Annotated in this window: 49 protein-coding genes, 1 tRNA gene and 3 pseudogenes (1 of these 53 only partly in view); 14 read left to right on the top strand and 39 right to left on the bottom strand. The window is 69.9% G+C overall.

Annotated features, from left to right (window positions below; translation table 11 throughout):
• Positions 1–1130, top strand: partial view of an NAD(P)/FAD-dependent oxidoreductase gene (locus tag B5D66_RS14170; protein ID WP_078762201.1) — the 3' portion only. 1 nt of this gene lie to the left of the window's left edge; the window shows 1130 of its 1131 coding nt (coding positions 2–1131); its start codon straddles the left edge of the window (only 2 of its three bases are visible, at positions 1–2); its stop codon occupies positions 1128–1130.
• 106 nt (positions 1131–1236) lie between these two features.
• On the opposite strand, the gene B5D66_RS14165 is transcribed toward B5D66_RS14170, so the two are convergent.
• From B5D66_RS14165 to B5D66_RS14150, 4 genes are all read right to left on the bottom strand, one after another.
• A complete protein-coding gene (locus tag B5D66_RS14165) occupies positions 1237–1611 on the bottom strand; it encodes a nuclear transport factor 2 family protein (RefSeq protein WP_078762200.1) in 375 nt (124 codons plus the stop codon).
• 48 nt (positions 1612–1659) lie between these two features.
• Complete coding sequence (locus B5D66_RS14160) at positions 1660–2466, bottom strand: DUF1684 domain-containing protein (RefSeq protein WP_159457270.1); 807 nt, start codon at positions 2464–2466, stop codon at positions 1660–1662.
• 160 nt (positions 2467–2626) lie between these two features.
• The gene (locus tag B5D66_RS14155) at positions 2627–3520 is read right to left on the bottom strand and encodes a class I SAM-dependent methyltransferase (RefSeq protein ID WP_078762198.1); all 894 of its coding nucleotides are present in this window, start codon (positions 3518–3520) and stop codon (positions 2627–2629) included.
• Between the two features lie 153 nt (positions 3521–3673).
• The gene (locus B5D66_RS14150) at positions 3674–4255 is read right to left on the bottom strand and encodes an XRE family transcriptional regulator (protein ID WP_200813648.1); all 582 of its coding nucleotides are present in this window, start codon (positions 4253–4255) and stop codon (positions 3674–3676) included.
• A gap of 92 nt (positions 4256–4347) precedes the next feature.
• Here B5D66_RS14150 and B5D66_RS14145 point away from each other — a divergent pair, with 92 nt between their 5' ends.
• Positions 4348–5352: an NAD(P)/FAD-dependent oxidoreductase gene (locus B5D66_RS14145; protein ID WP_078762196.1), complete on the top strand. Its 1005-nt coding sequence runs from the start codon at positions 4348–4350 to the stop codon at positions 5350–5352.
• Positions 5353–5552: 200 nt separating this feature from the next.
• Here the strand turns inward: B5D66_RS14145 and B5D66_RS26340 are convergent, their stop codons facing one another.
• Positions 5553–5687: a hypothetical protein gene (locus B5D66_RS26340; protein WP_268805372.1), complete on the bottom strand. Its 135-nt coding sequence runs from the start codon at positions 5685–5687 to the stop codon at positions 5553–5555.
• Between B5D66_RS26340 and B5D66_RS26565 the strand changes: the two are divergent.
• Positions 5641–5757 (top strand): annotated as a pseudogene (locus B5D66_RS26565) (hypothetical protein); the annotation flags it as partial. The gene B5D66_RS26340 and the pseudogene B5D66_RS26565 sit on opposite strands and share 47 nt — an antisense overlap.
• A 73-nt stretch (positions 5758–5830) precedes the next feature.
• Positions 5831–7099 (top strand): annotated as a pseudogene (locus B5D66_RS14140) (MFS transporter); the annotation flags it as partial.
• A gap of 503 nt (positions 7100–7602) precedes the next feature.
• Here the strand turns inward: B5D66_RS14140 and B5D66_RS14135 are convergent.
• The 4 genes from B5D66_RS14135 to B5D66_RS14120 all read right to left on the bottom strand — a co-directional run bounded on the left by B5D66_RS14135 (position 7603) and on the right by B5D66_RS14120 (position 12260).
• Positions 7603–8271 (bottom strand): potassium channel family protein, encoded by a 669-nt coding sequence (locus B5D66_RS14135; RefSeq protein ID WP_078762195.1) that lies wholly within the window; start codon positions 8269–8271, stop codon positions 7603–7605.
• Between the two features lie 20 nt (positions 8272–8291).
• Complete coding sequence (locus B5D66_RS14130; protein ID WP_394330055.1) at positions 8292–9728, bottom strand: TrkH family potassium uptake protein; 1437 nt, start codon at positions 9726–9728, stop codon at positions 8292–8294.
• 131 nt (positions 9729–9859) lie between these two features.
• Positions 9860–11119: a Na+/H+ antiporter NhaA gene (nhaA, locus tag B5D66_RS14125; protein WP_078762353.1), complete on the bottom strand. Its 1260-nt coding sequence runs from the start codon at positions 11117–11119 to the stop codon at positions 9860–9862.
• Between the two features lie 229 nt (positions 11120–11348).
• Positions 11349–12260 (bottom strand): cation diffusion facilitator family transporter, encoded by a 912-nt coding sequence (locus B5D66_RS14120; RefSeq protein ID WP_078762193.1) that lies wholly within the window; start codon positions 12258–12260, stop codon positions 11349–11351.
• Positions 12261–12370: 110 nt separating this feature from the next.
• Between B5D66_RS14120 and cmtR the strand changes: the two genes are divergently transcribed.
• Positions 12371–12718: a Cd(II)/Pb(II)-sensing metalloregulatory transcriptional regulator CmtR gene (gene cmtR, locus B5D66_RS14115; protein WP_078762192.1), complete on the top strand. Its 348-nt coding sequence runs from the start codon at positions 12371–12373 to the stop codon at positions 12716–12718.
• A gap of 14 nt (positions 12719–12732) precedes the next feature.
• Here the strand turns inward: cmtR and B5D66_RS14110 are convergent, their stop codons facing one another.
• Together B5D66_RS14110 and B5D66_RS14105 are read right to left on the bottom strand one after the other, a co-directional pair.
• On the bottom strand, positions 12733–13548 hold the full coding sequence (locus tag B5D66_RS14110) for a (2Fe-2S)-binding protein (RefSeq protein WP_078762191.1): 816 nt from the start codon (positions 13546–13548) through the stop codon (positions 12733–12735).
• Positions 13520–14011, bottom strand: a complete 492-nt coding sequence (locus B5D66_RS14105) for a MarR family winged helix-turn-helix transcriptional regulator (RefSeq protein ID WP_078762190.1) — start codon at positions 14009–14011, stop codon at positions 13520–13522. The genes B5D66_RS14110 and B5D66_RS14105 overlap by 29 nt, the downstream gene beginning before the upstream one ends.
• A 214-nt stretch (positions 14012–14225) precedes the next feature.
• On the opposite strand from B5D66_RS14105, the gene B5D66_RS14100 reads away from it, so the two are divergent.
• The gene (locus tag B5D66_RS14100) at positions 14226–17429 is read left to right on the top strand and encodes an efflux RND transporter permease subunit (RefSeq protein WP_078762189.1); all 3204 of its coding nucleotides are present in this window, start codon (positions 14226–14228) and stop codon (positions 17427–17429) included.
• 174 nt (positions 17430–17603) lie between these two features.
• Complete coding sequence (locus B5D66_RS25750) at positions 17604–17747, top strand: hypothetical protein (protein WP_200813645.1); 144 nt, start codon at positions 17604–17606, stop codon at positions 17745–17747.
• Positions 17748–17840: 93 nt separating this feature from the next.
• On the opposite strand, the gene B5D66_RS14090 is transcribed toward B5D66_RS25750, so the two are convergent.
• Positions 17841–18308 carry an ATP-binding protein gene (locus B5D66_RS14090; RefSeq protein WP_144390144.1) on the bottom strand — a complete coding sequence of 156 codons (468 nt, stop codon included), beginning with the start codon at positions 18306–18308 and terminating at the stop codon, positions 17841–17843.
• Positions 18309–18939: 631 nt separating this feature from the next.
• Between B5D66_RS14090 and B5D66_RS14085 the strand changes: the two genes are divergently transcribed.
• The 3 genes from B5D66_RS14085 (at position 18940) to B5D66_RS14075 (ending at position 22759) form a co-directional block, all read left to right on the top strand.
• A complete protein-coding gene (locus B5D66_RS14085) occupies positions 18940–20991 on the top strand; it encodes a PhoX family protein (RefSeq protein ID WP_078762186.1) in 2052 nt (683 codons plus the stop codon).
• Between the two features lie 115 nt (positions 20992–21106).
• On the top strand, positions 21107–22183 hold the full coding sequence (gene mgrA, locus B5D66_RS14080; RefSeq protein WP_078762185.1) for an L-glyceraldehyde 3-phosphate reductase: 1077 nt from the start codon (positions 21107–21109) through the stop codon (positions 22181–22183).
• Between the two features lie 75 nt (positions 22184–22258).
• Positions 22259–22759, top strand: a complete 501-nt coding sequence (locus tag B5D66_RS14075) for a GNAT family N-acetyltransferase (RefSeq protein WP_078762184.1) — start codon at positions 22259–22261, stop codon at positions 22757–22759.
• 19 nt (positions 22760–22778) lie between these two features.
• Here B5D66_RS14075 and B5D66_RS14070 read toward each other — a convergent pair whose 3' ends face one another.
• Genes B5D66_RS14070 through B5D66_RS14045 form a run of 6 tightly spaced genes read right to left on the bottom strand, consistent with a single transcriptional unit; the run spans position 22779 to position 30341 of the window.
• Complete coding sequence (locus tag B5D66_RS14070) at positions 22779–23672, bottom strand: mycofactocin-associated electron transfer flavoprotein beta subunit (protein WP_078762183.1); 894 nt, start codon at positions 23670–23672, stop codon at positions 22779–22781.
• Positions 23673–23718: 46 nt separating this feature from the next.
• The gene (locus tag B5D66_RS14065) at positions 23719–24087 is read right to left on the bottom strand and encodes a ferredoxin family protein (RefSeq protein WP_235001007.1); all 369 of its coding nucleotides are present in this window, start codon (positions 24085–24087) and stop codon (positions 23719–23721) included.
• A gap of 2 nt (positions 24088–24089) precedes the next feature.
• Positions 24090–25391, bottom strand: coding sequence for an FAD-dependent oxidoreductase (locus B5D66_RS14060; protein WP_235000992.1), 1302 nt, complete (start codon positions 25389–25391; stop codon positions 24090–24092).
• Positions 25388–26413: a mycofactocin-associated electron transfer flavoprotein alpha subunit gene (locus B5D66_RS26125; RefSeq protein ID WP_235000991.1), complete on the bottom strand. Its 1026-nt coding sequence runs from the start codon at positions 26411–26413 to the stop codon at positions 25388–25390. Before B5D66_RS26125 ends, B5D66_RS14060 begins: the two co-directional genes overlap by 4 nt.
• Positions 26410–28380, bottom strand: a complete 1971-nt coding sequence (locus B5D66_RS14050) for a mycofactocin system FadH/OYE family oxidoreductase 2 (RefSeq protein ID WP_235000990.1) — start codon at positions 28378–28380, stop codon at positions 26410–26412. The genes B5D66_RS26125 and B5D66_RS14050 overlap by 4 nt, the downstream gene beginning before the upstream one ends.
• Entirely contained in the window at positions 28377–30341 is a 1965-nt protein-coding gene (locus B5D66_RS14045) for a mycofactocin system FadH/OYE family oxidoreductase 1 (protein WP_078762180.1), read from the bottom strand. Before B5D66_RS14045 ends, B5D66_RS14050 begins: the two co-directional genes overlap by 4 nt.
• 603 nt (positions 30342–30944) lie before the next feature.
• Between B5D66_RS14045 and B5D66_RS14040 the strand changes: the two genes are divergently transcribed.
• From B5D66_RS14040 to B5D66_RS14020, 4 genes are all read left to right on the top strand, one after another.
• Complete coding sequence (locus tag B5D66_RS14040) at positions 30945–31928, top strand: ABC transporter permease (protein WP_078762179.1); 984 nt, start codon at positions 30945–30947, stop codon at positions 31926–31928.
• 220 nt (positions 31929–32148) lie between these two features.
• Positions 32149–33075: an ABC transporter permease gene (locus B5D66_RS14030; RefSeq protein WP_078762177.1), complete on the top strand. Its 927-nt coding sequence runs from the start codon at positions 32149–32151 to the stop codon at positions 33073–33075.
• Positions 33076–33092: 17 nt separating this feature from the next.
• Entirely contained in the window at positions 33093–35219 is a 2127-nt protein-coding gene (locus B5D66_RS14025) for a dipeptide ABC transporter ATP-binding protein (protein WP_078762176.1), read from the top strand.
• Positions 35220–35270: 51 nt separating this feature from the next.
• A complete protein-coding gene (locus B5D66_RS14020; protein ID WP_078762175.1) occupies positions 35271–36986 on the top strand; it encodes an ABC transporter family substrate-binding protein in 1716 nt (571 codons plus the stop codon).
• Between the two features lie 118 nt (positions 36987–37104).
• Here B5D66_RS14020 and B5D66_RS14015 read toward each other — a convergent pair whose 3' ends face one another.
• From B5D66_RS14015 to B5D66_RS25490, 21 genes and pseudogenes are all read right to left on the bottom strand, one after another.
• The gene (locus B5D66_RS14015; RefSeq protein WP_078762174.1) at positions 37105–38145 is read right to left on the bottom strand and encodes a MinD/ParA family ATP-binding protein; all 1041 of its coding nucleotides are present in this window, start codon (positions 38143–38145) and stop codon (positions 37105–37107) included.
• Between the two features lie 898 nt (positions 38146–39043).
• On the bottom strand, positions 39044–39460 hold the full coding sequence (locus B5D66_RS14010; RefSeq protein ID WP_078762173.1) for a hypothetical protein: 417 nt from the start codon (positions 39458–39460) through the stop codon (positions 39044–39046).
• A 31-nt stretch (positions 39461–39491) separates the two neighbouring features.
• Entirely contained in the window at positions 39492–40097 is a 606-nt protein-coding gene (locus B5D66_RS14005) for a hypothetical protein (protein WP_144390127.1), read from the bottom strand.
• Positions 40094–41467 carry a hypothetical protein gene (locus B5D66_RS14000; RefSeq protein ID WP_078762171.1) on the bottom strand — a complete coding sequence of 458 codons (1374 nt, stop codon included), beginning with the start codon at positions 41465–41467 and terminating at the stop codon, positions 40094–40096. The genes B5D66_RS14005 and B5D66_RS14000 overlap by 4 nt, the downstream gene beginning before the upstream one ends.
• A gap of 735 nt (positions 41468–42202) precedes the next feature.
• Positions 42203–42853, bottom strand: a complete 651-nt coding sequence (locus B5D66_RS13995; RefSeq protein WP_235000989.1) for a C40 family peptidase — start codon at positions 42851–42853, stop codon at positions 42203–42205.
• A 30-nt stretch (positions 42854–42883) separates the two neighbouring features.
• A complete protein-coding gene (locus tag B5D66_RS25120) occupies positions 42884–43378 on the bottom strand; it encodes a hypothetical protein (RefSeq protein WP_144390126.1) in 495 nt (164 codons plus the stop codon).
• Positions 43379–43461: 83 nt separating this feature from the next.
• On the bottom strand, positions 43462–44595 hold the full coding sequence (locus B5D66_RS26120) for an OmpA family protein (RefSeq protein WP_235000988.1): 1134 nt from the start codon (positions 44593–44595) through the stop codon (positions 43462–43464).
• Positions 44555–45262 carry a pilus assembly protein TadG-related protein gene (locus tag B5D66_RS13985; RefSeq protein ID WP_078762169.1) on the bottom strand — a complete coding sequence of 236 codons (708 nt, stop codon included), beginning with the start codon at positions 45260–45262 and terminating at the stop codon, positions 44555–44557. Before B5D66_RS13985 ends, B5D66_RS26120 begins: the two co-directional genes overlap by 41 nt.
• 42 nt (positions 45263–45304) lie before the next feature.
• Positions 45305–45529 (bottom strand): hypothetical protein, encoded by a 225-nt coding sequence (locus tag B5D66_RS13980; protein WP_078762168.1) that lies wholly within the window; start codon positions 45527–45529, stop codon positions 45305–45307.
• 109 nt (positions 45530–45638) lie between these two features.
• Complete coding sequence (locus B5D66_RS13975) at positions 45639–46376, bottom strand: response regulator (RefSeq protein WP_078762167.1); 738 nt, start codon at positions 46374–46376, stop codon at positions 45639–45641.
• Positions 46373–47617, bottom strand: a complete 1245-nt coding sequence (locus B5D66_RS13970; RefSeq protein ID WP_235000987.1) for a sensor histidine kinase — start codon at positions 47615–47617, stop codon at positions 46373–46375. The genes B5D66_RS13975 and B5D66_RS13970 overlap by 4 nt, the downstream gene beginning before the upstream one ends.
• Positions 47618–47639: 22 nt before the next feature.
• Entirely contained in the window at positions 47640–48548 is a 909-nt protein-coding gene (locus tag B5D66_RS13965; RefSeq protein WP_200813643.1) for a type II secretion system F family protein, read from the bottom strand.
• A 32-nt stretch (positions 48549–48580) separates the two neighbouring features.
• Positions 48581–49510, bottom strand: coding sequence for a type II secretion system F family protein (locus tag B5D66_RS13960; RefSeq protein ID WP_078762165.1), 930 nt, complete (start codon positions 49508–49510; stop codon positions 48581–48583).
• Positions 49507–50859 carry a TadA family conjugal transfer-associated ATPase gene (locus tag B5D66_RS13955; RefSeq protein ID WP_078762164.1) on the bottom strand — a complete coding sequence of 451 codons (1353 nt, stop codon included), beginning with the start codon at positions 50857–50859 and terminating at the stop codon, positions 49507–49509. Before B5D66_RS13955 ends, B5D66_RS13960 begins: the two co-directional genes overlap by 4 nt.
• Before the next feature lie 25 nt (positions 50860–50884).
• A complete protein-coding gene (locus tag B5D66_RS13950) occupies positions 50885–51271 on the bottom strand; it encodes a TadE/TadG family type IV pilus assembly protein (protein ID WP_078762163.1) in 387 nt (128 codons plus the stop codon).
• Positions 51272–51274: 3 nt separating this feature from the next.
• Positions 51275–52888 carry an AAA family ATPase gene (locus B5D66_RS13945; RefSeq protein WP_078762162.1) on the bottom strand — a complete coding sequence of 538 codons (1614 nt, stop codon included), beginning with the start codon at positions 52886–52888 and terminating at the stop codon, positions 51275–51277.
• Positions 52889–52891: 3 nt separating this feature from the next.
• On the bottom strand, positions 52892–53650 hold the full coding sequence (cpaB, locus tag B5D66_RS13940; RefSeq protein ID WP_078762161.1) for a Flp pilus assembly protein CpaB: 759 nt from the start codon (positions 53648–53650) through the stop codon (positions 52892–52894).
• A gap of 38 nt (positions 53651–53688) precedes the next feature.
• Positions 53689–54762, bottom strand: coding sequence for a hypothetical protein (locus tag B5D66_RS13935; RefSeq protein ID WP_235000986.1), 1074 nt, complete (start codon positions 54760–54762; stop codon positions 53689–53691).
• A 344-nt stretch (positions 54763–55106) separates the two neighbouring features.
• Positions 55107–55182: transfer RNA gene (locus tag B5D66_RS13930), tRNA-His, on the bottom strand.
• 75 nt (positions 55183–55257) lie between these two features.
• Positions 55258–55899 (bottom strand): oligoribonuclease, encoded by a 642-nt coding sequence (gene orn, locus B5D66_RS13925; RefSeq protein WP_078762160.1) that lies wholly within the window; start codon positions 55897–55899, stop codon positions 55258–55260.
• 91 nt (positions 55900–55990) lie between these two features.
• Positions 55991–56830: pseudogene (locus B5D66_RS25490) on the bottom strand (hypothetical protein); the annotation flags it as partial.

Raw genomic sequence — 56830 nt, 5'->3', positions numbered from 1 at the left:
TGGCCACCAGCTCGTCCGGCTCCGAACCCGACACCGACGTCATCGTCGTCGGGGGCGGCATCGCCGGTGTCTCCATAGCCGCGGAACTCGCCGCCCGGCGCCGCGTCGTCCTGCTGGAACGCGAAACCGAACTCGCCCGGCACGCCACGGGCCGCTCCGCCGCGGTGTTCTCCGAGAGCTACGGGGGCGCGGAGATCCGGGCCCTCACCCGCGCCGGCCGCCGCGACTACGAGGAGGCCGAGACCGAGGCCCCGTTGTTGCGGCCACGGCCCGTCCTGTGGATCACCGACTCACAGGGGCGGGAAAAGCTCGACGCCGCCGTCGCCTCCACGCCGGGACTGCGCCCCCTCGACCCCGCGGACGCGCTGCGGCTGTGCCCGGTGCTCCGCCCCGACGGCCTGCACACCGCCGTCGAGCCCGACGCCCGCGACATCGACGTCGCGGCCCTGCACGCCCACTACCTGCGGCGGTTGCGCGCCCTCGGCGGCCGGGTGCGCTCCGGGACGGGTCTGCAGAGCGCAGAGCGCGTCGCCGGGCGCTGGGAGGTGGACTGCGGGGGCACGCGCCTGCGCGCCGACGTGATCGTCGACGCCGCCGGGGCCTGGGCCGACGACGTGGCCCGACGCTGCGGTGCCAGCCCACTCGGCCTGACCCCGCTCCGCCGCACCGCCGCCCTGGCGCGTCCCGGCGCCGTGGGGATCGACCCCTCCTGGCCGATGGTCGTCGACGCGGATGAGACGTTCTACTTCCGGCCGGAAGGGGTGGGAGTGCTCCTCTCTCCCGCCGACGAGACCCCCACGGAGCCCTCCGACGCCCGCCCCGAGGACGTCGACGTGGCCCTCGCGCTGGAACGGGTCAACGCGGCGACCACGCTGGGACTGCGCGCGATCCACACGGCCTGGGCGGGACTGCGCACCTTCGCCCCCGACCGGGTTCCGGTCATCGGCCACGACCCGGCCGTCCCGGGGTTCTTCTGGTGCGCGGGGCAGGGTGGGTACGGCATCCAGACGGCTCCGGCCGCGGCGCGTCTGGGCGCCGCCCTGCTGCTGGGCGCCCCCGTCCCCGCCGACATCCTCGACCAGGGCCTGGATCCGGAACGGTTGGGACCGGGCCGCTTCGGCGGAGCGTGAGGCCGCCCTTCGAGGTCATGGCGCCGCCGCGCTTGACCGGCAGCGTCCCCTCGCCGGCACGGACCGTGCGCCGTGACGGCGAGGGGACCGGTACCGACTGCCGGCGTCAGCTCCGGCCATCCACGGGGATGAAGTTGGCGTACTCCTCGATGCGGGTGATCCGTCCAGCATCGTCGAAGCCGAAGTAGACGGCGGCGTGGACCTCGCCGCGCATGCCGCTGGTGGTGGCGACATGGACCACGTGCTGCTGGAGGACTTCGCCCGGCTGGGAGAGCTGGCGCAGGATGCTGTAGCGCATCGACTCGATGGATTCGATCTGCCCCTCCATTCCGGCGATGTTCTCCTCGATGGACTGCTCGCCCTTGCCGTCGTTGTGCCAGACGGTGGCGGTCTCGGCGCACAGGGCTCGGGCGGCCTTCCAGTCGCGGTTCTCCAGCGCGCGGAGGTAGGTGACGGCTCTGTCCTTCAGGTCCTGGCTCATGCGGGTCTTCCTTCACGTGGGTCGGTGGGTCCTGGCAGGGGGGGCGTATCAGCCCTGGTCGGCGGTGGCGTGGATCAGGGCGCGCTCGCCGGCCTCGATGCGCATCGGCAGGTGGTTGCCCGGTGGCGAGAGCGGACAGACGAACACGTCCGGGTTCAGGTGGTGGTGCGAGAGCGTGGCCTTGTTGAAGTCGACGGTCACGGTGCTGCCGGGTTCCAGCAGCGGTAGCACCAGCCAGCGGCCGATCGTCGGCGTCGATTCGCCGTTGGTCTCGTCGGTGAAGATCACCAGGCGCTGGCCGGGGAAGTCCTGGAGGACGGCCAGGACGTATTCGGCGCCGTCGATGGTCACGGCCAGGTCGACGGGGGCCAGGATGGCTTCGGTGCTGCGCGGGCTGGTCAGCCGCGGCACCTCGATGCGGCGCCCTTCAGGAGCTGCCCGGTACCGGCCCTCGAAGACCCAGACGGGGTTGTAGGGGAAGGTGTCGATGCCCTTGAGGCCGGTGCGCTCAAGGCGGTCGTGGTCCGTGACGACCAGCCCATAGGAGCCGTTCGCGCCGCCTGCGAGGCCGCCCCGGTTGTCGGGGAATTCCAGGGAGCTGCCAGAGGGGACGGGACTCGTTCCATCGACCAGGTGGCCGGCCACCTTCACGCCGTCGGCGGCCTTGGCCGTCACGGTCAGGTCTCCTGCTTCGGTGGTGCGCCACTCGCCGGGGATGCCGGGAAGCGTGTGAGGGCCCGGATCGGTGATCTTGGCATTGGCGACGACCTTTCCCTTGCCGTTGGCTCCGGCGATCTCCTCCCACCGGCCCCGGCGCCAGGCTTCGTAGTCGGCGGGGATATGCGGTGCGGTCATGAAGGTGCTCCATTTCCTCTTCTTCGCGCCGTGGGGAGCGCGGCGGTGGCGATGCGCGGGCATGGCCGCTCAGCGCGACGAGACGCGCGACGGCGCGCAGGCGGTGGTCGCCGGGCGAGTGAACGGGCACCCGGCAGGCGACCATGGGGTGCGCCGGATGTCAGGCGCGGCGTGCGGCCCAGACGGTGCGCTCGGTGCGTACCGCCAGGTCGTCGCGGCGCAGGATGCTGTTCGGGCTGTCGGTGTCGAGGAGATCGTCGAGGGCGGCGCGGTCCTCGGGGCTGAGCGCGGGGGCGACGGCACCGCGGATGCGCTGCAGGCCGCGGTAGGCGTAGCGGCCGATCGCTTCGCTGCGCTCGCCTTCGATGTTGATGGTGAAGGTGCGCTCGTCCGCAATGGTGAACCCCGCGGCGGACAGCATCGGGCCCCAGTTGGCGCCGCGGTGCGGGACGCGCTCGGCGTGGAGGCCGTCGGCCGCGGCGTGGACGCGCTCTTCGAGACCGGGCCGGCTTTCGGGGGCGTCCGCGGGCAGAAAGCGGGGAAAGCCGTCCAGCTCGACGACGGCGAACAGGCCGCCAGGAGCGAGCAGATCGTGGACGCGGGCCAGGGCGCGGTCGGGGTCGGCCATGTGGTGCATCGAGGCGGAGGCCCACACCAGGTCCGGGGTACCGAGGTCGGGCCAGTGGTCGCTGTCGAGGTCGGCCTGCACGGTACGTACGCGCCGCTCGACACCGCGGTCGCGTGCCTTCTCGCGCAGGATCTGGAGGTGCCCGGCCGAGAGGTCGACGGCCGTGACGTGCGAGTCGGGGAAGCGTGTGAGGAGCGCGAAGGTTCCCGCTCCCGTGCCACAGCCCAGATCCACGATCTGGCGCGGCTCGTTGTTCAGCGGCAGCCAGGCGGTGATGGACTCCACGTGCTCGGCGAGCACCTCGGCATCCAGGTCGAGGATCTCCGCCTGGCCGGCATCACCATGCTCCTGGTGGCCGTCATGACCATGGCCGGGCTGGTGGCTTCCTTCGCCGGGGCGGGGGGCGTGCTGGTGTGTTCGGGTCATAGCGACACCGTAAGCCTGTCATGCGCCTGCGGCATGACTATTTGCGGAATGCGCAATAAGGTGGCGTGAAGTGCTGCCTCCCGCGCAAGATCACCCGTCAGGTCGGGGGCGGGTGCGGCGGCGGCCTGTTGTTCACCGGGACCCGGGGCCGCCTCAGCCGGCTCCGGGTCCGTCGACGTCCTTGTGGTGGCCGCGGCGGGCGTCACGGTCGAAGATGCCCATGATCTCGCACGGTCCGCCAGCGGAGCCGATGGCGTGCGGCATCATGGTGGGAAACTCGGCGGCCTGGTTGGTCTCGACGCGAAAGCGCCGGTGACCGAGCATCAGGATGGCGGTGCCGGACAGCACCACCAGCCATTCACGGCCGGGGTGGGCGCGCATGCGGGCGGGATTGTCGGGTGGCGGGTCGGTCATCCGCTGACGCATCACACTCATGCCGGGGTCGCCCATGATCGGCCACCGCATCACGCCGTGGGTGCCATCGATCATCGGACTGATGACGACATCGTCGGCGGCGTTCTCTACGAGCTGGTCCAACGTGGTGTCCAGGGCGCGGGCGAGAGTGACCAGCTGGTCCAGGGCGAGGCGCCGCTGACCGTTCTCGATGCGGCTGAGTGAGGACTGGCTGAGGTTGGCGCGGGTGGCCAGTTCCTCCAGGGACCAGCCCTGCGCGACGCGCAGGGCGCGGATCCGTTTGCGTACGAGGCTGTCCAGCTGTCCATCTTCTTGCGTCATAAGCAACATGGTATGCCCTCGATGCAAGGCGGATTTAACGTCGTGTACCGGAGGTCCGGCACAGGGGACCACGGACGACGAAAGGGTGTGACATGTCTGCGCAGACGTCCCGCTACGAGAGCGACGCGCTGCCCACCGAGACCGTGGATGTGGTGGTGATCGGCGGCGGCGCCGCGGGCCTGAACGGCGCGCTGATCCTGGCACGCTCGCGCCGCTCGGTCGTCGTGGTCGACAGCGGCACCCCGCGCAACGCACCCGCCACGGCCATGCACGGATTCATTGTCCTCGACGGCACCCCACCCGCCGAGATTCTCAAGCTCGGACGCCGGCAGGTACGCGAATACGGCGGCCGGATCGTCTTCGGGGAAGTGGCCACGGCCGAACCCGCCGCCCCCTCAGCAGACGGCGACCTACGGTTCACCATCACCCTGGCCGACGGTCGCATGCTGAGGGCACGCCGGGTGCTGGTGGCCACCGGCCTGCGGGACGTGCTGCCCGAGGTGCCCGGCCTGGCCGGGCACTGGGGCCACAGCGTGGTGCATTGCCCCTACTGCCACGGCTGGGAGGTCCGCGACGAGTCCATCGGTATCCTCGCCACCGGCCCCGCCTCCGTCCATCACGCCTGGCTGTTCCGCCAGTTGACGGATGACCTCGTCTTCTTCACTCGCGGTACCGAGCTGGACGCGGACACTCGCGCCCGCTTCGCCGCCCGCGACATCCGCATCATCGAGACCGACGTCAAGGAGGTCGTCGACGAACAGGGCGCCCTCGCCGGCGTCCGCCTGACCGACGGCACCTTCGTGGCACGGCGGATTCTGGCCGTGGCCACGCAGATGCAGGCCCGTACCGAGGGCGTGGAGGGTCTGAAACTGCCGATGGAGGACCTGCCCGGCAACACGGGCCGCCGTTTCGCCTCCACCCTGGCCGGCGCCACCGAGATCCCGGGCGTGTGGGTGGCCGGCAACGCCACCGACCTCACCGCCCAAGTCGGCGCCTCCGCCGCGGCCGGGGCCCTGGCCGGCTCCCACATCAACGCCCTGCTGGCCACCGCGGACACTGACGCCGCGCTCGCCGCCGCACAGAAGGCCACCGGCTGACGCATGAGCCCCCGCCGCTGAAGAACCGCGCGGACCGCGGTCCAACGGTCCGCGCGGTGCGGAAGTCCCTACCTCACCAACGTGGCGACCGGCCTGTCCCGGCGCTGCTTCCGCATGCCCCTTCGAAAGGAAACCATGAGTACTGATCAGCCTCCCCAGGCGGCCGCGCCAGTGAGCAATGGGGACGCGCCGGATGCGCGTCAGCTGCGCGCGATCCTGATCACCGTCTCGATCGCGCTGATGGCCGTCATCGCCTCGGTGTCCGGGCTGAACGTCGCCCAGACCCACATGGCGGTCGAATGGGGTGCCTCCCAGACCACCGTTCTGTGGATCATCAACATCTACACGCTCGCCCTGGCCGCCCTGCTGCTGCCCCTCGGAGCGATCGGTGACCGGCTGGGCCGCAAGCCCATGCTGATCACCGGTCTGATCATCTTCGCTACCGCCAGCGTCGCCGCCGGCCTGGCCCCCCTCGGCCACGGTGATGATCGGCGCCCGTGCGGCGGCCGGTATCAGCGCCGCCATGATCATGCCGATCACGCTGGCCGTCATCACCTCCACCTTCCCCGAAGAGAAACGGGGCAAGGCGATCGGTGTATGGACCGGTGTCGCCGGAGGCGGTGGCATCCTGGGCATGTTCCTCTCCGCTCTGCTGCTCGACGTCGCCGACTGGCGGTGGCTGTTCGTGCTGCCCGTGGTACTGGCCGTCGTCGCATTGGCGATGACGCTGAAGACGGTGCCCGACTCCCGCGAACGCTCCCCCCATTCCTTCGACACCATCGGCGCGCTGGTCTCCACCATCGCCGTGATCGGTTTCATCTTCGTCCTGCACGAGGGGGCCGAGGTCGGCTGGAGCGACCCTCTCACCCTGGTCGGCCTGGCCGTCGGCGTAGTCGCCGCTATCGCCTTCGTGGTCTGGGAGCTGCACCGCGGTGATGCCTCGCTGCTGGATGTGCGCCTGTTCCGTGAGCGCGGTCTGGCCAGCGGCTCGATCACACTGCTGGTCGTCTTCGGTGTCCAGGCCGGTATCGCCGTCGTGCTCTTCCCGTTCTTCCAGGCCGTGCTGGGCTGGTCCGGGCTGCTGTCGACCGTGGCGATGATGCCCATGGCCGTCATGATGATGGTGACCTCGGGCCTGGCCCCGAAGATGGCCACCAAGATCGGCGCCCGCTCCACCATGACCGTGGGCGTCGCCCTGGTCACTCTCGGCCTGGTACTGATGGCGCTGTTCGTGTCCGTTGACGGCGGCTACCTGTCCATCCTGGCCGGCATGCTCGCCATGGGGATCGGTATGGGCCTGTCGATGACCCCCTCCACCGAGGCCATCACCAACTCGCTCCCCCGTGCCAGGCAGGGGGTCGCCTCCGCGCTCAACGATGTCACCCGCGAGCTCGGCACCGCCCTGGGGGTCGCCATGCTCGGCGCGCTCCTGGCGGGCGGCTACCGCAGCACCATCGACGGCAGGCTCGACGGCGTTCCCATGGGCGCCGCGGACACCGCCCGCGAAGGCATCGCCAACGCCATCGAGGTAGCGCCCACGACCGGCGCCCACGCCCAGGACCTGATCCACGCCGCGCAGCAGTCCTTCGTCGACGGCTGGCAGCAGGCCATGTGGGCCGGCGCCGCCGTCATGGCCGCACTGCTCGCCTACGTCGCCCTGCGCGGTCCGAAGAACACCGCGCCCCGCCAGGCCGACGACGCGGCGGTCCCGGAGGTCGGGGCCGCGGAGAACGCCGCCGCCCGCTGACCCCGCAGGACCTGTCCCGCAGACGGTGTGGGGACCGTCGGGCACGCCGCGACACCGTGGTGGGCCCGACGGCCGCGCGGCTCCCGGCACAGCCCACCACCTCGGCACATATCAGGAGTGGCACTCATGAGCGACGTCGAGCTGACCGCGGACGGCTTCGACGAGGTCATCTCCGGAAACGGCGTTGTGATCATCGGCTTGCGGATCGATCGGTGCGGCCCGGGCCCGGACCCGCCGTGGTGTGCGCGGCGGTCTGCGCCGCGCTATCGCAGCCGGGCGCGGACCACGGTACCGTCCGGCCGGTGGCGCGGATCGTCACGACCGCGTTCGGGAACGCCTTCGCCCGACGGGTGGACGCGCACGGACAGAAGGGATCCGGCCTCCCGGCTCTCTGCGCTGACCGCTGCTCCCCGGGACCCCGGGGAGCGTTCCGACCGAGCGCGCAGTGTCGTCGGTCCCGGCCCCTTGCCACTCAGCGTCGACAACGCTCGTGGTCACTACATCTAGGTCAGCTCGGCGAAGCGCTCCACCCGGTCGGTCTTGCCGGCGACGATGATGATGTCGCCCTTCTGCGGCACCGTCTCGGCCGTCGCGTAGGTGAACTGCTCGCCGTGCCGCTTGATGCACACCACCGTGATGCCGTGGGTGGCGCGGATCCCGCTCTCGCCGAGCTTGCGCCCGAGGATCTCGCGGGGCGCGCGGGTCTTGCCGAGCGCGAAGTCCTCCTCGATCTCGACGTAGTCGAGCATCCGGCCCGACACCAGGTGAGCCACGCGCTCGCCCATGTCGTGCTCGGGCAGCACGACATGGTGCGCGCCGATCTGCTGGAGGATGCGGCCGTGCCGGCGGCTGATGGCCTTCGCCCAGATGTTGGGCACCCCCATGTCCACGAGGAGCGAGGTCGTGAGGATGCTCTCCTCCAGATGGGTGCCGATCGCCACGACGGCCCGGGAGAACTCCTGCGCCCCGACCTGGCGCAGGGCCTCGTCGTCGGTGGAGTCGGCGACGACGGTGTGGGTCAGGGAGTCGGCGTAGGCCTGGACGAGTCGGGGGTTGCTGTCCATGCCGAGCACCTCCCACCCGTGGGTGACCAACTCCAGGGCCAGGGAGCTGCCGAAGCGGCCCAGCCCGATGACGAGCACCCGTTTGTCGTGGGTCTTGTTGTGCTGCACTGGCTCTCCTCCGTGCGTTCTCACCCGATGATGGGCCGTGCCTCGGCCAGGTCGTAGCGGCGGGTGCGCTCCCGCAGCGCCAGAGCCGAGGCGAACGTGATGGGCCCGACCCGGCCGGCGAACATCAGCATCGCCAGCATGAGCTGGGCGTGTTCCGGCAGATCGGGCGTGATCCCCGTGGACAGTCCCACCACCGCGGACGCCGAGACCACCTCGAACAGGATCTGCTCCATGGCGAAATCGGTCGTGATGAGCAGGTAGACGGTCGCCGTGGCCACCACCGTCATCGACAGGAAGGTCAGGCTCAGGGCCTGACGGATGGCGCTGGAGGACAGCCGCCGCCCGAAGGCGTGGACGTGCGGGTGGCCGCGCACCTCGGCCCACACCACGAGGAGGATCACCGCGAACGTGGTCACCTTGATCCCGCCCGAGGTGCCCGCGCTGCCACCGCCGACGAACATGAGCATGATCGTGACGAACAGCGTCGAGTCCTCCATGGCGCCCACATCGACCACGTTGAGACCGCCGCTGCGCGGCATGACACCGTGGAACGCGCCCGCCAGCAACCGGTGGAGGGTGTCCATCGTCCCCAACGTGGCGGGGTTGGACCACTCCAGCGCCGTCACCACGACCATGCCGATGGCGAAGAGGGCGCCGCTGGTGTAGACGGTCATCTTGGTGTGCAGTGTCCACTGACGTGGCGCGGTGAACCTGCGGCGCAGCTCCAGGAGCACGGGGAAACCCAGCCCGCCGAACATCGTGGCCAGCGCGATCGGGACGAGGATGATCGGATCGGAGACGAACCTGGTGAGGCTGTCGCCGTACAGCGACAACCCGGCGTTGTTGAAGGCCGACACGGCGTGGAAGACGCCGCTGTAGATCGCCTCGGGCAGCGTCATGTCGTAACTCAGCCACATGCGCGGCACCAGCACCAACGCGACCAGCACCTCGCACACCAGGGCGAGTTTGAGGACCCGTCCGGCGATCCCCCTGACCTCGCCCACGTTGAGGCTGCGCGTCTCGGTCTGCACGCTCAACTGCATGCGCAACCCGAACCTGCGGATGACGACGATGCCGAGCAGCGAGGCGAGGGTCATGATGCCCAGCCCGCCCACCTGGATCAGACCCAGGATGACGAGTTCGCCGAACACGGACCAGTGGCCGCCGGTGTCCACGATCGCGAGCCCGGCCACGCACAGGGCCGAGGTCGAGGTGAAGAACGCCTCGGTGAACCGCGCCCCCTCACCGTCGGCGTGCGCCGCCGGCAGCAGGAGCAGGACCGTTCCGAGGAGGTCGACGGTCGCGAAGGCGAGAACGAAGAGCCGGGCGGGGCGCCGCCAGAGGTTCCCCTTCCCCGGGGAGTGCGCAAAACCGGGGAAGGCGCGCTCCCGGTGCAGCAACCGCACGATCCTGCTGCGCGCCCCGCGCAGGCTCCCCAGCATCTCTACGTCCGCCACCTCGTGTCCGACAGCCGCCGAGGCGGCCCTTCCAGGGATCGACGGTAGCGCTGTCGGGCGTTCCGGGCCAATCGACCTGCGGTGTTGATGACAGGCATCCGGCGGGCCGGGCGCAGCCGATCGGAACCGGCTCAGTCGATGCTGCCACCGGCGGTGTCGGTGCGGACCGGAGCCAGCCCGAGCTTGCGGTAATGGCGGCTGCGCGAGCCGAGCACGGCCGCGGCGAGCACCGTGGCGATGAGGGAGGCGATGAGCACACCGCCCTTGGCGTGGGCCAGCTCGACCGGGTTGGCGGCGAAGGACAGCTCGCTGATCAGCAGCGAGACGGTGAAGCCGATCCCGGCCAGCAGCGACATGCCGGCGATGTCGATCCACTTCAGCGAGGGGTTCAGCTCGGCGCTGGTGATCTTGGTGGTGATCCAGGAACCGCCGAAGATGCCGACGAACTTGCCGCCCACCAGACCCGCGATGACGCCCAGGGCGACGGTGTCGGTGAACAGGCTGCCCAGGCCGTCGAAGACGACGCCGGCCGACATCAGCGAGAAGATCGGCAGGGCGATGGCCGACGACCAGGGGCGCAGCAGGTGTTCGGCGCGGTGACTCGGGTCGTGCTCCTCGCCGGGCAGCTTGCGGGTGCGCATGAGCATGCCCATCGCGACACCGGCGATCGTGGCGTGCACGCCACTGGCGTGCATCAGGGCCCAGATGGCGAAGGCCAGCGGAACGTAGACGACCCAGTTGGGCAGCGCCGAGCGGTCCAGCGCCGCGGCGATTCCCCGGCCCCGCTGGAGGTAACCGAACACGGCGAGCAGCGCGAAGGCGCCGAACAGGGGCAGGAAGGCGAGATCGGCGGTGTAGAAGATCGCGATGACGATGATCGCGCCGAGGTCGTCGACGATCGCCAGGGTCAGCAGGAAGGTGCGCAGCGCCGGCGGCAGGTAACGGCCGATGACGGCGAGGATCGCGACGGCGAAGGCGATGTCGGTGGCCATCGGGATGCCCCAGCCGTGCAGCGCCTCGGCCCCGCGCGACATGTTGATCACCGCGTAGATCAGCGCGGGGACCACCATCCCGCACAACGCGGCGATGATCGGCAGCATCGCCCGCCGCGGGTTGCGCAGCTCGCCGTTGACGAACTCCTGCTTGAGCTCGTTGCCGACGATGAAGAAGAAGATCGCCAGCAGGCCGTCGGCGGCCCACGCCTCGACCGAGAGGTGCAGGTGCAGTGACTCGGGGCCGAAGGAGAACGTCCGGATCGCCTCGTAGGCGGGTTCGAGCGGGGAGTTGGCCCAGATCAGCGCGATGACGGCGCCGGCGATGAGGATGCTGCCCGAGACCACGTCCTTGCGCAGCCACGAGGCGAGTCGGTTCGTGCCGTCTGTCCTGGTCATGCTCACGCCCCCTGGGAGTCGGTACACCAAAAACGTTCGCCGACCAGACTTCCCGGCACACCCGTGGGGTGCAGGTCCGATCCGGAACCTGTTCCGACGGATGCCGGATCCCCTCGGGCACTATGCCAGCGCGCTGCCCGGTTTGTCCAAACGTGCGAGGTCCTGGTGTCGAGCCGGAGGCGGGGGAGCCCCCGACCGCGAGCGGGAGCGCGCCGGCGTGTGAATCACATCACCTGTGTCGCGCGCCCTCGTGGTCGGCGTGTCCGGCCGGCTCCAGTTGCAGCGTGGAGTGCTCCACGTCGAAGTGCCCGGACAGGCAGGCGTGCAACTCGTCCAGCATCCGGCCGGAGTCGCCGAGCCGCTCGTCCTCGACCACCACGTGCGCCGACATCACCGGAACGCCCGAGGTGATGGTCCAGGCGTGCAGGTCGTGCACACCGAGCACCCCGGGCTGGCGCAGCAGATGGTCGCGCACCTCGTCGAGGTCCATGTCGCGCGGGGTGGCCTCAAGGAGGATGTGGGTCGCCTCGCGCAACAGGCTCCAGGCCCGCGGCACGATGAACACCGCGATCCCCAGGGAGACGAGGGAGTCGGCGCGTTCCCAGCCGGTCAGCCATACGATCGCGCCGGCCGCGATGACGCCGAGCGAGGACAGCGTGTCGCTGAGCACCTCAAGGTAGGCGCCGCGCAGGTTGAGGCTGTGGGAGTGGCCCTCGCGCAGCAGGAACAACCCCACGATGTTGACCGCGAGGCCCACGGCCGCCACCGCCAGGACCGTGGGGCCGACGACCGGTTCGGGGGCGAAGAGGCGCTGGACGGCCTCGTAGGCGATGTAGGCGCACAGCCCGAACAGCAGGAGCGCGTTGCAGGCGGCGGCCAGGATCTCGGCCCGTTGGAAGCCGAACGTCCGCTTCGCGCAGGAGGGGCGTCCCGCGATCCAGACGGCGAACAGCGCCAGCACGATGCCGAAGGAGTCGGCGGCCATGTGACCGGCGTCGGCCAACAGGGCCAGACTGCCCGAGGCGAGACCGCCGAGGATCTGGACGACCATCACGGCCAGGGTCAGTCCCAAGACGATGGCGAGTCGCCCTCGATGGGCTGCCGCGGCGGTTCGATGGCCGTGGTCGTGGCCATGGCCCATGGGACCTCCTCGTGTCGTTGGACGGCCGGTGGGCGCGTGTGCCGGTCCCGGTGGACGGGGACACTCTCTGTTTATACAGCCAAGACTGTCTATACAGCAAACAATGTACAATGATTTTCATGTTGACCACCGAGCAACGCCTCTCCGCGCTCCACCGCCTCGGACGGGCCCTGGCCGACCCCACGCGCTGCCGGCTCCTGCTGGCGCTCCTGGACGGACCCAGCTACCCCGCCAAGCTCGCCGAACACCTCGGACTGACCCGACAGAACGTCTCCAACCACCTCGCCTGTCTACGCGAGTGCGGTCTCGTGGCCGCCACCGCGCGCGGTCGGCAGGTCAGCTACGAACTGGTCGACGCCTCGCTCACGCACGCCCTGGAGGACCTGCTCAACGTGGTCTGGGGGGTCGCCCAGGACCACGTCCCCCCGGGGGAGTCCACCCCGGTGCGGGCCGGCTGAACCCGACGCCGCCCTCAGGAGGCCGCCAGCTCCGCGCGCCATCGCGCCGCCAGCTCGGCGCGGTCGAGAAGGGAGCAGTCCCCGCACATGTCACCGCGCGGCGCCCGGTAGAACAGGCAGCACGAACGGCGGGCGAAGAAGCGCTCGGGCCGGGCGGGAAACGGGTGTTCGACGGTGCCGAGTCCGGCCATCGGTCCCGACCCGATCAGGGCGTCGGCGATGGCCTCGGCCGTGTCGGCCTGGCGGGGCCAGCGGCGGGACAGCATCCACACCGCGCCCCCCACGGCCGAGGCGGCGTTGCCCCACAGCAACCGCTCGGCCACCCGCACTCGCCCGCGCACCGCGGCCACGAGGGGGCGCAGGTGCTCCTCGACGACCGTGCGACGCAGTCCCGCGGCGGCGGTGGCGGGGTCGGACGGGTCCAAGACCGTGGCGCGGGCTTCGGCCAGGTGGAGTCGCTCCGGTCCCGTCTGCGACCCGCACCGGTACAGCGACGTGGCCGGAAGCTCCACCAGGGCTCCCCGGCAGGCCGCGGCCAGGGCGGGGGAGACGAGACGGGCGGCCAGGCCCAGGAACATGATCGAGGCCGCCACACGCGCCTCGGCGGGTTCGTGCCTGCGCCGAACCGTCTCGATGCGGGCGTCCACCAGGGCCGGCGTCGCGTACAGCCGGGCGAAGGAGTACAGGTCCGGCGTGTCGGGGAGGGTGGTCGACAGCGAGAAGAAGCCCCCGAGGGCGTCGACGTCGTCGATGAGCTCGGCCGTGTCGGCGTCGGAGAGAGCGCGGTCGCGCGGGACGTCCTCAGCCCCGGTCACGGGTCCCGTGGTCATCGCACTGCTCCGCCTCGATCGCCTCGCATAGCGCCTCCAGCCCCTTGACCAGCCCGTTCAACGTCTCGGTGTCGAGCCGGGCCATCGCGATCTCGCTACCGCGCTCGCCGACGTTCCACAACTCGTCGATGAGCTCCTGCCCCTTCCCGGTCAGACCGATGCGGCGCACCCGCCGGTCGTCGGGGTCCTCGCGCCGGTGCACCAGGCCGCGGGCGACCATCCGATCCACGATACCGGTCAGTGTGGCGACGCTCACGCCGATGCCCCGGGCCAGTTCGTGTGCCGCCATCTCGCCGTCGACCGCCAGCAGGACCAGCGCCTTGAGCTGCTGGATCGTCAGTGTCGTGGTGAGCAGGGAGAAGGAGCGGTCGCGCATGGCCAGCCGGGCGCTGCGCAACCGCAGTTCGCGCAGCCGGAGGAGGAGCTCCTCCCTGTCGTCGCCACCCGCTCCATGAACGCGCATCCCTGAGATCCCGTCGAGTCTTCCCTGATGTTTCACTGATTTGTATCACTCTGATGTGATTTTCAAAGTGACACGAAGTATCGTGAACTGCGCGTGCCCGGCATAAGCCGCGCGGTCCCCCTGCTCAGCTCCGCGCGGAGCCCCCAAAAACCTTCACCGCCCGTCGAGGCGGTGCCGTTTCCAGCGCGAACAGCTTTCGAGGAGCACCTCTTTCATGTCCAGATTGGCCAAGATGAGCCTTGCCAACCGGGCGCTCATCCTGCTGATCACGCTCGCGTCGATCGTCTTCGGTGTGATAGCCACCGGATCGGCCAAGCGTGAGCTCATGCCATCGATCGAACTCCCCATGGCCGTGGTGGGCGCCCAGTACCAGGGAGCCTCCCCCCAGGTGGTCGAGACGGAGATCGTCGCTCCGCTCGAACAGGCGGTCAAGGGCGTTCCCGGTGTCAGCGGATACACCTCCACCGCGGCCAACGGCTCCGGCTCGGTCATGGTCGAGTTCGACTACGGCGACTCCACCGACGACGTCGTCCGCGACCTCCAGCAGGCCGTCGACCAGATCCAGCCCATGCTGCCGGAGGACGTCGATCCCTACGTGCAGGCGTTCGGCATCGACGACCTTCCGGTCGTGATGCTCGCCGCGGGCGCAGGGGACGGCGACGAGCAGAAGCTGGCCGAACCGCTCGAGGAGCAGGTCGTCCCCGAGCTGGAGTCGATCGACGGCGTCCGAGGCGTCCAGGTCGTGGGTGTGCGCGAGTCCAGCGTCACCATCACGCCCGACGCCGACGAGCTCGCCGACGCCGGCCTGAGCGTCACCGACCTCACCAACGCCCTGCAGTCCAGCGGCGTGCTCTCCCCCGGTGGCGACGTCACCGAGGACGACCGCACCCTCACCGTCACCACCGGCGGCCGGCTGGAGTCGCTGGAGGAGGTCGAGGACATCTGGCTGATGCCGAGCGGTGCCCCGGCCGCCGCGCAGCAGACGCCCCAGGGCATGGGCGGGGCGGCCCCCGCGGCGCCCGAGCCGGTGCAGCTCAAGGACGTCGCCGAGGTCGAGCTCAGGCAGGACCCGGCCAGCAGCATCACCCGCACCGACGGTGAGCCCAGCCTCGGCATCATGATCACCAAGACGCCCGAGGGCAACACGGTCGAGATCTCCGAGGCCGTGCAGGACGCACTGGACGAGCTCACCCCGCTCCTCGGCGACGACGCCGAGATCAGCATCGTGTTCGACCAGGCGCCCTTCATCAACGACTCGATCATCGCAATGGCGGAGGAGGGCGCGCTCGGCCTCGCCTTCGCGATCATCGTCATCCTGGTCTTCCTGCTGTCGCTGCGCTCCACCATCGTCACCGCGGTCTCCATCCCGGTGTCGCTGCTGGTCGCGATGCTCGGGGTGCAGGCCTTCGGCTACTCGCTGAACATCCTCACGCTGGGCGCGCTCACCGTCGCCGTCGGCCGAGTGGTCGACGACTCGATCGTGGTGCTGGAGAACATCAAGCGCCACATGGGCTACGGCGAGGACAAGTACACGGCCGTCTACACCGGTGTCCGCGAGGTCGCCGCGGCCATCACCTCCGCCACCCTGACCACCATCGCGGTCTTCCTGCCGGTCGGCTTCGTCGGGGGCATGGTGGGCGAGCTGTTCCGCCCGTTCGCCGTCACCGTCAGCGTCTCGCTGGCCGCGTCGCTGCTGGTCTCGCTGACGATCATCCCGGTCCTGGCCTACTGGTTCATGAAGCCCAAGGAGGTTCCGGCCGAGGAGCTGGAGCGGCTGAAGGCCGAGGAGTACCAGCGCGAACTGCGCAACCCGTTGCAGCGGGCCTACCTGCCGGTCATCCGCTGGGCCACCGCCCACCGGGCGATCACGCTGGTCGCGTCCGTGGCGATCCTCATCGGCACGCTCGCGCTCGTCCCCCTGCTCAAGACCGAGTTCATCGGCGACCAGGGGCAGAACACCGTCTACGTCACCCAGGAGCTGCCGGTCGGCACGTCGCTGGAGAAGGCCGACGAGGAGGCCCTCAAGGTCGAGGAGAAGCTGGAGGAGCTTCCCTGGATCCAGTCCTACCAGTCCTCCATCGGCGGCGGCGGCATGGCCGGCATGATGGGCGGCGGAAGCGACACGATCCAGTACACGCTCACCACCGACCCCGACGGTGACCAGGCCGAGTACAAGGAACGTCTGCGCGAGGCGCTGGACGAGGTCGACACCGAGGCCGAGACGCGCATCGACCAGACCGGCGGCATGGGCAGCACGCTGGAGGTCCAGGTCAAGGCCGAGGACCAGGAGACGCTGGAGGAGGCCGCCGAGCAGGTCGAGCAGGCCGTCCGGGACATCCCCGGGGCCGCCGACGTGCAGAACAGCATCGCGGCCGAGCAGCCCGCCCTTGAGGTGCAGGTCGACGCGGAGCAGGCCGCCGAGGAAGGGCTGACCGAGGGCCAGATCGGCCAGGCCGTCACCCAGGCCTTCCAGGGGGCCCGCGCCGGCACCGCCACGATCGACGACGTCCAGCGCGACATGGTCGTGCGCGTCGAGGAGGCGCCCGCCAGCGTCGAGGAGCTGGAGGACCTGGAGATCGCCTCGCCCCGGGGCGAGGTGCGGCTCGGCGACGTCGCCGAGGTCGAGGAGGTCATGCAGGCGCCGGAGCTGTCGCGCAGCGACGGCGTGCGCAGCGCGACCGTCTCCGCGACGCCGACGGCCGACGACCTCGGCGCCGTGACCGCCGAGCTCACCCAGGCCCTGGACGGGCTCGACCTGCCCGAGGGCGCCACCGCCGAGATCGGCGGCGTCAGCGCCGACCAGGACGAGGCGTTCGCCCAGCTCGGCATCGCCATGGTCGCCGCGGTCGCGATCGTCTACCTGATCATGGTGGCCACGTTCAAGAGCCTGATCCAGCCGCTGATCCTGCTCGTGTCCATCCCGTTCGCCGCGACCGGCGCGCTGGGACTGCTGCTCATCACGGGGATCCCGCTGGGGCTGCCCGCGATGATCGGTCTGCTGATGCTGATCGGCGTCGTCGTCACGAACGCGATCGTGCTGATCGACCTGATCAACCAGTATCGCGAGGAGGGGATGGAGCTGCGCGAGGCGGTGATCGAGGGATCGCGGCACCGGCTCCGTCCGATCCTGATGACCGCGCTGGCCACGGTCGGCGCGCTCACGCCGATGGCGCTGGGCATCACCGGCGGCGGGGCGTTCATCTCCCAGCCGCTGGCGGTCGTGGTGATCGGCGGTCTGATCACCTCGACGCTGCTGACCCTGGTGCTGGTCCCGGTCCTGTACACGATGGCCGAGGCGCGCAAGGAGAAGCGCGCCCTGCGTCAGGCCGAGCGGCGTGAGGCGGCCCTGGCCGCGGCGGGCACCGCCAAGAAGCCGGCGGCCACCGACGACACCGAGAAGGAGACGGACAAGGAGTGACCCCGTCTCCGGTCTCGCCGGAGTGACACACCAGGGCGCCGTACCCTCCGTTTCGGGGGGTACGGCGCCCCTTTTCGCGGCAAACGCCCGCTGGGGGCGAGAGGAACCATGCGATTCCGCTGACGGGGCGCGTCGAATTTGTCATTCCGTCCGCGGCACAGGCAGGCTCGCCCCATGGAACCTATCGACACCGACCTCGACGACCTCGTCCGCGCGGAGCTCGGCGCGGAACCCTCGCAGGAGGCCATGGACTACGCGCGGGAACTGTATGAGAGGTACCGCCTCCCGCGGGAGCCACAGGCGCCGGCCGACGGCTGACGGGCGTGCGCGCAGCTCCGATCCCCGGCCCCGGCGGCCGTCACGGGTCCCTCACCTCGGTGGGGGACCCTCGTCATGGAAGGGGCGGCGGGGTCAGCCCGATCGAACGCCGGGGGAATCCAGGGAGGCCCCCTCGTCCCAGGTGAGCTCGAACCACACCAGCAGGCCCAGACCGTCGGCGCGCGGCTCGGTCCCCCACTTCGTGGCGAGAGCCTCGACCAGGTCGAGGCCGCGGCCGTGCTCGCTGGTGTCGTAGGGATCCTTGTGCTGGGCCTGGGGAAGCTCGGAGCCCCCGAGGTCGCGCACCTCGACCCGGGTCCACCCTGAGGCCGCGCGGACCGTGACCTCGAACTTGCCGCCCGGGCGGCCCGAGGCGCTGTGGGTGATGGCGTTGGTAGCGAGTTCGCTGGTCAACAGGGTGGCGGTGGCCGCCTCGGGCGAGGTGGCGAGTAGTCGCTCGACGAACCGCCGGGCGTGCTTGATCTGACTGGGCAGCCCGGGGAAGCGCCGCCGGGAGAAGGGAGCGTCGGCGTCGGGCGGGAGGACAGGGCGCTCTTCCATGGGATTCGCCGGAAGGTCGGGGGCCGGGTGGACGGAGCCGGCACGGGGCGTGGGCACCTGTGCCGGTGAGGTTGGGGTGTCGGGCATGTGATCACTCCCCAGCGGCGTGCGCGGACACGCCGGAATCAAGCCGCGGCGACGTACGTGGGGTGGCCGTCCGTGAGGCGTCCGCTGCCCGAAGGCTCACGGCGCGATGGCGAAGGGCCACACGCGGGGCAGTGCATGCGGTGACGGGTGAGGTTCGCGGCTATGGACTTGTCATCCACGGCCAGGATACGCGCGATGCTCCCGGTGTCCCAGGTGGGGGTGGGAAGTAACCCGATTCTGTGGACGGAGACCGTGGGGCAGATCCGCGGGACGTCCCTGTCGGCCGGCACTGAAGGCCGGGGACGGCCAAGGAGGAACTTCCCTGGCGACCCATCGTGATTTGTGAGTTACTTAGCGGTACGGGAGGTGGAAACGTGAACAGAAGTTGTTACGAGGTAAACGCCGGGTTCACCTCCCTGAGGAACTGCTCAGCGAAAGTCAAGAGGGTACGGCGACTCCCCGCCCGCCGTCATGAGCCTCCGCTGACCGATGGTGTGACCCGTCGTGCGGCGAGGGCCGTTCCCCGCTTGTGACAGGAGGACCAGTGTCCCAACCCGCGCCCCGCCGACGGCTGCTGCCGCTCATCTCGCACTTCGGTGGCCGTTCCCGCGCGACCTGCCGCTTCCGCTGCGGTGACGCCTGTTTCCACGAGGCCCCCAACACCAGCGGTAACGAGTACTTCGGCGACATCTACGCCGGAGTGCTCTCACGCCGCAACGTGCTCCGGGCCGGAGCCGTCGGCGCAGGGGCCGCGGCCGTGGGCGTCGGGGCCGGCGGCGCGTTCAGTCCGGCCCTCGCCGCCCCCGGTGGCCGGGGCAACCCCCGGCTCGGCTTCACCTCCGTCGCCCCCAACACGATCGACGACGTCGTCGTTCCCGAGGGATACGACCACCGGGTCGTGGTGCGCTGGGGCGACCCCGTCCTGCCCGGCGCCCCGGAGTTCGACTTCTCCCGCCAGACGGCCGAGGCCCAGGAGAAACAGTTCGGTTACAACTGTGACTACGTGGCCTTCGTCGAGCTGGAGCGCGACCGGGGTCTGCTCTGGGTGAACCACGAGTACACCAACGAGAACCTCATGTTCGCCGGTTACACCGACGGCAACGACGCCGACCTCGAACAGATCAAGATCGGGATGGCCGCCCACGGCGGCTCCATCGTCGAGATCGAGCGGGTCGGCCGCACCGGCGCCTGGAAGCTCGTCACCAAGGGACGGCGTCGCTACAACCGGCGCATCACCGCCACCACCCCGATGCGGTTGACCGGTCCCGCCGCCGGCGACCCGCTGCTGCGGACCGAGGCCGACCCCAAGGGCACCGAGGTGCTCGGCATGCTGAACAACTGCGCCGGCGGCATGACCCCCTGGGGCACCATCCTCACGGCCGAGGAGAACTTCAACCAGTACTTCGTCGGCGGCGAGAGCGCGCCGGAGGAGGCCAAGGCCGCCCTCAAGCGCTACGGCTTCGCCACCAGCGGCGACACCCGCGCGGGCAGCCGGCGCTTCGACCGCGTCGACGAGCGCTTCGACCTCTCCAAGCACCCCAACGAGGCCAACCGGTTCGGCTACATCGTCGAGATCGACCCCTTCGACCCCGACTACAAGCCGCGCAAGCGCACCGCCCTGGGGCGCTTCAAGCACGAGGGCGCCAACACCCGCCTGACCAAGGACAAGCGGGTCGCCGTGTACATGGGCGACGACGAGCGCTTCGACTACATGTACAAGTTCGTCAGCGACAAGCAGTACCGCAAGGGATCCCGACGGCACAACGACACGCTGCTGGACTCGGGCACCCTCTACGTCGCGAAGCTGACCGGCGACAGCCCCGCCAGCCAGATCGACGGCTCGGGCAAGCTGCCCCGCGACGGCGAGTTCGACGGCACCGGAACGTGGATCAAGCTGTGCGACTCGCGCAAGAGCTACGTCGAGGGGTTCACCGTCGCGGAGGTCCTCATCCACACCCGTCTGGCCGCCGACGCCGTCGGCGCCACCAAGATGGACCGCCCCGAGGACTTCGAGGCCAGCCCCGTCACCGGCAAGGTCTACTGCGCGCTGACCAACAACACCAGCCGCACCCCCGAGCAGGCCGACGAGCCCAACCCGCGGGCGGCCAACAAGTTCGGCCACATCCTCGAGATCACCGAGCGCCGCAACGACGCCGGGGCCACCTCCTTCACCTGGAAGGTCCTCCTCGTCTGCGGTGACCCCGAGGACGAGAGCACCTACTTCGCCGGCTACGACAAGTCCAAGGTCGTCCCGATCTCCTCGCCGGACAACCTCACCTTCGACAAGCGCGGCAACCTGTGGATCTCCACGGACGGCCAGCCCGGCACGATCAACTGCAACGACGCGCTGCACGCCGTCCCGGTCGAGGGCCGCCACCGCGGCGAGCTCAAGACCTTCGCGACCGTCCCCGTCGGCGCCGAGTGCTGCGGCCCCTTCATCACCGAGGACCAGAAGACGGTCTTCATCGCCCCGCAGCACCCGGGCGAGGACGGTGTGGTCGGAGCCCCCCAGAGCACCTGGCCCGACCGCGGCGACTTCCCGCGGCCCTCGGTGGTCTCCATCTGGCACACCAGGGGCAAGGACGTCGGCGTCTGACGTCGGCCCCCCGGGTCCCGCCCGCGGTCCCCGTCCCCGTCCAGGGGCGGGGACCGCTCCGTTCCCGGCCCGCCCGCGGCCCGGTCGGTGTCACCCACGTGAAAGGATTCCGATCATGGTGCGAAGAGCTGATGTTCCCCGTCTCGACGTCCCCAGCGCGGGGGTCTACCAGGCCGACGCGGCACGCTACGACGGCCGCATGCCCTACCGGCGGACCGGCCGCAGCGGCCTGGACCTCCCCGAGATCTCCCTCGGCCTGTGGCACAACTTCGGCGACGACCGTCCGCTCGCCACACAGCGGGCGATCCTGCGGCGGGCGTTCGACCTGGGAATCACCCACTTCGACCTCGCCAACAACTACGGTCCGCCGCCCGGTTCCGCCGAGCTGAACTTCGGCCGCATCCTGCGTGAGGACTTCCGCCCCTACCGCGACGAACTGGTCATCTCCACCAAGGCCGGTTACGACATGTGGCCCGGCCCCTACGGCAGCGGTGGGTCGCGCAAGTACCTCATCACCAGCCTCGACCAGTCCCTGGCCCGCATGGGACTGGACCACGTCGACATCTTCTACAGCCACCGCTACGACCCGAGCGTGCCGCTGGAGGAGACCATGGGAGCGCTGGACCACGCGGTGCGCTCCGGTCGCGCGCTCTACGCCGGCATCTCCTCCTACTCGCCGGAGCGCACCGCCCAGGCCGCCGCGATCCTGCGCGACATGGGCACCCCCCTCCTCATCCACCAGCCCTCCTACTCCATGGTCAACCGCTGGATCGAGGAGCAGGGACTGCTCGACACGCTGGAGCGCGAGGGGGTCGGTTGCATCGCCTTCTCCCCCCTGGCCCAGGGCATGCTGACCGACAAGTACCTCGACGGGATCCCCGTCGACTCCCGCGCGGGCGCGGGCAAGTCGCTGTCCCCCGACTGGCTGACCGAGGACAACCTGGCCCGCATCCGCGCGCTCGACGCGATCGCGCGTCGCCGCGGACAGTCGCTGGCCCAGCTCGCGCTGACCTGGGCCCTGCGCGACCCGCGGATCACCTCCGTGCTGATCGGCGTGAGCAGTGTCGGACAGCTGGAGGACAGCATCGCCGCGGTGCGCGGCCCCCGGTTGACCGAGTCCGAGCTCGCCGAGATCGACCAGTACGCCCAGGACATCGGTGTCAACATCTGGAGCCGTTCCAGCGAGGACTGAGCCCTCGCCCCCGCCGCCCCGGGCGGCGGGGGCTTCGGCCGCCCACGGCGCAGACCCTGATGCGACGATGGGGCGATGGTCGAAATACGTGCGGCGCGCCGAGCCGATGCCCCCGTCATGAGCGAGATCTTCCACGCCGCCGGCCTGGCGGCCTGGAGCGGGTTCCTCCCCGAGGAGGAGCTGCGGGCCGAGGCACTGCGTCCACAGATGTTCGACCAGGCGATCCGCGCCTTCGAAACGACCGTCCGCGTCGCGGTCGACGGGGACCGGGTGACGGCGTTCGCGGTCCTGCGCCCCTCGGCCGACAACGACGCCGAGGCCAAGGTGGGGGAACTCCACATGTTCTACGCCCACCCCCGGGTCTGGGGGACCGGTGTCGCCCGGCTTCTCATGGCCGACGCCCTCGCCCGGTTGCGCGCGGCCGGCTACCGCGCGGCCACCCTGTGGACGGCCGAGGAGAACCACCGCCCGCGCGCCTTCTACCGGTCCACCGGATGGCGCCTGGACGGGGCACGCCGCTCCAAGACCCGCCACGGTGTCGTCTTCACCGAGCTGCGTCACCGCATCGAGTTGTGACCCCGCCCGCGCGCACGGCTCACCGCCGTCCGGTGTCGGGCGGCAGGTGGCCGGTCTCGCGCAGATAGGCCAACAGCTCCTCGGCGGCCTCCTCCGGAGTGGCGGTGACGATGCGCGGCGCGCCGCGCATCGTCACCGAGACCAGCGCCAGCGCCCGCTGACGCGCGCTGGCGGCGGGGTCGGGAGCCGGCAGGGCGCGTGGACGGGGCCGGAACGGCCCCGGACGTTGCGGGAAACCGGAGAAGCCGTCGCGCGGCGCCGGGGCCAGCGCGGTCTCGACCGACAGCGACCCCCGCTCCAACATCGCCTCCAGCGGAGCCCGCCGCAACCGCGCCACCCCCGCCTCGACCGACACCACGGCCGGCGTGGGCACGCGCAGGACCTCGCGCCGGCCACCGTCCAACCGCCGGACCGCGCGGAGCTCGCGGGAACCGTCCGGGCCGCGCGCCTCCAGCGACACCAGCCCCAGGGCCTGCGCCGCCCCCAGCTCGTCGGCGAGGAAGGCCGGAACCGCGCCGCTTCCCCGGTCGGTGCTCGCGTTCCCGCACACCACGACCCCGGCCGGGGCCGGACCGGCGGGCTTCAACACCGAGGCGAGGGCCGCGGCCACGGTCGAGCTCCCCGCGGAACCGTGCGGCCCCGCGGTGGGCAACTCCACCCGGACCGCCCGCGTGGCGCCCACGGACAGGGCGTCGCGCAGGATCTCCGCGGCCTCGGGAGGCCCCACGCTGACCGCCACCACCTCCTGCCCCCACGCCTCGCCGATCCGCAACGCCGTCTCCAACGCCGCCATGTCGGCGGGCGAGACCCCGAGCGTGTGCGTCGCGCGCCGGTGTCGGAGGCGGACCGTCCCCGTCAACGGATCGATGTCGGGGCGCAGGTCGACCAGCTTGAGAGCGGCGGCGATGGTCATCTGGCGATCTCCTGGAGAACGGGGGAGAGGGGGACGCCGGAACCGTTCACGCCCACCGCAGCACCACCCCCTGGCCGCCCGGGGGATAGGACCAGGAGATGGTCCCCTCCTGGGAGCAGACCAGGGTGCAGGCGCCACACTCGAAGCACTGCTCGTGGTTGAACACCATGCCGCCATCGGCGGTGGGGGTGAACAGGTCGGCGGGACAGACTCCGATGCACGGCCGTCCGGCACAGGAGCGGCACGCCTCGGTGTCCACGACGATGTGGGGCTGCTCGGCCACGCGGAACTCCACCGTGGCCATCCGGTCCTCGAACGCGTGCTCCGGCCAATCGGGAGGGCCGGGTGTCTCGTCACCGCTCCTGCGGGGGGCCGAGGTCCGCGACCAGGGACGACGGCGGAAACGGGGCAACATCGTCACGTGAAGCTCCTCAGGATCTGCCAGCCGTCCCGGACGAGGTCGCGCAGCCGGGTTCCGTTGGCCGCCGCCGTCTCGCGCAGGATCGAGCTGAGGCCCTTGCGTGGCCGCGGCGCCGGAACGGTGAGCACCCGTTCGGCGGCGTCGCACACCAGCCGCGGGTATTTCTCGTGGACGGCCTGTGAGCGTAGCAATCGCGGAACCTCCCGCCACCTCCGGTGGTCGGAGAGGACGAACGAGGCCTCCAAGCGGTTCCGGTAGGCGGCCAGGGCCGCCGTGGAGACGTCTCCGGCGCGCACGGACCGTGCCGCCACCTCGCCGGCCGCCATGCCCGAGCCGATCGCGAAGTTCACCCCCTCCAGCCACGGCCCCGCGGCCAGGCACAGCCCGGCGGCGTCACCGCACACGAGCAGACCGGGACCGGCGAGCCTGGCCAGCGCGTCGTAGCCGCCCTGCGGTGCCAGGTGCGCCGAGTACTCCTTCAACTCGGCGCCGCGCAGGTACGGTGCGATCGAGGGGTGGGCCTTCACCCGGGCGATCAGCTCCTCGGGCCGCACCCCCGAGGCGGACAGCCCGTCGACCGACACCACCACCCCCACCGCGACCGTGTCCAGGTAGGTGTGCAGGAACGCCCCGCCCGGGATGCCCGCGGTACAGCCCAGCATCTCGATCTCGGCGCCCTCGCGCCCGCTGAGCCCGAACCGTTCGTCGATCTCCTCACGGGACAGGGCCAGGACCTCCTTGGCCCCCAGCGCGAAGTTGCCGGGATCGCGGGCGGCGGACAGCCCCGCCTCGCCGGTGAGCAGGGAGTTCACCCCGTCGCAGGCGATCACCACGCCCGCCTCGATGTCGCCGCCCTCGCGATCGGTGGTCACGCCGCGCACCGTGCCGTCGGGGGCGCGCAGCAGCCCGGTCACCGTGGTGGAGCACACCAACCGGGCGCCCGCCCGCTCGGCCTCGCCGGCCAGCCAGGAGTCGAACTCCGAGCGGTAGGCGGTCGCCCCGTTGTAGGGCGGCCGGGTCCAGCCGGCGGAACGGAAATCGAGACTGAGCGACTGCGTCCCCGTCATGACCATGGTCGTGCGCCGGGTCACCCACCGTTGCACCGGTGCGCGCTCCCACCAGCGGGGGATCAGCCTCTCCAGCACGCCACCGTGGATGACGCCCCCGTGCATGTTCTTCGCTCCGGGGAACGGGCCACGCTCGACCAGCAGCACCGAGGCCCCCGTCCGGGCGGCGGCCAGCGCCGCGGCCGATCCGGCCGGGCCCGCTCCCACCACCACCACGTCGAATCGCGTCACCCGAGCTCCTCCTCGTCCCCGCCCACCCGATCGACACCGGTCCCGACCCCCAGCCGCCGCGCCAACACCTCCAGCAACGCGGCCGCGTCGGTGACCAGCCCCAGGTCGGCGACCGCCATCATCGGACATCCCGGGTCGAGGTTCACCGCGACCACATGGGCCGGATGGTCGGTGCCCGACAGATGCTGCGGCGCTCCAGACACCCCCAACGCCACATAAAGGTCGGGGCTCACCCTAGCCCCGGACGAACCGATCCGCCGGTCCAATGGGAGCAAACCCGCGTCCGTCACCGGACGGGTCGCTCCCACCGAGGCACCCAACGCCGCGGCGACCTCGCTCAGCAGCGCGAACGCCGCCACGCCGCGATCCGGGCCGCTCATGAGTCCGGCACCGCCCGCGATGACGCGCCGCGCCTCCCACAGGTCCACGGCCGTTGGATCGGGGGCGACCACCGCCAGCGTCTCGGCGTCCAGAACGTCCGCGTGCTCGTCTCCGGCGGCAAGCCCGCCGACCGGTGCCGGTGCCGTGTCGGAGTCGGCGCGGGGAAGCGCTCCCCCCGTCCCCGGACGCAGCGTGACCACGGCCGGACCGGTCAGCCCCACCCGGATGCCACGGCGGTCACCGTCACGCGGGAGCACCGCGAAACCGGGGCCGATCTCGACGGCGCCGGCCAGCAGCGGGCGGCCCAGCCGCGCCGCCAGCCGCGGAGCGAGATCACGCCCGTCGGGGCAGGCCGGCAGCAGCACCACGCCGAACCCCGAGCAGGTCTCGGCGAGGGCGTGGGACCACGCGGCGGGACGGAACCCCTCGGTCTCCCATACGAGCAACGGGTGAGCGGCGCCGTCCAGCGCGGACGCCGCCGCCCGGGCGCCATCGCCGGCCAGGACCGCGCCACCGGCCTCAGCGATGACCTCCAGACCGCCCTCGGGCAACCGGCCCTCGCGGACCGGGACCACCGCGATCGTCCCGCTGGGCTCCCTTTCCTCCCAGCTCTGTTCCCGGCCCACCGGACTCCCGCTCACAGCGACGTTCCGATCCGCTCGCCCTCGATGACCGCCATGTCCACCCGACGTGGCGCGACACAGTCGCCCACGCGCAGCGTCTGGACACTCGGGTGCCTGCGCAGGGCGCGGTACAAGCCGTCCAGCGGGGCCTGGGGCAGCGCGCACACCACCCAGTCGACGGTGCGCCCACTGGTCTCCCCGGTCGGCAGATAGGCCAACTCGACCTCCAGGCGGCCCGTCCGCGCGCACTCGCCCACCCTCACCACCTCGTGGTCACACGTCTCACCGATCCCCTTGGCGGTCGCCCGCACGCACCAGTTCTCCAGATCCAGCGTCGTGGCGAGATCCTGGCCGACGACCATCGCCGATGTCACCACCTCCACGACGCAACCACGGTCGGCCAGCAGCTCGGCCGTCCCCGTGGCCTGGTGGAACCCCACCTCGTCGACGAGCAGCACCGACCCGCTGGGACGCACCCGGCCGGAAAGGACGTCGCGCACGTCCACGACCCGCTCGCGTCCCCGCCCCCAAGCGGGACGCCGCGGCCTCGCCCCGGTCGCCACCACCAGGACCTCCGGGGCCTCGCGCCGCACCAGTTCGGCGTCCACGGGCCGACCGTACTCGACGCGCACCCCGAGACGACGGCACTCGGTCAGCTGGTTGCGGACCAGGACGCCGAACTCGGCGCGACCGGGCGTGGACGCCGCCAGGAGCACCTGGCCTCCCGCCGCGCGCTCGGCCTCGTACACGCGCACCCGGTGCCCCGCGCGTGCCGCCGCGAGCGCGGTCTGCAGACCGGCCGGGCCGGCGCCCGCGACGAGCACGTCGCGCCCGGCCCGCCGCGACGACAGCGCGGGCAGGAACTCGCGGCCGACCCGCGGGTTCTCCACACACCCCAACCGCCGGTTCGCGCGGACCCGGCCGACACAGTCCTGGTTGCAGGACAGGCACACCCGGACCGCCTCGGGCGCACCGGCGCGCGCCTTCGCCGCGAAGTCCGGATCGGCGATCTGGCCGCGCACCACGTCCACCAGATCGCAGTGGCCATCGGCGAGGGCCCGGTCGGCCTGAACGGGATCCTTGAACCTGCCGGCGCCGATCACCGGCAGGTCCACCGCGCGGCGCAGCGCGTTGGCGACGAACAGGGCATAGCCCGGCGGAATGTGCATGGACGCCCCGTCCAGGTGCGGTGCCGCGGTGGACACGCCGATGGAGGCGCCGACGTAGTCGACCTTCCCGCTGGCCTCCAGCACGCGGGCCACGGCGATCGCGTCCTCCAGGGTCGTGCCGCCGTCGACGAGCTCGTCACAGCACAGGCGTACGCCCAGGACCAGATCGGGGCCGATACGGCGCCGTACCTCGCTGATGATCTCCGACAACAGCCGCGTCCGGTTCGCCGGAGACCCCCCGTAACGGTCGCCGCGCCGGTTGGTGGCGGGGGACAGGAAGGCGCGGACGATCGAGGAGTGGGCGCACTGGAGCTCGACCCCGTCGAATCCGCCCTCGACACAGTGACCCGCCACCAGCCCGTAGCCGTCGATGATCTCGGAGATCTCCTGCCGCTCCAGCGCCTTGGGCACCTCGCGGAAGGCCGGATCGGCCACCGGGGAGGGCGCCCACAACGGGCGACGCGAGTACAGGGAGGTCGACTGGCCGCCGTTGTGGTTGATCTGGGCCAGGATCGGCACGCCCTCGCGGTGCACGGCCTCGGTCACCTTCCGGTGCCGGGCGACCACGGCGGGATCGAAGCCGCGGATCGTCCGCTCCCGGGGCCGATCCGAGGGATGGACCGACTGCTCCTCGGCGATGATCAGGCCGGCGCCGCCGCGCGCCCGCGCCGCGTAGTAGGCGGCGTGACGCTCCGTGGGCAGACCGTCCTCGGCGTACCCGGTGGGATGGGCACCGAACACGATCCGGTTGGCGAGGGTGATCGGCCCCAGCCGCATCGGCCGGAACAGGTGGGGGAAGCGGCCCGTACCGGTCACCTGTACATCTCCTCGATGCCGGCCGCCGCGCGGCGCCCCTCCAGGATCGCCTCGTAGACGCCCCGGGGCGCGACCACGTCGCCGGCCCGGTCCATACCGAGCCGTTCCCCCCGCCACAGCCCGTCGTCGGGCAGCCGGAAACCGCACTCCACCACGAACCCTCCCTTGACCTCACCGGTCTCGCCGGTGTGGACGTGCTCGATCCGCAGCACGCCCTCGGCGGCACCGCGCACCGCGCAGCGTTTCACGACCCCCACCCGGGCCCGGGCCAGCCGGGCGAGCGCGCGGGCACGGTCGTCCGGTGTCGCGATCCTGGCACCCACCAGATGGTCCGGCGTGACCAGCGTGACCTCGTGGCCCAACGCGGCCAGGGTCTCGGCGACGCTCACCCCCGACACGCCCCCGAACGGATCGTGCACCGTGGCCGGCCCCGCGGGCAGCCGCCGGCGCAGCTCCTCCTCGGGCAGCGACAGCAGCTCGGCGACGTCGTGGACGACCGCGCCCTCCTCGATCGGGTATCCCGGCTCGCCCATCCGGCCACCCGCGCACAGCACGACCACGCCGCCGGTGGCCAGCCGGGCGTCGATGTCGGCGGCACCGGCCCGTACCCCGGTCTCGATCCGGACGCCCAGGCGCTCGCACTCGGCCGTCAACCAGTCGGCGAGCAGGGCCAGGCGCCCCAGGCCGGCTCCCGCGGCCAGCACGCGCAGCATCCCCCCGGTCCGCTCACGCTGCTCCACCACCCGGACCCGGTGCCCGGCCTTCGCCGCGTTGCGCGCCGTCTCCAGGCCGGCGGGGCCGGCGCCGATCACCAGCACCTCGACGGGGTCATCCACCGGGGCGGGCACGACAGGCGGGTGGGACTCGTGGCCGCTGTAGGGGTCGCCGATGCAGCTGACCGGCGGATTGCGCGGGTCGCGCACCTGGCACGCCTGGTTGCACAGGACGCAGGGGCGGACACGTTCGGGCGTCCCCGCGGCGAGTTTGGCGCCCAGCCGGGCGTCGGCGATCTGGGCCCGGGTCATCTCCACGAGCGCGGCGGGGCCCTCGGTGAGGAGCTCCTCGGCGTGCCGAGGGTCCACGATCGACCCCTGCGCGCACACCGCGACCGAGGAGGGCAGGGCGGCGCGCACCCGTCGGGCCGCCGCATCGTTGAAACCGGGCGGTACGTGCCCGTCGGGGCGGGACACATCAGGGGCGCGCAGCGAACCGCGCACCACGACGACGTAGTCCACGGCCCCGGCCGCGGCGAGCTCGGCGGCGATGGCGGGCGCCGTCTCCGGAGTGATCCCGCCCGGGGTTCCCGGCTCGTCACAGCACAGCCGCAGTCCCACGACGGCGCCGCGCCCCACGGCCCGCCGGACCGCGCCGAGCACCTCGCGGGCGAAGCGGGTCCGTTGCGCGCCACCGTAGCCGTCGGCGCGGAGGTTGGTCACGGCCGAGAGGAACTGGCGGATCAGGGCGCGTCCACCGGCGTCGACTTCGACCCCGTCCATGCCCGAACGCACCGCGAGCCGGGCCGCGTTGGCGAAGGCGGCGACGATCTCGGCGATCTCGGGGGTGTCCATCTCCCGGGGCACCTCGCGGCTGAGCGGGTCGGCGACGTCGGAGGGGGCCCACAGGGCGGTCCGGCCGTAGGCGTCGGTGCCCTGGAGGCCGGTGTGGCCGAGGCCGGCGAGGGCCAGGCCGCCCTCGTCATGACAGGCCCGGGCGATGGCGGCCCACCCCGGGGCGCATCTGGCGGCGAGCGGGGCACGTTCGTAGGGCCAGTCGGAATCGTGCACGGAGGCGGTTTCGGTCACGATGATTCCGCTGCCGCCACAGGCGCGGCGCCGATAGTAGGCGGTGTGCCGCTCCGACAGGGCCCGTCCGTGGCCCAGGTTGGTCACGTGTGGTCCGAACACCAGGCGGTTAGGGGAGGTGACCCCGCAGGCCAGGCGCAGCGGGGACAGAAGCTGCATCGATGGAGGAGCCTTCCTGATCGCGTGCGCGGTACTGCCACGGCGATCCGGCCGGGGACGCCGTACAGCCCATGATGTCGGTTGTCCGGGCCTTTGAGTGCTTCCTCCGGCATATCGACGTCACGGACCTGCTCAGGCGGGGCGCGGGCGTGGCGCCGGAAGGGAGGGGCGAGGAGCGGGTCGTGGGGGAACTCGGTGCGGAGACGAGAGCGCGGCCCCCGGGAAAGGAATTATGGACAGTACGCGAATGTAATTTCGGGCATTTTATTGAGCTCGATGATCTTGAATCCCTCGGATGGCCGCGAACGTTAATCTTCTGCGCGGAGAACGGTCCGTGCCGCCGTGGAACCGCCCTCGTGACGCTTTCTTGATGTCGCGGTGATCACTAGGTGTCTGGAGGTACCGCAGACTCGGGGACATTCGGCGCACGGATCGTGAACCGGAGAAAACGCGTTTCGGTAGTCGTGTGGAGCAAGATCCTCTGCAGTGGCGCGGGACGGACGCTCTTGGCGACAAGAAGCGTGTCGCAACGCCACGTCAGGAGATCCCACCCGACCACCGTGGAACATTCACGCCCCTGCGGCACGAGGTGGGAGGCCCCCATTGGGGAAGTTCCTGGCCAGGCGACTGGCGAACTACGTGGTCCTGGTCTTCCTGGCCACCACGTTCGCGTACCTGCTCGCCGCCTCCACGCTCAGCCCCCGCGCCAACTACGCGGAGATGAGCCCCCGTCCCACGGAGGCCGCGGTCGACGCCCAGCTCGACCGGCTCAACCTCAACGACAAGACGCCGCTGGCCGAGCGGTACACGGTGTGGCTCGGCGACGTCGTCACCGGCGACTTCGGCCGGACGGTACGCGACACCTCGGTCAACGAGGAGATCCAGCGCCGCGCCGGGGTCTCCATCCGGTTGATCGTGTTCGGTACCGTCATCGGCGCCGTGTCCGGCGTGCTGATCGGCGCCTACGGGGCGGTCAGGCAGTACCGGGTCTTCGACCGGGTCTCCACCGGCGCCGCGTTCTTCATGCTCTCGGTCCCCGCCGTGGTCGTGGCGATCTCACTCCAGGTCATTGCCGCGGCCATCAACGAATGGACCGGGACGACGATATTCCAGTACGCCGGCGAGTACACGACCGGCCTGGACGCCGGATTCTGGGGCACGCTCGGCAACCGCATCCAACACGCGATCCTGCCCACCCTCGCCCTGGCGCTCGGTCAATTCGCCGCGTTCAGCAGATACCAGCGCAACATGATGCTCGACGTGATCGGCTCGGATTTCGTGCGCACCGCCATGGCCAAGGGGCTCACGCGCCGCAAGGCGTTGTTCAAACACGCGTTGCGCACCGCGCTCATCCCGACCGTCACCTATTTCGCGTTCGTGTTCGGCTCTCTCATGGCCGGGACGACGTTCACCGAGAAGATCTACGGGTGGAACGGAATGGGCTCGTGGGTCATCGACTCCATCGTCAAGAACGACGTCAACTCGGTCGCCGCCGTGTCGTGTTTCATGGCGGTGTGCATCATGGTGGCCTCCTTCCTGTCAGACGTCCTCTATGCCTGGCTCGACCCGCGGGTGCGGGTGAGCTGAGCGTGAGCCCGATCGAGATCGTCGCCGGCCCACACGCCACGCGGCCCGCCCACGCCTCGGGCATGTCACGTGGAAGGCGTCGCGCGGACGAGAACCGGCGTGCGCCGCGCCCCCAGGATCGCGTGTCGGCCCGTCCGCGCGCCACCCGTTTTCCCGACCCGTGGACCGACAACGGGGCGGTGCCCCTCGCGCCCCATTTCACCCCGCTGGAGAAGACGCCATGAGCATGTCCACCGAGCGCGTGGCCGGAGAGACCGGGGCCGGCCACGAGGGCGGCACCGACGAGGTACGGATCCCCGGCCGCTGGTCGACGGTGCTGCGCACCATGCTCCGCCAGCGCAGGGTCGTGGTCGGCATCGTGGTCCTGCTGCTGCTCACCGCCGCCGCCTGGATCGGGCCGGCCATCAGCCCCTGGACCTTCGAGGAACGCGACTACGCGAACTTCCTCCAGCCGCCCAGCCCCGAACACTGGCTCGGCACGGACAACACCGGACGCGACGTCTTCACCATCACGATGGTCGGCCTGCAGAAGTCGATCATCATCGGCCTGCTCGTCGCGGTCATCTCCACCCTCGTCGCCGCCGTCGTCGGCTCCTTCGCCGGATACTTCCTGGGCGTCACCGACAAGGCGCTGATGTGGATCACCGACCTGGCGCTGGTGCTGCCCAGCTTCCTGATCCTGGCGATCCTGTTCCCCTGGATCCGGGGCAGCAACTGGCTGCTGTTCGTCCTCCTGCTCGCCGCGTTCATGTGGATGATCACCGCCAAGATGGTCCGCGGCATGACGATCTCGCTCAAGGAACGCGAATACGTCCTCGCCGCCCGCTACATGGGCGTACCGGCCTGGAAGATCATCTTCCGCCACATCCTGCCGAACATGTCCTCGCTGCTCATCGTCGACGCCACGATGAACGTCAGCTCCGCCATCATCGCCGAGACCAGCCTGTCCTACTTCGGCTTCGGCGTGCAGCCCCCCGACGTCTCCCTCGGCTCGCTCATCGCCATCGGAGCCCGCCAGGCGATCACCCACCCCTGGACGTTCGTCTTCTGCACGGGCCTGCTCGTCGTCCTGGTCCTGGCCGTCAACCTCATCGGCGACGGACTGCGCGACGCGCTGGACCCCCAGTCCAAGTCGCGACGCGCCTAGACGGGAGGCACCCGCACATGACCGCATCCCAGACCAGAACAGAGACGTCCGTGACCGACCAACGACCCGGGGACGCCCCCGTCCTCGAAGTCACCGACCTGCACGTCACCTTCCCCGGGGTCGGCAAGGCCCCCGACGTGCGCGCCGTGCGCGGGGTCAGCTACGCGCTGCGGCGCGGCGAGGTGCTCGGCATCGTCGGCGAATCGGGGTCGGGCAAGTCCGTCTCCTCCCTCGCCGCGATGGGCCTTCTGCCCGACTACGCGCAGATCCGTGGTTCGGTCAGGCTGCACGGGGAGGAACTCCTCGGCCTGGACGACCGGGAGATGGCCAAACGCCGCGGCAAGTCGATCGCCATGGTCTTCCAGGACCCGCTGTCCGGACTGACCCCGGTCTACACCGTCGGCGACCAGATCGCCGAGGCCGTGCGCATCCACAACCCCGACGTCGGCAAGGAACAGGCCGCGGCGCGCGCCGTGGAACTGCTCGAACTCGTCGGCATCCCCAACGCCGCCCAACGGGCCAAGGCGTTCCCGCACGAGTTCTCCGGCGGCATGCGGCAGCGGGCCATGATCGCCATCGCCATCGCCAACCAGCCCGACGTCATCATCTGCGACGAGCCCACCACCGCGCTGGACGTCACGATCCAGGCCCAGATCCTCGACGTGCTCAAGACGGCGCAGCGCGAGACCGGCGCCGCGATCGTCATGATCACCCACGACCTCGGCGTCGTCGCGGGATTCGTCGATCGGGTCCTGGTCATGTACGCCGGCCGCCCCGTCGAGATCGGCGACGTCGACGACGTCTACTACCGCACGCGCATGCCCTACACCATGGGCCTGCTCGGCTCGGTGCCCCGGCTCGACGACGCGGGCAGGGCGCCGTTGGTGCCCATCAAGGGCACCCCGCCGTCGCTGAGCGACCTGCCGCCCGGCTGCCCGTTCGCGCCGCGCTGCCCGATCGCCGAACCACGGTGCACCGCGGCCGAACCCGAACTGGTCCGGATCGGCGCGTCCGGACACCGCGCGGCCTGCGTCCGCGCCGAGGAGGTCGAGGAGAACGGGTGGGGCGCGGCCGACATCTACCCGTTGCCCGACATCCCCGACGACACCGCCGCGGAGGTCCCCCGGCAGGAGCGCGACGTCGTCTTGGAGGTCGAGGACCTCGTCAAACACCACCCCCTGATGAAGGGCGCGGTGTTCAAGCGCCGCGTCGGCACGGTCTACGCGGTCGACGGCATCTCCTTCGACGTCCGGGAACGCGAGACGCTCGGCCTCGTCGGCGAGTCCGGCTGCGGCAAGTCGACCACCCTCATGGAGATCCTCAGCCTGGACCGCCCCCAACGCGGCCGGGTCGTCGTCCTGGGACGCGAGTCGGGCACGCTCAACTCCCGGCAGCGCTTCGAGACCCGCCGCGAGCTCCAGGTCGTCTTCCAGGACCCGATGTCCTCCCTGGACCCGCGCATGCCGGTCTTCGACATCGTCGCCGAGCCGCTGCGCACCCACGGCCACCCCAAGGCCCGGCTCGCCGCCCGCGTCAACGAACTGCTGCGCCTGGTCGGCCTGGACCCCGCCCACGCGGCGCGCTACCCCCAGGAGTTCTCCGGCGGCCAACGCCAGCGCATCGGCATCGCCCGGGCGCTCGCCCTGGAGCCCCGCCTGCTCGTCCTCGACGAGCCGGTGTCCGCGCTGGACGTCTCCATCCAGGCCGGCGTCATCAACCTCCTCGACGAACTCAAGGTCAAGCTGGGGCTGTCCTACCTGTTCGTCGCGCACGACCTGTCGGTGATCAGGCACATCGCCGACCGTGTCGCCGTCATGTATCTCGGCAGGATCGTCGAGCTGGGCGACGTCGAGTCGATCTACCGGGCGCCCGCCCACCCCTACACCCAGGCGTTGCTGTCGGCGATCCCCATCCCCGACCCGGAGAAGGAACGCGCCCGCACCCACATCGTGCTCGAAGGCGACCTGCCCAGCCCCGCCGACCCCCCATCGGGGTGCAGTTTCCGCACCCGTTGCCCGAAGTTCAAGGAACTCGGCGACGGCGAGCGACGGCTCTGCCTGGACGAGGAGCCGCAGATCAGGCCACTGTCCACCGGCGATCACGGCGCGGCCTGCCACTACGCGCAGCAGCGCGCCGTCGTCTGACCCCGCTCGGCCCGCCGGGCCGGTACATCCCCTGAGGAGGAAACGATCACGATGCGAATCAGACGGAGCGCGGCGTTCGCCGCACCGGTCCTGGCGCTCACCCTGTTCGCCACCGCGTGCGGTGGCGGAGGCGGGGAGGAGGACGAGGGCGGCAACGACACCCCGACCCTCGCCGACATCGCCAACAGCGACGTCAACCCGCAGGAGCGGGACGCCCTCCAGGACGGCGGCACCCTCAACTGGGCGGTCAGCGATTTCATCACCCAGTTCAACAGCTACCACACCGACGGCAACCTGGGTGTCAACCTCGACATCCTGCAGGCGCTGATGCCGCGCGCCCACAACTTCGACGACACCGGCGCGGCGACGCCCAACACCAACTACGTCGAGGAGAGCAGCGTCAGCGACGACGGGAGCACCGTCACGTTCAAGCTCAACCCCGACGCGAAGTGGTCCAACGGCGAGCCCATCACCTGGGAGGACTACGCCGCGACCGTCGAGACGATGTCCGGCCGGGCCGACGGTGACTTCAACATGGGCACCAAGGCCGGCTACGGCGACATCTCCAAGGTCGAGGAGGGCGCCGACGAGTACGAGGTCGTCTTCACCTTCGACACCCCCTACGCGGAGTGGCAGGGGCTGTTCGACGTCTTGTACCCGGCCGAGTACATGGAGGACCCGGAGAAGTTCAACGAGGGCTACCTCGAGGACATCCCGGTCACCGCGGGCCCGTTCAAGCTCGACGAGATCGACAAGACCACCCAGCGCGTCACCGTCGTCCGCGACGACAACTGGTGGGGTGAGCCCGCCAAGCTCGACCGCATCACCTACGCGACCTACGAGAGCGACGCGATGGCCGGCGTGTTCGTCAACGACGAGATCGACGCCTTCTACGTCGGCTACGACGCGCCCTCCTACGAGCGCGCCCAGGAGCGCGAGGACGCCCGCATCGCCCGCGCGATCGACAACGGCTACCGCTACATCGAGATGAACGCCGGCCGCGGCCCGCTCGCCGACCTCGACGTCCGCCACGCCGTCATGCTCGGCATCGACCGGTCGGCCCTGGCCAAGGCATCCCTCGAAGGGGTCGACTGGCCCAGCGACCCGACCGTCAACCGGCTGATCCGCTCCAACCAGCCCTCCTTCCAGGACAACAGCGGTGACCTGGGGCAGCGTGACGTCGAGCGCGCCGCCCAGCTCCTCGACGAGGCGGGCTGGACCCAGGAGGCCGAGGGCGAGACCCGCGTCAACGCCGACGGCGAGAAGCTCTCCCTCACCTACGTCGTCCCCTCGGGCCTGCAGACCACGCAGAGCGAGGCCGAGATCACCCAGCAGATGCTCGGCGAGATCGGCATCGAGGTCAAGATCGAGTCGGTCCCCTCCACCGCCTTCTTCACCGACTACATCTACACCGGCAACTTCGACATGTCGTCCTTCGTCCAGGTCGGCACCACCCCGTTCGCCGGTGAGTCCTACGAGAACTACGGCGGCCCGTTCAACGACGACGAGGAGGACTGGGGCAACAACAACGGCCGCACCTCCACCCCGGAGATCAACGAGAAGTACGCCGAGATGGTGCGCACCACCGACCTCGACCGCTACTACGAGATCGCCAACGAGATCGACACCCTGCTGTGGGAGAACGGCCAGGGCATCCCGTTCTTCCAGCGCACCGGTATCTGGGCGGTCCAGGAGGACCTCGCCAACTTCGGCGCCAACGGCATGGCCTCGGTCATCTACGAGGACATCGGCTACATGAAGGAGTAGCACGCCCCGGGCCGGCCGCCACGGCCGGCCCGCTCGGACCCGCGTCTTCGCCGACCCCTCTCCCGGCGAAGGCGCGTTCCCTTTTCCGGGGCCCCCGGCCCCGCACCTTCGAACGCTGTCAGCCCGCCGCGAAACCGGAGGCGACCTCCACCGCGAGCCGGAGGTAGGCCCGACGGGTGACCGGGCGCAACACGGCCGGCTCCACGGCGGCCCCCGCCGCGAGACCGGCGTCATGGGGGATCGTCACGACGGACCGGCAACGGAGCGCGAACCCCGCAGCGGCGCGGTCCGACCCCGGCTCCCCGCGCCCTCCGGCGGCGCAGACCGCCACGACCGCGCCACGCGCAAGGACGTCGTGCCCCTGACCGCTCAGCCGGTCCAACGCCCCCGTCACCCCGCGCACCCCCTCCGGCGACGGCGGCGTCACCAGCACGATCTGGTCGGCCGACGACAGGACCTCCTCCAGCAGGGGACGCGGGAGGTCGGCGTCGCAGTCGATGACGCACACCGAGTAGAAGCGTTCGGCGACCGCCGCGAGATCGCGGTACTCCCGGGCGGTGAACGCCTCCCCCACGGGCAGCGGGGCGCAGGCCAAAAGCTCCAGGCGGGACCGCAGCTGCCCGGTGTAGGACCGCACGTCGGCGTAGCGCTTCAACGTGTCCCCGGCCGCCAGCAGGTCCCGTACCGTCCGTTCCCGGGGCGGGCGCGCGGAGGCGTGCCGGGCGAGGGCGCCCCGACCGGGGTCGGCGTCCAGGGCTATGACGCGGTCGCCGCGCCCCTCCGCCAGTGCCGAACCGAGCCCCACCGCGGTCGCGGCGCGCCCCTCACCACCGTTGATCCCCAGCACCGCGACGCGGTGATGCCCCCGATCCGCCGGCGTACGCGCCCGATTCCGGAACTCGCGCCGGCGCAGCTCGTCCCGCGACTCGCCAGGGTTCAACAGTCCTCCGGTCAAGGTGAACAGGGCGCGCCTCCAACCTCCCGGCGGAGGGGGCCGGCCATCCCGCAGCAGGGCTGTCGAGGACAACTCGTCGTCACGGGCCCACCCGGTCGGGGCGGGGGCCCGATGTGCGGCGGGCGGGGGCGCGGCCGGCACGCCGCCACCCGAGGGCGGGACGTCGAAACCGGCGGGCAGGGCCGGGCGGTCCGGCGCCCCCACGTCTCCCGCTCCTCCCGGGGAGGCCTCGGGAACGTCGGCGTGGGGGGAGGGACCCTCGGATCGCGGAACAGGCGGGGGAGCGGGGAAGGAGGACACGGGACGGGTCTTCCTGGTCAGCGGTTTCCCGCGGGATCGGGACGGGACGGGTAGACCCGCATCCTACGCAGCGCGATCGAACGAGCACGTAACGATTCCACGCCCACCATGGGGCGGTCACGGTGCGTGGCCGAGGGAGGGGACTTCGGCGTGGCGGACGGAGTGACCGGGCCGGACCGTTACCGCGTTCGACGCGCTAGGCGCCACCCGATCGAGTAGCGGCGGGCGGGCGGAGCGCGGGCGCGCTCACGGTACGTGCCGGCGGCTGACCGGATACGGCCAGGTCCTGCGGCCGGGGGCGGGGCCAGTGGCGGGCGCGAAGGGCGGCGGGCGGCAGGTTCCGCCCGGCACGGCCCGGAGAGGACGCGTGAGGCCCGGCTCCCCTGCGCGGTGAAGGGGGCCGGTTCCTGTTGTCCGCGCTCACCGGGCCGGTCGTCCCACTCCTAACGCCCCCGTCGGGTTGGGCGCCTCCCGTGGAACCTCGGCCCCGTGCCGGGATCCTCCTGTCGGCGGCCGCCTGCCGCCCGCCCCGCGCCCGCCCAGGACGGGAGGGCCCCACCGCGCGTCTGGGCGCACCGATGTCACCGCGCGCTGCTCGCCTCCTCTGTTCGGCGAGGGCGCGTCGGTCCCGGCCCCATCGGCCGGGAGCCGTCGTGGCGCCGGCGTCGGCCCGCGCACCCCCTCGCCGTCTGGTTCCCGGCACGGCATGGGCCGGGGCGCCTGACCGTGGCACGCCGACGGCGCAGGACCGACGAGCGCCCACGGTCCCGGTGACCCCGTCAGGGAGTGGCAGACGTTCAGGTCAACGGTGGGGGCGGGAGGGGCCGGTGCGGGGAGGGCGCAGGAGGCGCGCCGACGCCCACCCCAGCGCCACCCCCGCGACGCGCAACACCGTCAAGGCGGCGACACCGGCCGAGCCGGATTCGCCCACGAGCAACCCCGACGGCACCGTGTCGATGAGGACCGTCGCCACCGGGACGGTCGCAACGCCGAACGCCCGGCGTGTCGGCCCTCCCGGCCACGACCGCGGATAGCCCAGGCCCGCGGCGAGCGTGGTCGCCAACGGGACCAGCAGCGCGCCCGGACCGAACAGCAGCAGCACCGCGCCGAGCTCCCCGCTGGCGCCTTCGGCGATCCGCGAGGTGACCGACGCGGTCGCCAGGGCGGTCGCCACCAGGTAGGCGACGAGCGCCGCACCCCAGGAACGGATCAGGTCCACCGGTCCGACTCCTCACCCTTCGCCCGGCGCGTCACCCGGGAACGCGAACGGACGACACGATCTCCTCCAGCTCCTCCTCGCCCAGGTGGTCGGTCAGCCCGGTCAAGCGCAGCACCACGCCGTCCCCGCCCTCCAGGACCACCGCGATGTCGACCCCCCTTACCTGGCCCGACCTGCCGTCGGGATGTTCGTAGTGGTAGTCGCCGCGCTCGGAGTCGGCCGCTCCGGGGACCTCGAACCCGGGATCACGCTGGGGAGGGGCGGCCCGCGTCTCGAACCGCACCAACGACAGGGACTCGAACGCGAGCTCGCGGGCATCCGCGACGTCTCCGAACGCCGTGATCACCCCCACCTCGGCGACCGGCCTGTCACCGTCGCGCAGCTCGTGCAGGCCCTCCCAGGCCTCCGCGCGTTCGGAGGGCGGTTCCACCGCCACCCAGCCGGCGGGGACGCCGTACGCCAGTCCGCCGGCCCGCACCTCGGTGAAGCCCTCCGGCGGCGCGGGACCATGCCCTGGGGCTCCCGAACAGGCCGTGAGCGCCAAGCCCGCGGTCAACCCCAGACAGGCGGTTCGGCGGGCGACGCGGAACAGGTCGACCGGGTGCCGTCCCCGGCGTCGGGGCCATCGTGTTCTCATCGGGAACATCCCTCCCAGGCAACATAGTCGCGGCTGGTCCCGTCGGGGGCGCCGAGGTAGCGGGCCTCGGTGACGTCGAGCCTCTCATCTCCCCAGGTCGCCCCGATCCCCAGGGCCACCCCCAGCTTGCCGCTGACCCCCACCTTCTGGACGTCGCTCGTCTCACCGTAGGAGACGCTGCTGGTGCGCCCCTCCTCGAACAGCAGGCGGTCCATGGGACTCGGGTCGGACACCAGCTCCGTCGGTGCCATGTCGTCCCAGGTCAACGGGAGCACCTGGTCGTCCCAGAACACGCCGAGCCACTCCTCGACGATCGCCCGCTCCTCCGCGTCCTCGACATCCAGCTCGGTCGTGACGACTTCGGGGCCGTCGGCACCCCGTGTCGTGCGGGTCAGCGCGATCGAGACGATCTCGCCCCGCGCGTTCTCCTTGATGCTGAGCGAACCACTGGTTCCCGGGCTTTGCGTCCAGTCGCCGACGACCCAGTCCGCGCCGATCGAGGCCGTCCCGCCCAGCTCGTAGACCGTGCTGGTGGAACCGTCACGGCCGTCGGTCTCCCTGCTGAGCACGCTGGTGACCCCGACCGCGCCCTCGGCCCGTAGACGCGGGGAGACACTCCACTCCGGTCTCTCCTCCGCCGTGGGCGAATCGGACCGCCCGCCGCCGTCCCCGGGACCGCTGCCGAGTCCGCCGCCGAGCGACGCCGACGCCTCGAGTTCGGCCCTGCCCGACACCCGCGTGATGTCGGGATCGCGGATCGGATCGGGCTCGTCCCCGAACAGCCAGGTGCCGATCGGGTTGTGCTGGAGCTGATACTCGTACAGCTCGTGCTCGTCGATCAGGTCGCGAAACGCCGTGGCCTCCTCCGCGGAGTCGAAGACCCAGGTGCTGCCGTTGGCGACCGACAGCGCCCCGGTGAGGGAGACGTCGCCGCCCAGCTCCAGCGCCCTGCCCACCCCCACCCCGGCTCCCAGCCCGAGCGAGGCCTCCAGCTTCGCGGTGTCCACGACGGTCAGGTGGGTCCGGCCGTCGGAGTAGTGCTTGGTCAGGTAGGAGACCTCCTCGCCGAAGGTCACCACCACGGTGAAGCTCATGCCGGACACCTCGTGCTCCTGCGAGACCAGGCACTGCGCGGGCTCGTAGTCCTCCTCCGCCACCGGTGGCGGGACGTCGCAGTCACTCCCGAAGATCGCGCAGATGACCTGCTCGATCCGTTCCGGCAACGAGGTCCGGGGGAGACCGATCACCAGTACCGCCAGTACGGCGGCGGCCAGTCCGACCAGGGCGGCGTATTCGAGGAGACCACCGCCTCGGTCGGAACGGTCGCGTGGCCGCAGGGGAAAAAAGGGGGAGGGGGGCGAAGGGGACATGGGAACCCCAGACCGGAGTGGGCGCGGTGGAGCATTGCGGGATCAGCGTGATCCTAGGAAGGAGGCGTCGTGCGGACGAGAGTCCGCGGGATCAATCGCAACCGCCGCGAAATAGGTCCAAGGACCCTAGAAAGGGTGTCTGGGACGCTGCGGTCGGAGCCGGGTGGAACGGCGGGGGTCGACCGGCGGCGCCGGCCGTTGGGGGCGCCGGCCGAGCGCGGGCGCGGTGCGGTGGTCGCGACGTGGGGATGTCCGTCGACCGCGATCGCTTCGTCCCGCTCCCGCCGTTCTGGTCGCGGCCCACCGGTTCGCCCGACGCCGCAGTCTCGGTGCCTGGGCCGCCGGGCCAGGGCCGGGTGCTGTCCGGGGCGGTCTCCGGTCGCCATGAGCAGGTCCGGGCCGTCGCGGAACGTCCCCTCGATCTTGTCCCACGTTCCCACTGGGAGGCCGCTGCCCGTGGGCACTGCGGCATGGGGTCCTGAGCGCGGAGACGGGGCGTCCCCGCCGAGGAGGGCGCCGGACCGCACAGCTACTCGAACGTTGCGGCCGCGGACGCCGTGCCCACGGTCTGCCTTCGCTCACCGTCCCGGGCACGGCCTGGCAGCGCCGGGTGGGCGCTCGGCGGAGAAGGCGGCCGGGGCGTATCGGCCGGGCAGGGGCTTCCTCAGGCCACGGTCACCACGGTCTGGGCCGCTGGAGTGAGGGAGAAGACCCTGTCCCGGCCGATACGGGGGCTCACTTCTGGGGCACCCGTCCCGCGCCGACCCAACGGGACTTCCAGTAGTCGTTGAACGGGACCACCTGTACCGGGTTGCCCGCGTGCACCATCATTCCGTCGCCGATGTACATCCCGACGTGGGTGGGGGGCGGGCCGGGAATCGTCTGGAAGAAGATCAGGTCCCCCGGTTGTAGATCGGCCATGGAGACCGGGGGGAGGGCGGCGTGCTGAGGCCAGGTGGTGCGGGGGATCTCGACGCCGGCCGCGCGCCAAGCGGCCTGCAGGAGGCCCGAACAGTCCCAGCCGTCCGGTCCGGTCCCGCCCCAGACATAGGGGTCACCCTGCTGCGACAAGGCGAACTGGATGGCGACGCGGGCGTCCCCCTCCCCTTTGATCTCGCCGTTCCAGACCGTGGCGGGAGAGTACTGGTAGATGTCCGGCTCTTCGGGACGGTCGTGCTCGGTCCAGGTCTCGCCCCCGCACTCGGGCCCCTCGACCAGGCACACCATCTCGCGGACACTGTCGTGGAACTGATCGCCGATGGGGGACTGCGCCACGCTGATGATGATCCCGGCGGCGAGGGTGACCAGGACCCCTGTCTCGACGAAGTACGCACCGCGGTCGTCACGCGGTTTTTCCGGAGAGAAGCGGACACCGAATCTCGCCACCGAAGGCTCCTTAAGGTCAGGGGGACGTGGTCAGCCGACCGGTACATCCTTGATGGGAAGAAAACCTGGAATCTCGACGGTCACGGTCTCGGTGTCCTCGGAAAGCTGGTAAGAGGCCCAGTAGGTCGTTGATTCACCAGGCTCGGTGAGCAGTTCGAACTTCAAAGGAGCATGCTCGGAACCGGCGCAAAGACATTTTCCCTGAGAGTCTATAAATGGATTGTGTCGGAGGGAATTCTCTTCGTCGATTAATACAACTCCGCTACCATCATGTGATCCTTTGTAGTAGTAGGTTCTATTCCTCATTTCCCCCAAATTTATAGTGGAGTCACTTTCATTTATTAGGGTCCAGGTGAGTGAAGCGTAACTCCCTGTCGAAGATCTCTTGATCTCGTTTATCTCTACAGTTGCTCCTCTCCATTCTGTTCTGCTGGCGCTCCCTGTGGATAGTTTTGGAAGAGAATCTCCCGGTGCGATTCCCGGCTCTTCTTGTGTAGAACCTCCCTCTCTGTCTGCGAGTGACATGGATGTGGAAAAAGATAGAGTTAAGGTGAAAGTGATTGCTAGAGAGATGACTCTATAGGAAATTTTAGGGTACATGAATCCCCTTATTTGGAAAAAGTTACGGTTACGCGACGGTTCTTCTCTCGTCCCTCTTCTGTTTGGTTGTCTCCGATTGGGTCATTAGAGCCGTGTCCGGAAACTGTGTATGTGAGGCCTTCGCGCGAGACGAGTTCTTTTAGTCGGGCTTCTACTGCCCTGGCTCGTTCTTCTGAAAGTGGATTATTGATGGAATCGCTGCCAGTGTTATCGGTGTATCCGTCAATTTTCACGTTTTCGGTGGAGGAGGAGTCGATCTCCCCGGCTACTTTCGCGAGGGTCTCGTTTGCCTTGCTAGTGAGCTCCGATTCGTTTATATTGAATAGTACGTCTGAAGACAGTATGAGGGTTGTTTCGTCGCCCGATTCGGAGCGGGAAGTGCCATTGCTGGTGTCGTCCTGAAAGGTTCTTAGGTCCAGGATCCTAGCTTCGGAGACAGGGGCATCGGATATCTCTGGGTTCGGGGAGATTGCATCGGTTATTGGAATATCTAGAAAATCGGGAGTCACTGGAGTGGCTACCGCAACTTCCTTGACATCCCCGGGTGGAGAGGGGAAAGCTGCCCATAGGTTGATGCTTGCGCCGGGCGCTAGATTTTCTTCTCCGCTCCAGTTTGAGCAATGACAGGTTTTTCCGTCGGTCAACTTTAGGGGCATATAACGTTTGTTTTCTCTCATGTCTATGAGTGAAACCCCATCTGGAGATGCAGCTTCCCCGCCAAGCTCCGAGAGTGTGTAGAGGACCTGCGCAGCTTCATCTCCCTTGTTGGTGATTCTCATATTTAGAACTAGGACTTCTTTGCTGTGCCTCTCTAATGAAAAGATGTCGAGTTGGATGTCTTTTCCTTGTGGGGTTGCACTGGAAAGCGAGGTCGCAATAGGATTATTATTTCTGTCGCTCTCGGTCGGGCCGGGAGGGGCTCCTTGCTCTTCGGAATCTGCGTTACTGGTGGATGCGGTAGAAGGATCACTATCTGGCTGACCTACGCAGGAAGTGGTTAATAGTGTAACTGCAATGATCGGAATGCATAGGAGTGCTGAGCGAGAGGAGAGCGGGTTGGGATCCATTTTCGCTAAGTCGTCACCTTCTGGGAGGGGAATTTTACAGGACGCGCTCTTCTTCGATTTCTTCATCATCTTCATTGATTGACTCGAGTGGACGATATAGCCATCGCCCTTCTCTGTCGGTCAATCGAGTGGTGATGGCCTGTTGGGCTGAGGTAAAGTCTCCGTAAGAAATAGGGGTTCCGTCACAATTTACGCCAATTATCTGATATTCTTCCCCGAAGGTGTAATTGCAGTTAGGCATTACGATCTCGGCAACGGCTGCCGCGTTTCCTATGTTGACGGGGGTATCTTCATCCTCCTCCCCTGTGCAAAGGATCTCCGACCAATGTCGGCTTCGATCATCCTCTAGTTCTCGTTGGCAGTTTGCTCCTCTAATCTCTACTCGTATGATGTTCCCTGTCTGTCCGTTGTTATTGTCACTTGCTCGAATTTCGCTTAATATTGCGCCATTGGCGCGAGCGTATTTTTCGGCTGCGGTACGGGCGGCTGCTGGTTTGTGAAGTGAGTGGAAAACAATTCTGTGCTCGGCTAGATCGCGGGCAACTTCGTCTCGGATGGCTCCTACAGCTGCCAGGGCGGCAGCATCAGCTGCAGACTGTGCCTGGGAGCGTAAATCATTTGCGTTACCTAGCCTGACGTAAAGAAGGGAAAGGGCGAGAAGTGACAGGGTCAAGCCGACGAGCAGGAACAGGCTAGCCTGTCCCTGCTCGTCGGCTGATGAGAGCCTTGGTGAGAGTTTCATTTCGGAACATCTCTCGGTGTAAGGTGGGAACCGAGAAGACGATCAGGTTCCGCTTAGAATTTCAGTGATCTTTCCCGTGATTCCGGTCATGATCTGACTTCCAATGTCGGTCCCCAGTACCACGCCGGCGATCGCTGCGACGAGGACGATGATCGCCGCGTACTCGACGAAGCCGGCTCCCTCGTCGCCGTGGGCGCGTAGGGCGTGCGTTCGGTTGGCCAGGGCGGTACGGGCCTTCACGTAGGCCGAGACCAGCGGGTTCTGCATTTCAACACTCCTGTGAGGGGCTGGAAGCCGTTCCGTCTTCCTGTCTTCGCGATGGAGAACAATCTAGAGAAGAACACGTCGGGCGCATAGGGCCCCGAGGCCCAATCGGTCACGGCCGGGACCCCGTTCCCCAGCGGCTCCTTCTGGGACCGGTGGTGGGCACCGGGACGCCGGGGAGATGCCCTTCTGGGACGGGGTGGCCGTTCCAGCGGGCGATGGCCGCGGCTCGTGTCCCCACTCGGAGCTTGCGGAAAATGCGGTTGATGTGGTTCTTCACCGTCTTTTCGGAAAGGAACAGCTCGTGGGCGATCGCGGAATTGGAGAGGCCGCGCGCGGCGCAGGCGAGGATCTGCGCCTCGCGTTCGGTCAACCCCAGATCCTGCGCCGAGGGTCGCTCCGATCGGGATTCCGGGGCCGCGCGCATGGCGTCGAGAACGGCCGTCGCGGCGACGGGGGAGAGAGGGCTTCCCGTCCCTCGAACCACCTCGCGTAGGGCGCGGCTGAGTTCCGGCAGGGTGAAATGGCCGTGTACCAGGTATCCGCGGGCTCCTCGTTGTAACGCGGTGTGGATGGTCGCGGGGTCCTCGGTGTGGGTCAGCATGATGACCCGGCACAGTTCGCTGAGCTCCTCGACCGTGTCGACGCCGTCGCGGACGGGCATGCGCACGTCCAACAGCGCGACGTCGGGGCGCAGCTCGCGCGCCCGCTGGATGGCTTCGGCGCCGTCACCGGCCTCTCCGACGACGACGAGGTCATCGGCCGTCTCCAGAAGGGAGATCAGGCCCGCGCGCACGACGATGTTGTCGTCGACGGCCAGAACCGTGATGGGGGGAGGGGAGGGGGTCATCGCACCGTCCTCTCAGGGGTGGGGGTGGCGGAGGCCAAGGGGACTCGGAGCGTGAGCCGGGTTCCCTTTCCCGGCGTCGATTCGATGGTCAGGTCTCCGCAGGCGCGCCGTGCGCGTTCGACCATGCCGACCAGGCCGTAGTGCCCGGGAGGGCCGGAGGGGGCGTCATGCTCGTGGGGGATGGGGGCCTGGAACCCCCTCCCGTCGTCGGTGACGTGCATGACCAGGTATCCGGGGTCGGAGGTCCCCTCCCGGTGATCCGCGTGCTGGACGGTCAATTCGACGGTGACGAGAGTCGCCCACGCGTGCCGCTCGATGTTGGTGAGGGCTTCCCGGAGGACGGCCAGTGCCTCGTGCCGCGCGGTGACCAGGAGGGAGGGGGGATACCGGGGGACGCTTAAGTCGGTGGCGATCCCGGTCTGACCGGACCACGTGTCGAGGACCGTTTCGACCGCGTCGGTGAAGGGCATCCCGGCCGCTTCGTCGCGGAGGTCGGCGATGAGGTTCCGCGCCTCCTGGGCGGCGGTCTCCGCGGCGACCACCACCTGCGCGGCGGCGGCCTCGGCGCGTTCGGGGTCCTTCTTCATCCACAGGGGGAGGGCCTGCGCGGCCATGGCGGCGCCGCGCAGGGTCTTGGCCACCGAGTCGTGCATGTCGCGGGCCAACCGGGCGCGTTCCTCGGCCGCCGCGGCGGCCAGCTCCGCGGCTCTGCGGCGTTCCTGTTCCAGGGCGAGTTCGGTGAAGATCTGGCGCAGACGCCATCCGCTGTATCCGGCCACCGGATACAGCAGCGGGTGGACGACGAGGAACTGGAAACGGAGAAGCTCGCCCGTACCGGGAGCGGTGATGAGGGAGGTGTGGGAGAGCAGGGCGGCGGTGTAGCCGAGGATCTGGAAGGCGGTGACGGCGGCGATGCCGCGAGGGCCGAACAGCACACCGGCGGCGGTGCTGGTCAGGACGGTGGCGATGAAGAAGGCCCCCGAGGGGCCGTCCACGGCGAGGATCGACACCGCGATGAAGACGTCCGCTGTGATGAGCAGCGGGTGCCGCAGCAAGTAGGGGGTGAACCGTTCCCAGTAGCGCCCCAGCATCAGGGACAACAGGGCGTAGAGCACCATCAGCACGACGGTGGCCGGAGACAGCCGCTCGTCGGGGAGCAGGAGCAGGGCCACCGCGATGAGCATGGTGCGTATCTGGATCAGGAGTCGCGCCAGCCGGGCGAGGCGTGGCGTCGTCAGCATCTCCCCACCGCCGTCCATGGGGTCACCCGAGGATGCTGGTCAGGTCGACCTCGGAGCCGATGAACAGCCCGCCGCCGATCAGCAACAGCAGGCCCGGCAGCATGGTGGCGGCCGTGACCGCGGTGACCCTCGGGTTGAGCTGCTGGGCTTTGCGGCGCAGGTACTGGGCGTCCTCGCGGCGCATGTCCATGCTGATCGTCTGGAGCGACTGGGAGAGGGGGGCGCCGAGCTCCTCGGCCTGCTGCAGGGCGGAGATGAACCTGCCCAGCGACTCGTTGGAGTTGCGCTTGCGCAGCGCCCCGAACGCCTCCCTGCGACTGGTGCCCAGTTCCATCTGGCGGAGCGCGATCTGGAACTCGTCGGCGAGCACCCCCGGCATGGAGTCGGCCACCCGTCCCAGGGCCTGGCGGAAGGCCAGCCCGGACCCGACGGTCACGGCGAGGACGTCGAGGAAGTCCGGAAGCTGCTTTTGGATCTTCTCCTGGCGCTGCTGCGCGCTGGTGTACAGGGAGAGGTCGGTCAGGGCGACGAAGGTCAGCACGAGCAGGGCGAAGAACGGCGAACCGTTGAGCAGCATGAGCAGGGCGACGCCGCCGTAGAGGATGACCTCGCCGGCCTTGCGGCGCACGTAGCGCGCGACGGTGAGGTTCTCCGGCCGGCCCGCGGCGTCGATGCGGAGCTGGATGGCGGCCTGGCGTTCCGGTCCCAGCCACTCCAGCAGGGCCGCCCCGAACGGTCGTCCGGCCAGTTCGGTGATGCGGTGGAGGATGAAGGTGCCCTCTGCCCGTTTTCTCGGGGGCGCGCTGACGAGGTCGGCCGCGATGTCGCTCTTGCGGGTGACCAGATGGTAGCCCCACACGGCCAGGACGACGCACAGCGCCCCGGCGAGCCCGAGCAACAGGATCAGGGGGAAGGTGAGGGTGATGTTCATGGTGGTGTGCTCTCAGGGGGCTCGGAACGGGGTCAAAAGTCGATTCGGGCCATCCGGCGGATGAGGACGAAACCGGTGGTGAACAGCGACAGGGAGACGCAGAGGATGATCAGCCCGGCCGGGCTCTCGGTCATGCGCGCCACCGTTCCGGGCATCGTGAGGTTGAGGAGGAACAGGGAGCCGATCCCCATGGCGAGCAGCGCCCAGGCGGTGCTGGTGGTCTCGCCCAGGATGGTCTTGACCTCCCGCCGGGTCTCCTTGCGGCTTTCCAGGGTCTCGGAGATGTTGCGCAGCGCGGTGACCAGCGCGCCTCCCGAACGGGCGGAGACCAGCAGGGTCGAGATCAGCACGCCGATCTCGCGTGAGGGCATCCGCCGGCGCATCTCCTCGATGGCGGCCTCGAAGGACTGGCCGAGCTTGATGGACTCGGCCGCCCTGCGCAGTTCCGAGCCGGCCGGATCGTCGAGCTCGTCGGCGGCCATGTCGATGGCGGTGGGCAGGGCGAGTCCGGCCGAGGTGGCGTTGGAGAGCACCCGGGCGAGTTCGGGGAGTTGGGCGGTGAACGCCTCGCGGCGCCGTTCCTCCTGCCGGCGCAGGTAGGCGTAGAAGAGGAAACCGACGAGCCCGGCGGAGAGCAGGCCGAGGAGCGGCGCGAGGATCTGCCAGACGAACACGATGGCGAGCACACAGGCCACGGTCAGCGACAGCAGGAACGTGGAGACCTTGACCCGCACCCCCGAGCGGGCGAGGCGTCGTTCCACGGCCTTTCCCAGGTCGGTGCGGCGCAGCACCACGTCCAGTCGGGCCATGGGGTGGTTGGCCCGCCGTTCGACCTCCTCCAGGACGCTCCGCGAGGCGAGCAGCCGGCGCTGGGCGAGTCCGTCGGCGAACACCACGATGCCCCACACCAGGACGGAGAGCGTGGCCGCGGTACCGGCCAGGATGATCAGGGTGTGGTTCACAGCCGCCCTCCGAGGGAGTAGGAGAAGGGGGTGCCGTTGGAAGGCGTGGCGGAGGAGACGCCGAAGGAGGCGGGGACCGTCTCGCCCGCGTTGTAGACGCGCGCGGCGATGTGGCGGGGGAGCGGGAAGCGGTGGAACTCGCCGGTGACCTTCTGCTCCACGTCCATCCGGTGGGGCTCGAAACGCAGGAGGGGCTCCAGGCGGAATTCCTCACGCCGGGTCGAGGCCACCACCGAGACCTCGGAGACCCGTCGGCTGCCGTCGGGGTAGCGGCTCAGGTGCACGATCACGTCGATCGCCGCGTTGATCTGGTCGCGGATGGCCTCGAAGGGGACCCGCACCTCGCTCATCGAGGCCAGGGTGAGGAGCCGGTGTACGGCGTCGTCCGCGGAGTTCGCGTGCAGGGTGGCCAGGGAGCCGTCGTGGCCGGTGTTCATGGCCTGCAACATGTCGAGGGTCTCGGCGCCGCGGACCTCGCCGACGATGATGCGGTCGGGACGCATGCGCAGCGAGTTGCGGACGAGATCGCGGATGCTGATGGAACCGGCGCCCTCGATGTTGGGCGGGCGGGACTCCAGCCGGATGACGTGTTCCTGCTGGAGCTGGAGTTCGGCGGAGTCCTCGATGGTGATGATGCGTTCCCCCGAGGGGACGAACGCCGACAGCGCGTTGAGGAACGTCGTCTTACCGGTGCCGGTACCACCCGAGACGATCACGTTGAACCGGGCCCGCACCAGGGAGGCGAGGAGGACGCCGGTGGCCTCGTCGAGGCTGCCCTTTGCGATGAGCTGCTCGACGGTGAAGGGCTTGGGGAACCGCCGGATGGTGATGACGGGACCGGTCAGCGACAGGGGCGGGATGATGACGTTGACGCGCTCCCCGGTGGGGAGGCGGGCGTCGACCATCGGGCTGGACTCGTCCACGCGGCGGTTCACCTGGGAGACGATCCGGTCGATGGTCTGGTAGAGCTGTTCCTCGCTGGCGAAGGTGGTCTCGATGCGCTCGACCCGTCCCCGGCGTTCGATGTAGACGTTGTCGGGGCCGTTCACCATGATCTCGGTGATGCTCTCGTCGGCGAGCAGGGGTTCGAGGACGCCGAGCCCGAGGGCCTCGTCCACGACGCGGCGGATCATGTTGCCGCGCTCGCGGTCGGACAGGACCGGTCCTTCGCGGGAGATGATGTGTCCGACGACCTTCTCCAAGCGGATCCGGCGCTGCTCCAGGGTGAGCATGGCGAGGTCGTCGAGGTTGATCTCGCTGAGCAGGCGTTGCCGCCAATGGGCGACGCTGCCGCGGTCGGATTGCTGGTCGACGAGGCGGTCCTCGTCGAGACGGTCTTTCAGTCCCATGGGCCTTACCTGCGTGGGGAGAGGGTCAGACGGGCATGTCGACTCTGCGGGTGATCGTGATGTTGAGATCGGCGATCTGGAAGGCGACCGGTAGATCCACCCGCACTTCGGTGTAGTAGCCGCCGTCGTCGCGGGGGCCGGAGGTGATCTCGGCCTCGTCGAGCCAGTCGGGCAGTGCTCGCCGCGCGGTGTCGACGGAGCCGGTCAGCCCCTGGGTGCCGGCGACCCGGGCTCCGGCCCGGGCGGCGTGTTCGGCCCGTTCCACGGCGACGAAGCAGATGAACACCTCCAAGGCCACGGCGACCATGATCAGGAACAAGGGGAAGTAGGCGGCGAACTCCAGGATCTGGGAGCCGCGGTCGTCCCGGGGACGGCCACGCGGCGGCCGGAGGGGGGCCTGCCTGGCTTCCATGCGTCACCTCTCGGGGATGACCATCGCCCTGTCGCTGATGTTCCACGGAGTATCGAGTCCGGGGAGCACCGCGGGCATGGCGATGGTGACCGTTACGAACGTGCCCTCCTCGTCCTGGACGAGTTCCAGGGCGAAGGTGTCCTCTTCGTTCCAGGGCGCGCGGATGCGCTTCTTGGCCTCCTCGACGATGGCCTCCTCGTCGCCGGGGGTGATGGCGGCCTGCCGGGCGCCCTCGTTGGCGGCGTGACCGGCGTACATGCCGGTGAGGCCGATCAGGATGACCTGCCAGGTCAGCAGGAGGGCCAGGCCGAGGAAGGGGACCAGCGCGGCGAACTCCACGAGCAGCGCGCCGGAGTCGTCGCGGCGGGAGCGCCGTCCCTTGGCCGGGACGGCGGCGGGACCGCCCACGGTCTCCGGGGCCGGGTCGGATTCGGTGGACTCGTTCCCGTCGTCACCGGGGGTGTCGAGCATTCCGAGCTCACCGGCGAGCCTGCTGAAGGAGCGGAGGAGTGACTCGTCGGTGAGACGGGCGGGGTCACCGGTGTTGGAGGCCTCCTCCAGCGCCCGGTAGGCGGCGGGGACGGGCGTGCGCAGCATGGCGGTGCCCAGGAGCTTGCGGGCGAAGTCGGGCTGGATCTCGTTCTTGCGGCTGTGCCGCATGAGCAGGGCCGTCACGTTCTTGCGGTCGCGGATCTGCAACCGGTCCCACATCGCGACGAGCCGTTGCGCGCCGCGCAGCGCGGGGAGGTCGGGGGTGACCAGGACCACGGCGGTGTCGGACAGCTCGATCGCCATCGCGGTCGCCTCGGTCATCGTGGTCCCGCAGTCGACGATGACGAGGTCATAGCGTGAGCGCAGCGCGCCCAGGACCTGCCGCGCCCCTCGGGCGGTGACGTCCTCGCCGCGCTCCCCCTCGTCGGGGGCGAGCAGGATGTGCGGACCGTCCGGATGGACGTAGAGGGTGTCGGCGAGCATGGCCGCGCTGATGTCGTCGGCCGCGCCGACCAGGTCGACGATGCTGCGCCGGTGTTTCAGGTCGAAGTATCCGGGGATGTCCCCTGCCTGGAGGTCCAGGTCGACCAGGCAGACCACCCGTCCCGCCTTGGCCGCCAGGCGCGCCAGGTGGATGGCGGTGGTGGTGGTCCCGACACCGCCCTTGGCCCCGGTGAAGGTGATGATGGATCCTCGCCGCCCCGACACCGGCAGGTCCAGCGAGGCGGCCTCCAGGTGCCGGCGCAGGGTCCGTGACCATTCGGCGGCCGTGGTGACCCGCGCGCTGAGCTGTTCGATCGTGGCGTTGGTCGGGAGCACCGCGCGTGCTCCGGCCTCCATGGCGTTGGTGAACGTGTCGGGTTCGACCTCGTTGACGACGAGGATCACCGCGAGCTGGGGGTGGTTGCGGGAGATGTCGCGGATGAGGTCGAGGACGGGCAGGGGGCCGAGGTCCTCGTGGATCAGGACGACGTCGAGAGCGGGAAGCTTGGCGACGGTGTCGCCCACCTCGTGGGAGGAGCGGTGGACGCTGACGACCTCGGCCTCGCTCAGCTCCTCGAAACGCGCGGTCAGCGCCGTCTCCAGCTCGGCTGAGGGCGCACCGATCATGACCTGGTAGTTCATCGGTTACTGCTCCCCGTTTCCGGGAGTGGCCCCACCGTTTTGGCCGGACAGGAGATCGGCCTGGTCGGAGCTGCAGAACTCGAGCCCGCCCGGGTCGCCGGCGCCTTCGGGGCTGACCAGGGCCAGCCGCAGCTTGCTGGCGAACCCCTCGGCGTAGGTGAGCTGGAGGGTCTGTTCGGCGGTCAACCTGAAGGTGACGGGCACCACGGCGTTGGTGGCGCCGGTGTTCTCGTCGATCTCCGAACCCAGTTCGCCGACCTCGAGCACCTCGACGTTGGTGAGGACCCGGACCGCGCAGGCGGCCTGTTGGTCGTTGGGCTGGTAGGCGGCGTAGACGTCCACCCGGGACTGTCGGTCGACCTTGCCGGCCACGCCGGTCTCCGCGTCGATCATGATCGCGATCTCGCGTTCGCCGTTCTCCAGCTCGGGGGCGGCGATCACCATGCTCTTCTGTAGGAGCGATCCCGCGTTGAGGAAGGTCGCCGACACGACCTGACGGCCGGGTTGCTCGACGGCCTGGGAGAGGTCTGAGAGGAACACGTCGGCGTCGAAGAACTTCGCGGGGACCTCGTACTCCTCGATCATGTCCTCGGTGATCGGCTGGTAGGGCGGCACGTCCTGGGTCAGCCGCAGGGCGGTGCGGTAGCTGCCCATCTCGTTCTGCAGCGTGTTGACGTAGGAGACGACGGTGAAGAAGACCGCGATGGCGCCGATCCCGGCGACGATCATCAGCATGACGCCGCGTCGTTGACGGGGGTTCATGACGCTCCGTTTCTAGATGGGCTCGGGGGAAGAGGGGCCTAGCGGCGGACCGGCTGGGACGGCGCGTGCAGGTGGGGGTCGACGTTGCCGTGGTCGACCCGTCCGTCTCCGGCCGTCTCGCCACCGGCCGGGAGGAGGGAACTCGCCGGACGACCTGGCAGGCCGTCCATGGGGGCGGACGCGCCTGGACGGGCCGGAGCCGGTTGTGTCGGGGCGGGCACCTGGGCCGCGCGGGAGTAGGAGGGGGGCCGGCCGGCCGGACGCTGGTTGACGGCTCGGCAGAAGGGACACTGGGCGGCCGTCACGGGTTCGCGACACCAGGCGCAGGCGGTGGGGCGCACCGCGTGCGCGGGCCGGGTCAGGGAGTCCTGATGGGCGCTGAAGGCGACGAACTCGATGTACTTGGACGACCCCCAGTATTCGGCGCCCAGGGGTTGTTCGGGCAGTTTCTGCGCCGAGACGGGCTGTAGTGCCGGGAGGAACCGGGAGTCGAAGGACTCCGTGTCGGCTCCGCCGCCCGCGGAGACGAGCATCTGTACGGGGTCGACCGGACGGAAGGGGATGTTGGGGGTGGGATCGCCGCGCCGGACCCGTCCCACCTGCTGAACCGGTGCGGATACCGCGAGGAAGGTCACTTTCGGGGCGTAGGAGCCCATGTGCTGGCCGACCGTGATGGGGATGGTCGACAGGTTGCCGACGTTCTTCAGCCAGGCGCCCGCGAGGATGTGGCGTTGCAGTTCGTCGGCGAGGGCCGCGATCAGGCCGGAGGGAAGGTAGGGAGCCAGGTAGGCGAGCTGGTCGGCCATCAGGGAGAAGGCCAGCGGTGAGAGATCGACCTCGACGGCGGCGATGTGGTCGGTGCGGAAGGAGCCCCGGGCGAAGCGGATGGCACGGCGGGCCCGTTCGGCTCGCCACTTGGGATACAGGGCCACGACCTTGCGGCCCGCTGCGAGGTGCCCTCCGGCGAAGTCGAGGAAGGCGTCCGCCTGGGTCGCGAGGTCGGGTCCGTCCAAGGGGAAACGCCGGGCCTGGGCGTCACCGAGTTGTCCCGTGGTGGGAATGTCGGCGAGCAGGGCGACAACGCTCACCGACCTGGGACGGGCGTTGGACACGGGCAGGCTCCTGGGGGGTCGAGCGCTTGAGCTGAGGTCCTGGGAGATGGTTCACACTAAGGGACGGTGGTGACTCCACGCTGACGTATCGTAACGAGTGTTCGAAACCGCCTGCCAGGGAGAAAGCTCCCTGTGGACAGGGACGGGACCGGCTTTCCACCGTGCGTCATGGGATACCGGGAAGGCAAGAGGGGTCTTACCCCAAATAGGGCGGTTTGTTGCCCTATGGCCGGTAATGGACATGGGATGGGGGCCGGAACGGACCTTCCGGCATGTCCATAGCGGGGACGGGTGTCCGGAAAAGGAAAAGAGGCGCGTCGGTGGTGACCGACGCGCCTCTCGCGTGGGGTGAGTGACGGGACTTGAACCCGCGACATCTTGGACCACAACCAAGTGCTCTGCCAGCTGAGCTACACCCACCACGACCGCGGTTCCGAAGTGACTTCGGCGCCTGCGCTCTAGAAAGATTCTAGCGGGTCTTGGGGAGTGCTTCGCTCACCTTTTCCCGTCGATCGCGTCGGGGGCGGTGAGGACACCCGTTCCACCGCTGGCGACGTCGGCCGCGATCGCCCGCGCGGTGGCGGTGTCGGGGCCGGGCTGGGGCACGAACGCGGCGGCGCGGTAGTAGCGGAGCTCCTGGATGCTCTCGGTGATGTCGGCCAGCGCGCGGTGCCCTCCGTGTTTCTCGGGGCTGGCGAAGTAGACCCGCGGGTACCAGCGCCGCAGGAGCTCCTTGATGCTGGAGACGTCGACCATCCGGTAGTGCAGGTGCTCGTCGATGCGGGGCATGTCACGGGCCAGGAAGGTGCGGTCGGTCGCGATGGAGTTGCCGCACAACGGAGCCTTCTTCGGCTCGGGGATGTAGCGCTTGATGTGACCGAGCACGAGTTCCTCGGCCTCCTCCAGCGTCACGCCCTTGTCGAGCACGTCGAGCAGACCCGAGGTGGTGTGCATCTGCGTGACGAACTCCCCCATCTGGTCCAGTGCCGCCTGCGGCGGCTTGATGACCACGTCGATGCCCTCATCGAGCTGGTTGAGGTCGCCGTCCGTGATGAGACAGGCGACCTCGATCAGCGCGTCGTGTTCGAGGTCGAGCCCCGTCATCTCACAGTCGATCCACACCAGGCTGTCATTCATAGGGGACAGCTTAGGACTTTTTCGCCGGTCCGCTCCGCCGCGGTGGAGGCGCGCCCCCCGGACCGGCGTGGTCCGGGGGGCGCGCCTGGGATCAGAGGAAGGGGAGGTAGATGCCGAACCACTCGCCGAGGAAGTCGTAGGTGCCGGAGAACTGGAGGTAGCCGACGACGAAGAACACGACGGTGATCAGCAGGACGAACACGAGGCAGCCCAGGCAGCCACGGCAACCGCGCCTCTTCTTCTTCGGGGGCGGAACGGGGTAGGGCGTCGCCCCGGAGGGACGCCCCCAGGCGGGTCCGCCCGCCGGCGGGGCGGGAGCGGGGCGGCCGTGACCGGCACGCGGGTCGTAGGCGGGGGCGGGCTGGGGATAGGGAGAAGGGTATCCCTGGGGCGCCGGAGAACGGTCGCGCTTCTTGCGCGGCGCCGCCGGCGGGGAGTAGGGAGGGTACTGCGGGCCGGAGGGCGGCTGGTAGGGCGGGTACTGGGGGCCGGTGGCGGGGGGAGCGGACGGGCCCGCCGCCGCGGAACCGAACGGGGGGGCTCCCTGCGCCGGGTGGGCCGGGGGCGGGGGGCCCAGCTCGCGGCGCCGCCGCTCCTCCTCCGCCTGTCGTTCGGCGCGCTTACGTGCCTCCTCCTCGGCCCTGGCCCGCTGTTCCTCCTGCCGCCTCTTGCGATCGTCGGACAGCTCCGACCGGTACTCCTGCAGTCCCTCCCTGAGGTCACCGAGGAAGCGGTTGAACTTCGACCCCTTCTGCTGCTCCCCGTCTTCGTCGGAGCCGGAACCGGCCGCCGCGTTCGGGGTCGTCTCCCCGGGACGTAGGACGGAGGTGCGGGGAGCGTCGTCGTCGGTGCGGGGTGTGGGAGGGACCGGGTCGATGCGCATGGTGGCGTCGGCCCCGGTGGGGTGGGTGTGGTCGGTGAGGTCGGCGGT

Origin of the sequence: Marinactinospora thermotolerans DSM 45154 (assembly GCF_900167435.1) — a bacterium.
GTDB lineage: Bacteria > Actinomycetota > Actinomycetes > Streptosporangiales > Streptosporangiaceae > Marinactinospora > Marinactinospora thermotolerans.
This window is presented reverse-complemented; position numbering and strand designations above follow the sequence as displayed.

What these genes read in the sequence shown, in the direction of transcription:
- B5D66_RS14165 (WP_078762200.1), bottom strand. Translation starts at nt 1,611, where the DNA reads ATGAGCCAGGACCTGAAGGACAGAGCCGTCACCTACCTCCGCGCGCTG.
- B5D66_RS14160 (WP_159457270.1), bottom strand. Translation starts at nt 2,466, where the DNA reads ATGACCGCACCGCATATCCCCGCCGACTACGAAGCCTGGCGCCGGGGC.
- B5D66_RS14155 (WP_078762198.1), bottom strand. Translation starts at nt 3,520, where the DNA reads ATGACCCGAACACACCAGCACGCCCCCCGCCCCGGCGAAGGAAGCCAC.
- B5D66_RS14150 (WP_200813648.1), bottom strand. Translation starts at nt 4,255, where the DNA reads ATGACGCAAGAAGATGGACAGCTGGACAGCCTCGTACGCAAACGGATC.
- B5D66_RS14145 (WP_078762196.1), top strand. Translation starts at nt 4,348, where the DNA reads ATGTCTGCGCAGACGTCCCGCTACGAGAGCGACGCGCTGCCCACCGAG.
- B5D66_RS26340 (WP_268805372.1), bottom strand. Translation starts at nt 5,687, where the DNA reads ATGATCCACAGAACGGTGGTCTGGGAGGCACCCCATTCGACCGCCATG.
- nhaA (WP_078762353.1), bottom strand. Translation starts at nt 11,119, where the DNA reads ATGACCAGGACAGACGGCACGAACCGACTCGCCTCGTGGCTGCGCAAG.
- B5D66_RS14120 (WP_078762193.1), bottom strand. Translation starts at nt 12,260, where the DNA reads ATGGGCCATGGCCACGACCACGGCCATCGAACCGCCGCGGCAGCCCAT.
- cmtR (WP_078762192.1), top strand. Translation starts at nt 12,371, where the DNA reads ATGATTTTCATGTTGACCACCGAGCAACGCCTCTCCGCGCTCCACCGC.
- B5D66_RS14110 (WP_078762191.1), bottom strand. Translation starts at nt 13,548, where the DNA reads ATGACCACGGGACCCGTGACCGGGGCTGAGGACGTCCCGCGCGACCGC.
- B5D66_RS14105 (WP_078762190.1), bottom strand. Translation starts at nt 14,011, where the DNA reads ATGCGCGTTCATGGAGCGGGTGGCGACGACAGGGAGGAGCTCCTCCTC.
- B5D66_RS14100 (WP_078762189.1), top strand. Translation starts at nt 14,226, where the DNA reads ATGTCCAGATTGGCCAAGATGAGCCTTGCCAACCGGGCGCTCATCCTG.
- B5D66_RS25750 (WP_200813645.1), top strand. Translation starts at nt 17,604, where the DNA reads ATGGAACCTATCGACACCGACCTCGACGACCTCGTCCGCGCGGAGCTC.
- B5D66_RS14090 (WP_144390144.1), bottom strand. Translation starts at nt 18,308, where the DNA reads ATGGAAGAGCGCCCTGTCCTCCCGCCCGACGCCGACGCTCCCTTCTCC.
- mgrA (WP_078762185.1), top strand. Translation starts at nt 21,107, where the DNA reads ATGGTGCGAAGAGCTGATGTTCCCCGTCTCGACGTCCCCAGCGCGGGG.
- B5D66_RS14075 (WP_078762184.1), top strand. Translation starts at nt 22,259, where the DNA reads ATGGTCGAAATACGTGCGGCGCGCCGAGCCGATGCCCCCGTCATGAGC.
- B5D66_RS14070 (WP_078762183.1), bottom strand. Translation starts at nt 23,672, where the DNA reads ATGACCATCGCCGCCGCTCTCAAGCTGGTCGACCTGCGCCCCGACATC.
- B5D66_RS14065 (WP_235001007.1), bottom strand. Translation starts at nt 24,087, where the DNA reads ATGTTGCCCCGTTTCCGCCGTCGTCCCTGGTCGCGGACCTCGGCCCCC.
- B5D66_RS14045 (WP_078762180.1), bottom strand. Translation starts at nt 30,341, where the DNA reads ATGCAGCTTCTGTCCCCGCTGCGCCTGGCCTGCGGGGTCACCTCCCCT.
- B5D66_RS14030 (WP_078762177.1), top strand. Translation starts at nt 32,149, where the DNA reads ATGAGCATGTCCACCGAGCGCGTGGCCGGAGAGACCGGGGCCGGCCAC.
- B5D66_RS14025 (WP_078762176.1), top strand. Translation starts at nt 33,093, where the DNA reads ATGACCGCATCCCAGACCAGAACAGAGACGTCCGTGACCGACCAACGA.
- B5D66_RS14020 (WP_078762175.1), top strand. Translation starts at nt 35,271, where the DNA reads ATGCGAATCAGACGGAGCGCGGCGTTCGCCGCACCGGTCCTGGCGCTC.
- B5D66_RS14005 (WP_144390127.1), bottom strand. Translation starts at nt 40,097, where the DNA reads ATGAGAACACGATGGCCCCGACGCCGGGGACGGCACCCGGTCGACCTG.
- B5D66_RS14000 (WP_078762171.1), bottom strand. Translation starts at nt 41,467, where the DNA reads ATGTCCCCTTCGCCCCCCTCCCCCTTTTTTCCCCTGCGGCCACGCGAC.
- B5D66_RS25120 (WP_144390126.1), bottom strand. Translation starts at nt 43,378, where the DNA reads ATGTCACTCGCAGACAGAGAGGGAGGTTCTACACAAGAAGAGCCGGGA.
- B5D66_RS26120 (WP_235000988.1), bottom strand. Translation starts at nt 44,595, where the DNA reads ATGAAGATGATGAAGAAATCGAAGAAGAGCGCGTCCTGTAAAATTCCC.
- B5D66_RS13985 (WP_078762169.1), bottom strand. Translation starts at nt 45,262, where the DNA reads ATGAAACTCTCACCAAGGCTCTCATCAGCCGACGAGCAGGGACAGGCT.
- B5D66_RS13980 (WP_078762168.1), bottom strand. Translation starts at nt 45,529, where the DNA reads ATGCAGAACCCGCTGGTCTCGGCCTACGTGAAGGCCCGTACCGCCCTG.
- B5D66_RS13975 (WP_078762167.1), bottom strand. Translation starts at nt 46,376, where the DNA reads ATGACCCCCTCCCCTCCCCCCATCACGGTTCTGGCCGTCGACGACAAC.
- B5D66_RS13970 (WP_235000987.1), bottom strand. Translation starts at nt 47,617, where the DNA reads ATGCTGACGACGCCACGCCTCGCCCGGCTGGCGCGACTCCTGATCCAG.
- B5D66_RS13965 (WP_200813643.1), bottom strand. Translation starts at nt 48,548, where the DNA reads ATGAACATCACCCTCACCTTCCCCCTGATCCTGTTGCTCGGGCTCGCC.
- B5D66_RS13955 (WP_078762164.1), bottom strand. Translation starts at nt 50,859, where the DNA reads ATGGGACTGAAAGACCGTCTCGACGAGGACCGCCTCGTCGACCAGCAA.
- B5D66_RS13950 (WP_078762163.1), bottom strand. Translation starts at nt 51,271, where the DNA reads ATGGAAGCCAGGCAGGCCCCCCTCCGGCCGCCGCGTGGCCGTCCCCGG.
- B5D66_RS13945 (WP_078762162.1), bottom strand. Translation starts at nt 52,888, where the DNA reads ATGAACTACCAGGTCATGATCGGTGCGCCCTCAGCCGAGCTGGAGACG.
- cpaB (WP_078762161.1), bottom strand. Translation starts at nt 53,650, where the DNA reads ATGAACCCCCGTCAACGACGCGGCGTCATGCTGATGATCGTCGCCGGG.
- orn (WP_078762160.1), bottom strand. Translation starts at nt 55,899, where the DNA reads ATGAATGACAGCCTGGTGTGGATCGACTGTGAGATGACGGGGCTCGAC.